Source organism: Sphaerothrix gracilis Ecp01 (assembly GCF_030405905.1).
GTDB lineage: Bacteria > Cyanobacteriota > Cyanobacteriia > Phormidesmidales > Phormidesmidaceae > Sphaerothrix > Sphaerothrix gracilis.
Genome location: NZ_JASATW010000020.1, coordinates 35721 through 93391, shown reverse-complemented (window position 1 = coordinate 93391; position 57671 = coordinate 35721). Strand labels below are relative to the sequence as shown.

At 53.1% G+C, this 57671-nt stretch carries 48 protein-coding genes and 2 pseudogenes; 30 read left to right on the top strand and 20 right to left on the bottom strand.

The window, feature by feature from the left end; translation table 11 throughout:
• Positions 1-20: 20 nt before the first annotated feature.
• A pseudogene (locus QJQ48_RS20210) lies at positions 21-497 on the top strand (cation:proton antiporter domain-containing protein); the annotation flags it as partial.
• A gap of 92 nt (positions 498-589) precedes the next feature.
• On the opposite strand, the gene QJQ48_RS20205 reads toward QJQ48_RS20210, so the two are convergent.
• The 8 genes from QJQ48_RS20205 to QJQ48_RS20165 form a co-directional block, all read right to left on the bottom strand.
• Positions 590-3757 carry a hybrid sensor histidine kinase/response regulator gene (locus tag QJQ48_RS20205; protein WP_346293053.1) on the bottom strand — a complete coding sequence of 1056 codons (3168 nt, stop codon included), beginning with the start codon at positions 3755-3757 and terminating at the stop codon, positions 590-592.
• 206 nt (positions 3758-3963) lie between these two features.
• Positions 3964-4326: a PAS domain-containing protein gene (locus tag QJQ48_RS20200; protein ID WP_346293052.1), complete on the bottom strand. Its 363-nt coding sequence runs from the start codon at positions 4324-4326 to the stop codon at positions 3964-3966.
• A gap of 874 nt (positions 4327-5200) precedes the next feature.
• On the bottom strand, positions 5201-6241 hold the full coding sequence (locus tag QJQ48_RS20190; protein ID WP_346293051.1) for a zinc-dependent alcohol dehydrogenase family protein: 1041 nt from the start codon (positions 6239-6241) through the stop codon (positions 5201-5203).
• Positions 6242-6324: 83 nt separating this feature from the next.
• On the bottom strand, positions 6325-7824 hold the full coding sequence (locus QJQ48_RS20185; protein WP_346293050.1) for a mannitol dehydrogenase family protein: 1500 nt from the start codon (positions 7822-7824) through the stop codon (positions 6325-6327).
• Positions 7778-8986, bottom strand: a complete 1209-nt coding sequence (locus tag QJQ48_RS20180) for an ABC transporter ATP-binding protein (RefSeq protein WP_346293049.1) — start codon at positions 8984-8986, stop codon at positions 7778-7780. Before QJQ48_RS20180 ends, QJQ48_RS20185 begins: the two co-directional genes overlap by 47 nt.
• A 53-nt stretch (positions 8987-9039) precedes the next feature.
• Entirely contained in the window at positions 9040-9861 is an 822-nt protein-coding gene (locus QJQ48_RS20175) for a carbohydrate ABC transporter permease (protein ID WP_346293048.1), read from the bottom strand.
• Between the two features lies 1 nt (position 9862).
• Positions 9863-10780 carry a carbohydrate ABC transporter permease gene (locus QJQ48_RS20170; protein WP_346293047.1) on the bottom strand — a complete coding sequence of 306 codons (918 nt, stop codon included), beginning with the start codon at positions 10778-10780 and terminating at the stop codon, positions 9863-9865.
• A gap of 107 nt (positions 10781-10887) precedes the next feature.
• Positions 10888-12237 carry an ABC transporter substrate-binding protein gene (locus tag QJQ48_RS20165; RefSeq protein ID WP_346293046.1) on the bottom strand — a complete coding sequence of 450 codons (1350 nt, stop codon included), beginning with the start codon at positions 12235-12237 and terminating at the stop codon, positions 10888-10890.
• A gap of 426 nt (positions 12238-12663) precedes the next feature.
• On the opposite strand from QJQ48_RS20165, the gene QJQ48_RS20160 reads away from it, so the two are divergent.
• Positions 12664-13626: a sugar-binding transcriptional regulator gene (locus QJQ48_RS20160; RefSeq protein WP_346293045.1), complete on the top strand. Its 963-nt coding sequence runs from the start codon at positions 12664-12666 to the stop codon at positions 13624-13626.
• 8 nt (positions 13627-13634) lie between these two features.
• On the opposite strand, the gene QJQ48_RS20155 is transcribed toward QJQ48_RS20160, so the two are convergent.
• Entirely contained in the window at positions 13635-14036 is a 402-nt protein-coding gene (locus QJQ48_RS20155; RefSeq protein ID WP_346293044.1) for a type II toxin-antitoxin system VapC family toxin, read from the bottom strand.
• Entirely contained in the window at positions 14027-14263 is a 237-nt protein-coding gene (locus QJQ48_RS20150) for a DUF2281 domain-containing protein (RefSeq protein ID WP_346293043.1), read from the bottom strand. The genes QJQ48_RS20155 and QJQ48_RS20150 overlap by 10 nt, the downstream gene beginning before the upstream one ends.
• Positions 14264-14492: 229 nt before the next feature.
• Between QJQ48_RS20150 and QJQ48_RS20145 the strand changes: the two genes are divergently transcribed.
• From QJQ48_RS20145 to QJQ48_RS20135, 3 genes are all read left to right on the top strand, one after another.
• Positions 14493-15503 carry a carbohydrate kinase family protein gene (locus tag QJQ48_RS20145; protein ID WP_346293042.1) on the top strand — a complete coding sequence of 337 codons (1011 nt, stop codon included), beginning with the start codon at positions 14493-14495 and terminating at the stop codon, positions 15501-15503.
• Positions 15478-18222 carry a cation-transporting P-type ATPase gene (locus QJQ48_RS20140; protein WP_346293041.1) on the top strand — a complete coding sequence of 915 codons (2745 nt, stop codon included), beginning with the start codon at positions 15478-15480 and terminating at the stop codon, positions 18220-18222. The genes QJQ48_RS20145 and QJQ48_RS20140 overlap by 26 nt, the downstream gene beginning before the upstream one ends.
• A 70-nt stretch (positions 18223-18292) precedes the next feature.
• The gene (locus QJQ48_RS20135) at positions 18293-18973 is read left to right on the top strand and encodes a potassium channel family protein (RefSeq protein WP_346293066.1); all 681 of its coding nucleotides are present in this window, start codon (positions 18293-18295) and stop codon (positions 18971-18973) included.
• On the opposite strand, the gene QJQ48_RS20130 is transcribed toward QJQ48_RS20135, so the two are convergent.
• From QJQ48_RS20130 to QJQ48_RS20115, 4 genes are all read right to left on the bottom strand, one after another.
• Entirely contained in the window at positions 18970-20556 is a 1587-nt protein-coding gene (locus QJQ48_RS20130; RefSeq protein WP_346293065.1) for a cation:proton antiporter, read from the bottom strand. The genes QJQ48_RS20135 and QJQ48_RS20130 overlap by 4 nt on opposite strands.
• A gap of 226 nt (positions 20557-20782) precedes the next feature.
• Complete coding sequence (locus QJQ48_RS20125) at positions 20783-21097, bottom strand: P-II family nitrogen regulator (RefSeq protein WP_346293040.1); 315 nt, start codon at positions 21095-21097, stop codon at positions 20783-20785.
• Between the two features lie 147 nt (positions 21098-21244).
• Positions 21245-22363, bottom strand: coding sequence for a sodium-dependent bicarbonate transport family permease (locus QJQ48_RS20120; RefSeq protein ID WP_346293039.1), 1119 nt, complete (start codon positions 22361-22363; stop codon positions 21245-21247).
• A 553-nt stretch (positions 22364-22916) separates the two neighbouring features.
• Positions 22917-23159: a hypothetical protein gene (locus QJQ48_RS20115; protein ID WP_346293038.1), complete on the bottom strand. Its 243-nt coding sequence runs from the start codon at positions 23157-23159 to the stop codon at positions 22917-22919.
• A 374-nt stretch (positions 23160-23533) separates the two neighbouring features.
• Between QJQ48_RS20115 and QJQ48_RS28465 the strand changes: the two are divergent.
• The 6 genes and pseudogenes from QJQ48_RS28465 to QJQ48_RS20090 all read left to right on the top strand — a co-directional run.
• Positions 23534-23881, top strand: a pseudogene (locus QJQ48_RS28465) (hybrid sensor histidine kinase/response regulator); the annotation flags it as partial.
• Entirely contained in the window at positions 23876-25087 is a 1212-nt protein-coding gene (locus tag QJQ48_RS20110) for a sensor histidine kinase (RefSeq protein WP_487247701.1), read from the top strand. The pseudogene QJQ48_RS28465 and the gene QJQ48_RS20110, both read left to right, overlap by 6 nt.
• Before the next feature lie 29 nt (positions 25088-25116).
• Positions 25117-25578, top strand: coding sequence for a response regulator (locus QJQ48_RS20105; RefSeq protein WP_346293036.1), 462 nt, complete (start codon positions 25117-25119; stop codon positions 25576-25578).
• A gap of 1 nt (position 25579) precedes the next feature.
• Complete coding sequence (locus tag QJQ48_RS20100; RefSeq protein WP_346293035.1) at positions 25580-26764, top strand: sensor histidine kinase; 1185 nt, start codon at positions 25580-25582, stop codon at positions 26762-26764.
• A gap of 5 nt (positions 26765-26769) precedes the next feature.
• Entirely contained in the window at positions 26770-27213 is a 444-nt protein-coding gene (locus tag QJQ48_RS20095; protein ID WP_346293034.1) for a response regulator, read from the top strand.
• Positions 27214-27220: 7 nt separating this feature from the next.
• Positions 27221-28348: an ATP-binding protein gene (locus QJQ48_RS20090; protein WP_346293033.1), complete on the top strand. Its 1128-nt coding sequence runs from the start codon at positions 27221-27223 to the stop codon at positions 28346-28348.
• A gap of 62 nt (positions 28349-28410) precedes the next feature.
• Here the strand turns inward: QJQ48_RS20090 and QJQ48_RS20085 are convergent, their stop codons facing one another.
• Positions 28411-28548 carry a hypothetical protein gene (locus QJQ48_RS20085; RefSeq protein WP_346293032.1) on the bottom strand — a complete coding sequence of 46 codons (138 nt, stop codon included), beginning with the start codon at positions 28546-28548 and terminating at the stop codon, positions 28411-28413.
• Between the two features lie 64 nt (positions 28549-28612).
• Entirely contained in the window at positions 28613-29923 is a 1311-nt protein-coding gene (locus tag QJQ48_RS20080) for an eCIS core domain-containing protein (RefSeq protein ID WP_346293031.1), read from the bottom strand.
• Between the two features lie 158 nt (positions 29924-30081).
• Between QJQ48_RS20080 and QJQ48_RS20075 the strand changes: the two genes are divergently transcribed.
• The 17 genes from QJQ48_RS20075 (at position 30082) to QJQ48_RS19995 (ending at position 52629) form a co-directional block, all read left to right on the top strand.
• Positions 30082-32079, top strand: coding sequence for an ATP-binding protein (locus QJQ48_RS20075; RefSeq protein WP_346293030.1), 1998 nt, complete (start codon positions 30082-30084; stop codon positions 32077-32079).
• A gap of 364 nt (positions 32080-32443) precedes the next feature.
• Entirely contained in the window at positions 32444-33022 is a 579-nt protein-coding gene (locus tag QJQ48_RS20070; protein ID WP_346293029.1) for a Pvc16 family protein, read from the top strand.
• Between the two features lie 10 nt (positions 33023-33032).
• On the top strand, positions 33033-33893 hold the full coding sequence (locus QJQ48_RS20065) for a hypothetical protein (RefSeq protein WP_346293028.1): 861 nt from the start codon (positions 33033-33035) through the stop codon (positions 33891-33893).
• Positions 33894-33949: 56 nt separating this feature from the next.
• Complete coding sequence (locus tag QJQ48_RS20060) at positions 33950-35629, top strand: phage tail sheath C-terminal domain-containing protein (RefSeq protein WP_346293027.1); 1680 nt, start codon at positions 33950-33952, stop codon at positions 35627-35629.
• A gap of 45 nt (positions 35630-35674) precedes the next feature.
• Positions 35675-36139, top strand: coding sequence for a phage tail protein (locus QJQ48_RS20055; protein WP_346293026.1), 465 nt, complete (start codon positions 35675-35677; stop codon positions 36137-36139).
• 28 nt (positions 36140-36167) lie between these two features.
• A complete protein-coding gene (locus tag QJQ48_RS20050) occupies positions 36168-36650 on the top strand; it encodes a phage tail protein (RefSeq protein WP_346293025.1) in 483 nt (160 codons plus the stop codon).
• Between the two features lie 2 nt (positions 36651-36652).
• Positions 36653-36814, top strand: coding sequence for a DUF5908 family protein (locus tag QJQ48_RS20045; RefSeq protein WP_346293024.1), 162 nt, complete (start codon positions 36653-36655; stop codon positions 36812-36814).
• Positions 36811-37539, top strand: a complete 729-nt coding sequence (locus tag QJQ48_RS20040) for a CIS tube protein (RefSeq protein WP_346293023.1) — start codon at positions 36811-36813, stop codon at positions 37537-37539. The genes QJQ48_RS20045 and QJQ48_RS20040 overlap by 4 nt, the downstream gene beginning before the upstream one ends.
• A gap of 14 nt (positions 37540-37553) precedes the next feature.
• On the top strand, positions 37554-39263 hold the full coding sequence (vgrG, locus tag QJQ48_RS20035; protein WP_346293022.1) for a type VI secretion system tip protein VgrG: 1710 nt from the start codon (positions 37554-37556) through the stop codon (positions 39261-39263).
• Positions 39253-39678, top strand: coding sequence for a GPW/gp25 family protein (locus QJQ48_RS20030; protein WP_346293021.1), 426 nt, complete (start codon positions 39253-39255; stop codon positions 39676-39678). The genes vgrG and QJQ48_RS20030 overlap by 11 nt, the downstream gene beginning before the upstream one ends.
• A gap of 66 nt (positions 39679-39744) precedes the next feature.
• Entirely contained in the window at positions 39745-40179 is a 435-nt protein-coding gene (locus QJQ48_RS20025) for a hypothetical protein (RefSeq protein ID WP_346293020.1), read from the top strand.
• A 53-nt stretch (positions 40180-40232) separates the two neighbouring features.
• Positions 40233-44837, top strand: coding sequence for a baseplate J/gp47 family protein (locus QJQ48_RS20020; protein WP_346293019.1), 4605 nt, complete (start codon positions 40233-40235; stop codon positions 44835-44837).
• 72 nt (positions 44838-44909) lie between these two features.
• Complete coding sequence (locus tag QJQ48_RS20015; protein ID WP_346293018.1) at positions 44910-46739, top strand: hypothetical protein; 1830 nt, start codon at positions 44910-44912, stop codon at positions 46737-46739.
• A 64-nt stretch (positions 46740-46803) separates the two neighbouring features.
• Positions 46804-47061 (top strand): hypothetical protein, encoded by a 258-nt coding sequence (locus QJQ48_RS20010; RefSeq protein ID WP_346293017.1) that lies wholly within the window; start codon positions 46804-46806, stop codon positions 47059-47061.
• A gap of 106 nt (positions 47062-47167) precedes the next feature.
• Entirely contained in the window at positions 47168-49579 is a 2412-nt protein-coding gene (locus QJQ48_RS20005; protein ID WP_346293016.1) for a hypothetical protein, read from the top strand.
• Positions 49580-49586: 7 nt separating this feature from the next.
• A complete protein-coding gene (locus QJQ48_RS20000) occupies positions 49587-51506 on the top strand; it encodes a contractile injection system tape measure protein (RefSeq protein WP_346293015.1) in 1920 nt (639 codons plus the stop codon).
• Between the two features lie 169 nt (positions 51507-51675).
• Positions 51676-52629 (top strand): glycosyltransferase family 2 protein, encoded by a 954-nt coding sequence (locus QJQ48_RS19995; RefSeq protein WP_346293014.1) that lies wholly within the window; start codon positions 51676-51678, stop codon positions 52627-52629.
• 71 nt (positions 52630-52700) lie between these two features.
• Here the strand turns inward: QJQ48_RS19995 and QJQ48_RS19990 are convergent, their stop codons facing one another.
• The 4 genes from QJQ48_RS19990 to QJQ48_RS19975 all read right to left on the bottom strand — a co-directional run bounded on the left by QJQ48_RS19990 (position 52701) and on the right by QJQ48_RS19975 (position 55251).
• Complete coding sequence (locus QJQ48_RS19990; RefSeq protein ID WP_428843071.1) at positions 52701-52925, bottom strand: P-loop NTPase family protein; 225 nt, start codon at positions 52923-52925, stop codon at positions 52701-52703.
• A gap of 195 nt (positions 52926-53120) precedes the next feature.
• Positions 53121-53360: a cupin domain-containing protein gene (locus QJQ48_RS19985; protein ID WP_346293013.1), complete on the bottom strand. Its 240-nt coding sequence runs from the start codon at positions 53358-53360 to the stop codon at positions 53121-53123.
• A 275-nt stretch (positions 53361-53635) separates the two neighbouring features.
• Positions 53636-54613, bottom strand: coding sequence for a CE1 family esterase (locus tag QJQ48_RS19980; protein WP_346293012.1), 978 nt, complete (start codon positions 54611-54613; stop codon positions 53636-53638).
• A 395-nt stretch (positions 54614-55008) separates the two neighbouring features.
• On the bottom strand, positions 55009-55251 hold the full coding sequence (locus QJQ48_RS19975) for a hypothetical protein (RefSeq protein WP_346293011.1): 243 nt from the start codon (positions 55249-55251) through the stop codon (positions 55009-55011).
• Between the two features lie 241 nt (positions 55252-55492).
• Between QJQ48_RS19975 and QJQ48_RS19970 the strand changes: the two genes are divergently transcribed.
• Both QJQ48_RS19970 and QJQ48_RS19965 read left to right on the top strand, forming a co-directional pair.
• Positions 55493-56926 carry a cation:proton antiporter gene (locus tag QJQ48_RS19970; RefSeq protein WP_346293010.1) on the top strand — a complete coding sequence of 478 codons (1434 nt, stop codon included), beginning with the start codon at positions 55493-55495 and terminating at the stop codon, positions 56924-56926.
• 203 nt (positions 56927-57129) lie between these two features.
• Positions 57130-57612, top strand: a complete 483-nt coding sequence (locus tag QJQ48_RS19965; RefSeq protein WP_346293009.1) for an SDR family NAD(P)-dependent oxidoreductase — start codon at positions 57130-57132, stop codon at positions 57610-57612.
• Positions 57613-57671: the final 59 nt, after the last annotated feature.

Here is a 57671-nt window from a genome sequence, read left to right as displayed (position 1 = left end):
ATCTTGGGAACGGCAGGACCTCAGAATTGGGACAGCTTAAGTCAACAAAAGGCCAAATTACAGTCGGGGCAGCAGTAATCGACGACGTGCTCGGCATCACTGTGCTAGCTGTTGTCGCCAGTTTAGCCAAAACTGGTGAGGTAGATTTGCTAAATGTGGTCTATCCCCTCATCAGCGCTAGCGCCTTTTTGCTGGGAGCTATTTTGCTTGATAAGTTCTTTAATTAAAGCTTTGTATCGTCATAGGCTGGGCCGTGTCTGGTTAGCCCAACGTCAATCGTCTAGCTGTTGGTGTCGGTATGATTCCGCGCGGGGAAGTGGACTTAGTCTTTGCTGGAATTGGCTCTGCCGGTCGTCTTGGATCACCCTTTGGAAGCCGCTATCATCGTCATGGTGATTTTGACCCCCTTTCTGGCCTCCCCCTTTCTGCAGTTCTCTCTCAAAGACCAGTCGAAAGCAGTTCTTGCCGAAGAGGTTACGCTGTCTACCTCTAAATGATTCGTCAATGCCCTGCCTGTAGCTTCAGAGCTTGAGCAGTCAAGATTGTTTCTGATGTTGGAGCAAGGTCACTGTCAATCGAGCTAGCTTGATCAGTCAGCTAACGGATACAAGCTGACGGCTTGTTCTAACTCGATCTTGACCTGCTCATATGCGGTTTCTAACTCTAAAAGTGTGGTTGTCGCTTTCTGCATTTGCTCGGAGTTCTCTAATGCCTCCAAAGATTTGCAAAGATTGGCCAAATGCTGGGCGCCTAGACTAGCGCTGCTCGATTTGAGTGAGTGAGCCTGTAGATTAAGTTTACTGACGTTTCCGTGATCAATTGCTGTACGCATCTTTGCTAATATTTTGGGAGTTTCTTGACAGTAAATACTGACGAGCGATCGCAAAGACTGGGCTGCTTCATCGCCGAAGGGCAGCAGCATGTGCTGTAACTGTTGTAAATCGACCAAATTTCTGCATATGAATGGTTCTACCTGTGAATTGGCGTCCTCATCTGCAAAATTGAGCGTTCCAGCTTGCAACTTGTCAGAAGCCGGCTTTGTCACTAGCTGAGCATCTGTGGCGGTAAGCAATCTTAGCTCTGTCTGCCCCGACGTGTTGCACATAGGCAGATTTTCTGTCTTGCTAACAGGGCGTTTCGCTCTTTTAAGGGCACCCACCAATTCTTCAATCCGAATGGGCTTACTGATATAGTCGTTCATGCCAGCTTTGAGACAGGCCTCACGATCACCTGGCATCGCATTAGCTGTGACCGCAACGATCCATGGCCGTTCTGACGGCGACCACTTTTGACAGATCTGATGAGTAGCGGTGAAGCCGTCCATTTCTGGCATCTGCAAATCCATCAGCACAACGTCGTAAGTCTGACGTTGCAGTGCGGCGATGGCCTCTAATCCATTTCCCGCAACGTCAGCACGATAACCCATTCGCTTCAGTAATTGAATGGATAGCTGGAGGTTTACGCTATTGTCCTCGGCGACTAGGATGCGCAAAGGTAGCTTAGTGGCAAGCTCATGGTCCATTGCAGAACCTGTCTGCACAGAGGTAACTCGCGGCGATCGCCCCCTAAACAGATCAGAAATAATATCTAAAAGCTGTGATTGTTTGACAGGCTTGTTTAGAAAAGCGGCAAAATGCTGCTGCAGATCTGATTGGCTAATCTCATGCTTGCCAATTGAAGTCAGCATGATCAATGGCAGATTGCTATACTCCGGCAGATGATGAATAGCTTTAGCCAGCATCAAACCGTCCATTTCCGGCATCTGCATGTCTAGAATAGCAATATCGAAAGATTCCTTAAGCTGAAGCAGAGACAGCGCATCAGCACCTGACTGAGCTACTCGCGTTAACATTCCCCAGGCTCGCGCCTGTTTGTCTAAAATTTGGCGATTAGTCGCATTATCGTCAACGATTAGCAGCCGCTTACCGGCCATTTGAACAGGTTTGCTAGGAGAGCTTTGTCCACTATCTTTATGGGCGGCGTGTGCCTGAATTGTGAAGTAAAACGTTGTCCCCTGACCAGGCTGACTTTCGACCCAGATATCTCCGCCCATCATTTCAACTAGCTGCTTGCAAATAGCCAACCCTAGACCTGTTCCTCCATATCGGCGGGTAGTAGAGGAATCAACCTGGCTAAAAGGTTTGAATAGTCGATTCATCCGGTCTGTTGGAATGCCAATGCCCGTATCTCGTACGGCAAAACAAATCTCGTATTGAACCGAAAAATCGCTCAGTCGCACAGGGGAAGACTGCAAATTTGCGAGGATGACAACTTCGCCAGCTTGAGTAAACTTAACTGCATTACTTAATAGATTGACGAGTACCTGTCGAAGTCGGGTAACATCGCCGATCAAAATATTTGGCAAAACAGAATCAATTTGATAAGCCAGTTCTAGTTTTTTCTCAGCTGCTTTAGTGGCAATAATATCAAAAGATTCCTCAATACAGCAACGCAAATCAAGCGGATGCTCTTCAAGATCCAGCTGACCAGACTCAATTTTTGAAAAATCTAATATGTCATTAATTAGATTGAGAAGCGCATCTCCACCACTACGAATAGTATTAACAAAATTATATTGCTCTTCATTCAGAGAAGTATCTAATAATAGTCCCGTCATGCCAATAACTGCATTCATGGGAGTCCGAATTTCATGGCTCATTGTTGCCAGAAAGTCGCTTTTAGCCTGGGTTGCAGCTAAAGCCTCATCCCGGGCCTTGGCCAAGTCAATTGCCGTTTTTTGTCGCTCAATTTCATGACCAATCCACTGAGACATGAGCCTAATTAGCTCTTTCTCAACTGTAGAAAACGGCTCTTCCCTAATCGCTTGGCTGGCAAAGGCTAGGGTTCCATAGACTTTCCCATTGACGAAGACAGGCGCGCCTAAATAAGTCTCTAGCTTCAAAGTTTTGTAACATGGATGGCTAGCCCAAGTGGAATGGCTAGCGCCAAGAATGCATAGCGTTTTACCAGCTTCAATAACAGCTTGGCAATAAGTACTATCTAAAGATAGGCTAATATCCTGTAGTAGTGTTTTGTTAGGTAGGCGAGCAAGCTGAATAGTATACTGGTCAGACTCAATACAGGACAGCGCCCCTAGAGGCAAGTTGAATTGCTGGCAGCCGAAATTGAGCAGATCTTCAATTGATTGCTCAAAACTTAGTTTAGGAGAAGACGTTACCTCATAGAGAGAGCGAATAGAAGCTTCACTATAAATGAGCGCCTGTTCTACTCGTTGGCGCTCAACAATCTCCTGACAAAGCCACTCATTAGCAGCCTTTAATTCTGCAGTACGACTTTCAACAATTGATTCTAGCTGAACGCGATATTGTTCAAGCTCTATTTCGGCTTCCTTCTTCTCGGTAACATCGCGAATAGCTAAAACAGCGCTTAATTCAATCTTGTCTGTTCCAAACTGAACAGGTGCCCAAGAAATTTCCAGTATTCGCTTTGTCTCTTCTAACTGTAAGACATAGCATTGAGTTCCTTGAACTTGCTGAATTAAGGCCAAGCTACAGGGATGCTGCTCAGCGGCTAACAAGATTTCATCTTGATAGAGCGGCAGTTTCTTGTCTAAGTATTCGCCTAGAAGGAGCAGCTGCTTTTGTCCTATCATCTGCTCGAACGCAGCATTGCACCACTGAATCTTACCGCTTTCGTTGGTCCAAACAATTGCATCCGTAACAGCATCAAGCGCCACTTCCATCTTGCCTAAAGTGGTTCTTAGCTGCTCTAAAATTGTTGCAGAGGGATCAATCATGCGACTAAAGATTAGCGCGTTTGTACAAAAAACTGTCTGAGTAAGTATGCGCAGTTAAACATGCATAAATGTAGGTTGCGGTTGAGGAACGTTGACGTAGTCTTACTTGAGGCCATAAGTCAACACCTGCATGGATTAGGCTGTCGCTTTAGCGCAGCTATGCCTAGAGAGCTTTACCCGTCCTAAAAAGAATAGGGAAGCAGCCTTTATGTCAGCGGCTTAAGGATAGCACCAAAAGCCCAGCCATCTGCTGTTTTTTCAGCGATTATATAATGTTCAGTGATAATCTCCTGGCGATCTTTGGTAATTGTTTTGAGTTTGAGCGGATGATTCAAAACAGTGGCTTTCTCAGTGAATTGAAATCTGGAAAAAGCGAGATTGTGAGAATCGCGAAATTCCTCTGGTAATAAAGTGGTAATTAGCTTACCTAGTAAATCTTGCTGAGTCCAGCCCAGTACCTCTTGAAAACACGAATTGACATAGGTGATTAGCCCTTTGTTGTCTGCGATGACTACGGGGCTATCTGTAACCTGTTGCAGTTCTGTTAGCGTGGTGGGATTTATACGCATTGAGAAGACCTCGCAAAATTTTACTGTTGATGAAGACAAGCGGGTAAACTATACAAAAAATGGGCTAAGCATAGTCGTCATGCGCCATTTCCTAAAGCCTGAATGTGTTGGCGATAACATCATGCCTCTACAAACGATTGAGTCTTTCTGTCTATGAATCACATAGAGTTACTTTCTTCTCTAAGCTACCCGTCTTAATTGGGCCGCTAACAAACCGCAAGTGCTCAAGCCCGTAGCTAATCATTTTGATGTGAGGTAAGGGCCTGAGTGCCTGACCCATCTTGGGTCAGGCTCGGCAGTAGACGGTGCGGACTCGATAAAGTCCTTGGCGTTGCTGATTTCTAGCCGACATTCCGCAGGTTGACAGTATATTTCTGATGTGCATATCAGCCATCAACTCTTGAAAACCTTATTGAGCAAGCATTCTAGGTTCAGGTCATATTTTTTATTGAACCACGGCCTTAATATTTCGCAATTTAGACCAGCCTCGGATTTTGAAGCATGACCAACGGGATTTCAATGACTCCAGCGACCTTAAATCTAATGCACTCCTGAAAATAAAAAGCAACCTGCGGAACGTAGGTTCTAGGATGAATCAGATTATCAAAACACCATTGTCACTGAGTTCCATAAAATGTCATCTACGGATTTATCCATCGGACTCAAAAGAGTGGATTCCGCCATGAAGTAGTTTTAGAACTGGAGCAAATTGCTGTATAGAAAAACACTCAGTGTTGAAGTTGAAGCCACCATTACCAATCTTTATGCTGCTGACGAAGTGGTCATGATTCGGCGCAATATCGATACGTTGACGTAGCTGGTAACGACACTAAGCGGTTTAACGTGTAAGCCTGAGGAGCTTGCGGCTGTCGTGTTAGAACCGATCAATTACTGTGACGCCTGTACCCTTAAAGCTACTCATGCTTGGAAGCTCAACCAAAGAGTCTTCGAGACTAATAGTTCTGCCGATGAGCATCTCTGGCTTCAACTTACCGGCCCGAATCATTGCGAGAAGTTCGGAATACCTGTGTGCTTGTATCCCATGAGAACCAATAATTTCTAATTCATTCGCAATCACCAGATCCATTGGCAACATGGGGCGACTGTCATCACCCAGCATTAAGCCAACCTGAATATGCTTGCCACGTTTGCGCAAGCCGAAAATTGAGTTCAAACATGTCACAGTACTCCCGAGCGCATCAATCGATACGTGTGCTCCACCAGCCGTAATGCTTTGAATACTCTCAGCAACGGAATTGACCTCAGCTGCATTGAGTACCGCATCAGCGCCGATACGCTTAGCAAAGTTCAGTTTTTCGCTATCAATGTCAATTGCAACAACATGTGCGTTTAATGCGTTGGCGATCATGATGGCAGAAAGCCCAACCCCACCGCATCCGTGTACGGCGACCCATTGCCCAGGAGAAATTTGACCTTGATCAACTACTGCCCGAAAAGATGTCACGAATCGGCACCCAAGGCTTGCTGCTGTGACAAAGTCAAGCTCCTCCGGCAGGCGAACTAGATTGACATCCGCATAATCAATCGCCACGTATTTGGCGAACGAACCCCAGTGTGTAAAACCCGGTTGGAACTGATAGTCACAGACCTGATGATTTCCAGAGGTGCATTGGGGACATGCTCCACACCCACAAACAAAAGGCAGCGTGACCCGGTCTCCAGGTTTCCACTTGGTGACCTCTGAACCCACAGCTTCAACGACACCAGCAAGCTCATGCCCAGGAACATGGGGAAGGCGAATGCTTGAATCATGTCCCATCCAGCCGTGCCAATCGCTTCGGCATAGCCCTGTTGCTTTTACGTCGATCACCACGCCCCTAGTTGGAGGTGTCGGGTCTGGCACCCTCTCAATAGCAAGCGGTTCACCAAATTCTCGATAGATTACAGCCTTCAATTTCTATCTCCGAATGACAAGGGCACTGAGTACCCTATTTCTTTTAGCAATGCCCAGCTACGTATTATTCAGCAATAATTGTATTACTTTCCAAAAAGTCGGGATACTGTTTCCTGTGTTCCCAGTGCATAGAGCTGTTGCAGATGGTGGGTGACAGCCGTTATGAACTCTCTAGAATTAGACAAGTTGCCAAAGATTTGGCTGATGCTGAGTAGCGGTGTCGGATCATCTTTGCCCATGAGCGCTTTTTCGGTGAGCAGGGTTGCCATTGGGTCGTTAATAGGTAACGACTGACCCTGTTCATCTTTGCCGTTGAGGTAGCGGAACCAGAGCGCGATCGCAAAGCTCAAATAGGTAATTGCCCCATCCTGCGCCAGCTTATCCCTCAAGCTGCCAAGGATGAACTTGGGTATTTTGTCCGAGCCGTTTAGACACAGGCGAGAGAGCTGATCGCGCACTTTTGTATTAGCAAACCGCTCGATTAGCGTTTGTTTATAGCGGTCGAGCTGAATGCCGGGAAGCGGCGGCAGCGTTGACGAAACTTCATCCATCAGCCGTTCAACAACCTGACGAATCAACGGATCATCCATTGCCTCAGACGTGTAGCTGTATCCAAGCAGCGACCCCAGATAGCCTATCAGCGAGTGGCTGGCATTCAGCAGCCGCAGCTTCATCATTTCGTAGGGCCTGACATCGTCTGTCATCTGCACGCCCACAGACTCCCAATCGGGCCTGCCCGCGCAGAATTTATCTTCAATTACCCACTGACTGAACGGTTCGGCCACCACGGGCCAACTGTCATCGATGCCAAAGCGATCGCGCACCATCTGAATATCGGTTGGGGTGGTAGACGGGGTAATGCGATCGACCATGCTGTTTGGAAAGGCCACATTCTCTTCGATCCACCGGCCCAGGTCAGGATTTTGCCGTTTAGCGAAGGCCGTCAGCATGCTGCCGACCAGGTCACCGTTACCCTGGAGGTTGTCGCAGGAGAGGACGGTGAAGGGGGGAATACCCCGCTGTTGCCGCCGATTCAGCGCCGCTGCCAGGAAGCCGTAAATGCCGTGGGGTTCATCCGGGTTCTGCAAATCGTGCTGGATGGTGGGATGACCAACATCGAACTCACCCGTCCCTTCAACCACGTAGTAGCCGCCTTCGGTGATGGTCAGGGTGACGATGCGGCACTGGGGGGCTGCTAGGATTGCAATGACAGCCTCGTGATCGTCGGGGGCAAACAGGTACTGGCTGATGGAGCCGATGATGCGGGCATTGTCCCCAGCGGGCGATCGCTCCACCAGGGTATACAGACAGTTCTGAGAGTGCATGACATCCCGCATTTTGCGGTCGAACTCCAGCAGACCGACGCCGCAGATGCTCCAGTCGCTGTTAGGGTGCTGCTCCAGGTAATTGTCCAGGTACAGCGCCTGGTGCGCCCGGTGGAAGCCGCCGACCCCAAAATGGACGAGGCCGTGAGTCACTTGGCTGCGATCGTACTTCGGAATGCGTACCAGTTCGGGCAGATGTGAGAGGTTCCCCTCAGTCAGCTTGACGAGGGATTTGGTTGGGCTGGGGTTGCTGTTCATAGGTTTGCTTTTGGGAGGCTGCGGTTTGCGTTGGCGTGACTTCAGGATGCTGGGACTGAGCGGTGAGGTGATGGCGCTCGGCTTTGGGAATTGCCATTCCCTCGACGTTAAACAGATGGCACAAAGTCCCGTCGATGTGAATAGGCACGCGATCGCGCACCTTGGCCCGGTTGTCGCCATCGGTCTGGACAATGAAGGTATCGCCCCCAGCGATTTTGACGTAGAGGTAGGTTTCGCCCCCTAGTCGTTCAACTACTAGCACTTCGCCCATCAGCGTGGGGTTATGAGCGTCAATCCGTAGGTGTTCAGGGCGGATGCCAAGGGTAGCGCGATCGCCTGCCGAGAGCATCTTGGGCTGCACGGGCACGGTGACGCTGGCATCGCCGGGGAGCCGAACGACGGTACCTGAATCTTGCACGCCAACGGTCTGTACTGAGAGGAAGTTCATCTTGGGCGAGCCGATGAACCCCGCTACAAATAGGTTGCGGGGATGGTGATACAGCTCTAAAGGAGAACCCACCTGCTCGACGATGCCGCCCTGCAACACCACAATCTTGTCTGCCAGGGTCATGGCTTCCACCTGGTCGTGGGTGACATAAATCATGGTGGACTGCAGACTTTCGTGCAGGCCCGCCAGCTCAATCCGCATCTGCACCCGCAGGGCCGCATCCAGATTAGACAACGGTTCATCAAACAGGAATACGCGGGGATTGCGGACTAAGGCTCGACCAATGGCTACCCGCTGCCGCTGACCGCCGGAAAGGGCTTTGGGCTTGCGATCGAGCAATGGCTCTAGCTGCAGAACCCGGGCCACTTCACGGGCCCGCTCCATCCGCCGCTCTTTGGAAACCCCTGCCAGTCGCAGGCTGAAGGCCATGTTTTCGGCCACGGTCATGTGGGGATAGAGGGCATAGGTCTGAAACACCATTGCCAGACCTCGCTTGTCGGGCGGTACTTCGTTCATGCGATCGCCATCAATCAGCAAGTCACCGGAGGTAATATCTTCCAGCCCCGCGATCATCCGCAACAGAGTGGATTTACCACAGCCGGAAGGGCCAACGAAAACGACAAATTCCCTATCGTTGATATCTAAATCAACGCCTTTAATCACCTCATAATCGCTGTAGGCTTTATGGATGTCTCGCAATGTGACAGTAGACATGGGTCGCTCACCTTAGGTCGATAAATGTGCAAAACAAATGTGCAAAACGGTGTTTACTTAACGGCCCCAAAAGTGAGACCTCGGACCAGTTGTCGCTGGCTGATCCAGCCGAAGATCAAGATAGGGGCGATCGCCATCGTTGAAGCGGCAGACAGTTTGGCCCAGAACAACCCCTGGGGACTGGAAAATGACGCGATGAAGGCCGTCAGTGGAGCCGCATCAAAGGTGGTCAGATTCAGGCTCCAAAAGGCTTCATTCCAAGACAGAATGATGGACAGCAAGGCGGTGGAGGCAATGCCCGGTAGAGCTAGGGGCAGCAGCACGTGCACTACTTCCTGCCAGGTGGACGCCCCGTCCATGCGATCGGCTTCCAAAATTTCCTTCGGCACTTCCTTGAAGAAGCTGTAGATCATCCACACCACTATCGGCAGATTAATTAGCGTATAAATGATGATCAGGCCGATGCGGGTATCCAGCAGTCCCGTTTCCCGCCCCAGGATATAAATCGGCACTAACACACCAACCGCAGGCAGCATCTTAGTGGAGAGCATCCACAGCAAAGTGCCCTTGGTGCGCTTCGTGGGAAAAAACGACATGGCGTAGGCCGCCGGAATCGCCAGCAGCAGCGCCAGAATCGTGGCCCCAATCGAAATCACCACGCTATTCCAGGCGAAGTTGAAGTAGGAGGCGCGGGCCTGCACGGCGATGTAGTTCTCAAAGGTGGGTTGAAAGAAGAGTTGGGGCGGAGTCGCCACCGCCGCCACTTCTGTCTTGAAGCTGGTGATGAACATCCAGAAAATTGGGAAGAACAAGAGGCAGGCCACTAGCCAGCCCAACAGGGCAATCAGCCATTGACGAGAGGAATTACTTGCCATATCAGGTGTCCAAATTACGAGCAACACTGCGCATCAGAAAAATCGCCACGATGTTGGCCAGCACCACGGCAATCAAGCCGCCTGCCGATGCCCCGCCCACGTCGAATTCCAGCAGCGCCTTTAGGTAGATGTAGTAGGCCAGGTTGGTGGTAGCGAGTCCAGGGCCGCCTCCGGTGGTGACGAAGATTTCGGCAAAGATAGTGAGAAAGAAAATCGTTTCAATCATCGCCACGACGGAAATGGCCCGGCTCAGGTGGGGCAGCACCACAAACCGAAACAGTGCCATAGAGTTGGCCCCATCCATCCGTGCCGCCTCCATCTGGTCCGCATCCAGCGACTGAATCGCCGTCAGCAGAATCAAGAGGGCAAAGGGCAGCCACTCCCACGAGACGATGATGATGATGGCCACCAGCGGCAAATCGGCAAACCAGTCGATCGCCCCCAGGCCCAAGCCCCGCGTAATTTGGGCAAATAGCCCGTTTACTGGGTGCATCAGCATGTTTTTCCAGATCAGGGCACTCACCGTGGGCATGACGAAAAATGGCGAAATCGCCAGCACCCGCGCCACACCCCGCCCAGCAAAATCCTGGTTAAACAGCACTGCTAGCAGAGTACCGAGGCCAATCGTAATCACCAGCACCGACACCACCAGTACCAGCGTGATGCCGATAGAAACCCACAGAGCGGAGTCGGTCAGGATGTAGGTAAAGTTCTCTAAGCCAATAAACTCGCGATTCTCAGGCAATAGCAGGTTGTAGCGCTGGAAGGCAAACCAGATAGCCATCGCCAGCGGCACCACCATCCAGAGCACCAGCGCGATCACTGAGGGCGCCACCAGCAGCCGGGCCGGGATGCGTTGGTGCGATCGCGTCCGGGTCGGTGGCGGCGAATGGGAAGGGGTTGCGATAGAGGAAGTCATAGTTGAGAAAGGATAAAGGTGAACGAAGGAAAAGTGAGAAAGTTTTGAGCTTTGACCGTTGAACTTTCAATCTCAAGAACTCAGCTTAAAAACTCAAAACTTCCCAATCACTCGATATACCCGGTATGGCGCATGAACCGTTCGGCGACGTTCTGCGATCGCGCGATCGCCTGATCGACCGTCGATTTATTAGCGAGGGCTGCGGCCATGCGTTGTCCGACCTGGGTACCAATAGCCTGGAACTCAGGAATGTCCACGTATTGCACCCCCTTGTAGGGCGTTGGTTCGGGGGAAGGGTTGGTGATATCGGCAGACTGGATGGAGGTTAGTACGATGTCCGCGAAGGGGGCAGCTTCCCGATAGTTGGGATTCTCATAAGTCGATTGGCGGGTACCTGGAGGGGCGGCCACCCAGCCATACTCAGCCGCCACGAGCTGGATATACTCCTTAGAGGTGGCCCAGGTCACAAAACGCTCGGCCGCTGCCGGTGACTGTGAGGTGGCGGGAATAGCTAAAGACCAAGCCCAGAGCCAGTTGGAACCATTGGGGTAGGACGCTACCGGAGCGCGGGCAAAGCCCACGACATCAGCTACCTGCGATTCTGCCGGATTCGAGAGCAGGCCAGCCGCGACGGTGGCATCGATCCACATGCCACATTTACCCGTCGAGAACAGAGCCAGGTTTTCGTTGAAGCCGTTAGAGCTGGCCCCAGGGGGACCGTACTGGTTCAAGGTATCGACGTAGAAATTAACCGCCTCTTTCCACTCGGGGGTGTCAAGAGTAGGATTCCAGTCCATATCAAACCAGCGCCCGCCAAAGGTATTGACCATAGTGGTGAGGAAGGCTACATTCTCTCCCCAGCCTGGCTTGCCCCGCAGACAAATACCATAGACGTCATTGGCCGGATCGTTAATTTGCTTGGCCCATTCGCCCACCTGCTCGTAGGTGGGATTCTGCGGCACTGTGATCCCGGCTTGGTCAAACAGGTCAGTGCGGTAGTAGAGCATCGAGCTTTCGCCATAGAAGGGCACTGCATAGAGGCTGTCTTCATAGGAAAGTCCGGTGCGAATCGGGTCTATCAGGTCATCCACGTCATACTCAGCGGGTAGCCCGTCCAGGGAATGCAGCCAGCCCCGCCTAGCCCAAATGGGAACTTCGTAAGAACCAATAGTCAGAACATCGAACTGCCCCCCCTGACTGGCAACGTCGGTAGTGGTGCGCTGGCGCAGAATGTTTTCCTCCAGAACTACCCAGTTCAGCTCAATATCCGGGTTTTCAGCCTCAAAGCGACTCGACAGGTCTTGCATAATCACCATGTCGCCGTTGTTGACGGTGGCGATGGTTAATCGGGTTTTTCCCTCTGCCTGGGGACCTACCGAACAGGCGTTCACGAGCTGTACCAACAGGAGGCCAATGAGGAATGCCACCAGCACTTTGACACGGCGAAATAGGTGCATCGCACGGCTCCTCTCTATTTCAAAGGATTAACTCAAAAATAAACAAAGATTGATTTTATGCTCTTGTTTTGAGCAAAAGCTCAATAATGGAATCTTACTGGTGTCTCTCCCAGAAATGAGACGGGCAGAAAGATTCGCAACAATTCTTGATTTGGAGGCAGGTGATATGAGCGCCAATGCGACCTATAACTTTCAGGGCAAAACCTTCCTGATCACAGGTAAGGTGAAGGAAATTCGCCCACCGTTTTGCCAGAAAAGGGGCAGGCATTGTGTTACTGGATATTAATTAATTCAAGCTGGCGGAGGCTGCCAGGAGATTAGACCCCGACCGGGGCGATAAAATTTGAGCAGTTTTTCTTTCGTTGAGGATATACTCAACATAAAATTTTCTGAGAGGGCAATGATTGTTAAGCTTCGAGGTAAGAGATGGGAGAACCTAACGTAGAAAAGCGCGATCGCAAACTCGACCAGGCAGCCCATGCCGCTTGGCTCTACTACATTGCGGGGAATACCCAGGAAGAAATCGCCACGAAGCTCAATGTGTCGCGACAAGCCGCCCAACGCCTGGTGGCCCTGGCTGTCAGCGAAAAACTAATCAAGTTTCGGCTCGATCATCCCCTCAGCCAATGTATTGTCCTGGCCGAAGCGCTACGCGACAAGTTTGCCCTTTCTCTCTGTGAGGTTGTCCCCAGTTCAGCCAATGGTGCCCCCCCTTACAGCAGCTTGGGGGTCTGCGCAGCAACCTATTTAGAGAACTATCTCGTAGCAAAAACGCCCTCTATCCTAGCCTTTTCCTCAGGCCGCACCCTGCGGGCCGCTGTGGATCAAATCCCTTCTATGAATCAACCCCAGCATAAAGTTGTCTCAATTGTGGGCAACATGTCTCACTATGGTTTGGCGGGGCGCTACGAGGTGGTCATGCACCTGTCTGAGCAGATCGGCTCGCAGGCCTATCCACTGCCGGTCCCGGCAGTGGCCACCAGTGCTGAGGAACGCGACTTGTTGCAGACGCAGCAAGCGTTTATGGCGGTTAAATCGCTAGCCAAGCAGGCCAAAGTCACCTTTGTCGGCATTAGTCACATCGCTTGGAACTCGCCCCTCCATGAGGATGGCTTCATCAATGACGAAGAACTGACCGAACTGATTGATCTAGGGGCGATTGGCGAAATTGCTGGTTGGGCCTTCGATACCCAGGGAAATTTGCTGAAAAAAGGCAGCAATGCTCGGGTTGCCAGCTTGCCCTTAGAACAACCCGCTCAGAAATCCACCATTGGCGTCGCCGGAGGAATCGGTAAAGCCGAAGCCATTCGAGCCGCCCTGCGGGGCCAGTTAATTACAGGGCTGATTACTGATGAAGCCGCCGCTGAAGCTATGTTGGATCAAGCTTGACTTCTAGCTTAAGGATAAGCCAGAAGTTCTAGCTCTTGTATAAAGCGGAAGTCGCGCTGGTTTTTGCTGAGCAGTGCAATGTTGTTTGCGATCGCCGTTGCTGCAATCAAAGCATCGGCAATCAACAGCCCATGGCTAAGGCAATAATTTTTGAGCAGAGCGATCGCCTGCGTTGAGACTTTGCCATCAAGAGCAATCACTTGAAATTGAGCTAGAAAGTCCTCTAGCTGGTTTTGCTCTTGCTTATTGCGGCAACCCACAATTAACTCCATAACTGTGATTGAAGAGATTGCTAAAGGACCCTGTTGACTTTCTGCTTTAAGACGATTGATAGCTGTTTCATCTCGATTGGCAATATCGATCAAAATGTCGGTATCAACCAGAAGTCGTGTCACTTTGGCTAGCTCCAATGCTGCTGACGAATCTGTTTAACCCATTGAGTACTATCCTGCATTTCAGGGCGATCGCTCCACATGCCGACGAAGGGAGAGTTATCCAAATTTAAGGTGGAATGGTTCTCTTCTAGAGAAGTAGCTTGATAACGCTGCTTCAAAAAAGCAACAAAATCGGTTAGTAGTTGTTGGGCTTCGTCAGGGAGTGATTGAATATCTTGCCTCAGTCGTTCAAATTCCAGCATATTCACCTCTGGCTAGCCCCGTCCTCATAGTCAGTTTAGCGGTTTATTTTGTTTACAAACTGTTGGCGTAGGCTTAACATCCTCCGCCATAATCCTGGTCGTTACGGCAAACTGATGACAGAGTTTACTAGCAAGGAAGCGACCGCTACAACCTGACTAAATCGCAGAGAGAACCCATGGCAGTCTATTGCAGCAGCTTGGAAGATGAGAACCTAGATAGGAGTTAACAATGACAGAATCCGTGATTTGCCTGGGAGAATGCTTAATCGATCGCCTCTTTGAGGTTAGTAAAAATCCTCAAAAGGATGTAGAAAAGTGGACCGATTATCCTGGTGGAGCACCGGCTAACGTTGCTACTGCGATCGCCAAACTCGGCACCCCCACCCGCATGGTGAGCTGCTTGGGCAAAGACAACCTGGGTGACTGGCTGATTCAGGTTTTGCAAGATCAAGGCGTCGCGTGCCAGATCCAGCGATACGCGGATGCGCCGACTCGCATCGTGCTGGTGGAGCGAGATGAAACCGGCGATCGCACGTTTATTGGCTTCAGCAGCTCAGACCCCTCCGCCTTCGCCGATGCCCATCTCTCCCCAGAGTGGATTGACGCCATCGACTTCACCGGCGTGAGCTATTTGGTGATGGGCACGTTGGGACTGGCCTATCCGACCACCGCTCAAGCGATGGAGCGAGCCCGCGACAAGGCTCAGCAGACTGGTACGAAAATTGTGATTGATTTGAACTGGCGTTCAGTGTTCTGGCCTGACGCAGCGATCGCCCCTAAAACCATCCGAGCCTTTTTGCAAGCGGCTGATTTGCTCAAACTTTCTCTTGAAGAAGCCCAGTGGCTACTCAATACCGACTCTACTGGTGAAATATGCCAGCAGTTTCCTAACTTGCAGGCCGTGCTGCTGACCGATGGCGGCAATGGCAGCACCTGCACCACTCAGCACCACAGCATTTCCCTCCCGGCTTTTACTGTTGACAGCGTTGACACCACGGGGGCCGGAGATGCGTTTCTGGCAGGTTTTCTGCATCAGCTTGGCCAGCAGGGCTGGGACAGCCTGCAAGTTGCTGACAAGCTAGAGGAAATTTTGCGCTATGCCAGTGCAGTGGGGGCGCTGACGACGATGAAGCCGGGGGCGATCGCGGCCCAGCCTACGCCCCAGGATGTGGCTCAGTTCTTAGACTCTCACGTATTCCTCATGCCAAGAACTTATGCTGGAGGTTGTGATGCTGGCTGAAGCAAGTTCGCGGTCCTACCACCAGTACTCCATTGATCAGATTGCCGAACAACTCAAAACTGACCTGAACTCAGGGCTGACCGCCGAAGCAGTCGCCAACCGCTACGAAGTTTATGGCTGGAACGAGCTGCCCGTCAAACCGGGAAAACCCGCCTGGCTGAGGTTTTTGCTGCAGTTTCATCAGCCGCTGCTCTACATCCTGCTGCTGGCGGGAGCGGTGAAAGCATTTTTGGGCTCCTGGACCAATGCGGCAGTGATTTGGGGCGTGACGGTGATCAACGCCATCATCGGCTACGTGCAGGAAGCCAAGGCCGAAGGCGCGATCGCCTCTCTGGCTAAAGCCGTCACTACCGAAACTACCGTTTTCAGGGGCGGACAGATGCTGCGGGTGCAGTCCCAGGATTTGGTGCCTGGGGATATCGTACTGCTGTCGTCAGGCGACAAGGTGCCAGCCGACCTGCGGCTGCTGAAATCTCGCAATCTCCAGGTGGATGAGTCTGCCCTGACCGGAGAATCTGTGCCGGTGGAGAAATCCGTTCAGCCGCTGCCGCCAGAAACGCCCCTGGCCGAGCGGACTAACATGGCCTACGCCGGTAGCTTTACCACCTTTGGTCAGGGTACAGGACTGGTGGTGGCAACGGCAGGGGCCACTGAGGTCGGCCAGATTTCCCAGTCTATGGAGCAGCGAGTCAATCTGACAACTCCCCTGACCCGTAAGTTTGCAGCATTCAGCCGCACCCTGCTCTACTGCATCTTGACCCTGGCCACCCTCACCTTTGCCATTGGCCTGGGCCAGGGAGAATCCTGGGAGTACATGTTTGAAGCGGCGGTGGCTTTGGCGGTGAGTGCCATTCCTGAAGGGCTGCCCGCTGTGGTAACTATTACCCTAGCCATCGGCGTCAACCGTATGGCCCGTCGCCATGCCATCATCCGCAAGCTGCCCGCTGTGGAAGCCCTGGGCAGCGCTACGGTGATCTGTTCCGACAAAACCGGCACCCTGACTGAAAACCAGATGACCGTACAGGCCATTTACGCCGGGGAACAGACCTACCAGGTCAGCGGCAGCGGCTATAGTCCCAAGGGAGAGATCGGTCTGGGGTCCGGCGATGCCGCCGATAACTGTTTTTTGGCAGATCACTTACCGGATGCCTTGCGGGAATGTCTGGTGGCAGGTTTGCTGTGCAACGATAGCCAGCTCAAGCAAGAAGACTACTGGACGGTTGTGGGCGACCCGACGGAAGGGGCCTTGATTGCCGCAGCGGCCAAAGCAGACCTGAACCAGGCGAGAATGACGAGTTTAATGCCCCGGCTCGATTCCATTCCCTTTGAGTCTGAATATCAGTATATGGCGACTCTACACGATGCCCTCCCCCGGATCATTTACGTCAAGGGATCGGTGGAGGCCCTGCTGCGACGCTGCTCCCACCTCATGGCGGCATCGGGCCAGTCAATGCCCTTAGACCCGGTCGCTATTGAGCAGGCGGTTGCGGCCATGACCGCCAAAGGGCTGCGAGTGCTGGCCTTTGCCCGTAAGACGGTGGGCGATCGCCACCACGCCATCGACCACGAGGATATTCAGTCGGGCCTGGTGTTTCTGGGATTGCAGGGCATGATTGACCCGCCTCGCCCGGAGGCGATCGCCGCCGTTCATGCCTGCCAGTCTGCGGGCATCCAGGTGAAGATGATCACGGGCGACCACATTGCTACGGCCCAGGCGATCGCTCATCGCATGGGTATCCACCAGGCCGATCGGGTCTTTGCCTTTGAGGGTAAGCAGCTGGCGGCGATGGACGATTCCCAACTAGCCCAGGCCGTTATCGACGGGGATGTGTTTGCCAGGGTCGCCCCGGCCCAGAAGCTGCGGCTGGTGGAAACCCTGCAGCTCAAGGGCAACATCGTGGCGATGACCGGCGACGGGGTCAATGATGCCCCGGCCCTGAAGCAGGCCGACATCGGCATTGCCATGGGCAAAAACGGCACCGAAGTGGCGCGAGAAGCCGCTGACATGCTGCTGACTGACGATAACTTTGCTTCCATCGAAGCGGCGGTAGAAGAAGGGCGCACCGTCTACCAGAACCTGCGGAAAGCGATCGCCTTTCTCCTGCCCGTCAACGGGGGAGAATCCATGACCATTCTGATCAGCGCCCTGCTGGCTAGGGATTTACCCATTCTCTCCCTCCAGGTGCTCTGGTTGAACATGATCAACTCCCTCACCATGACGGTGCCCCTCGCCTTTGAACCCAAGTCCAACGGCCTGATGCAGCAACCGCCCCGCTATCCAGGAGAGTCGTTGCTGACCGGACGGCTCTTGCGCCGGATTCTGGCGGTTTCCTTCTTCAACTGGATTTTAATTTTTGGCATGTTTGAATGGGTCAAGGCGACCACGGGGGACGTGGCGATCGCTCGCACCATGTCCATTCAAGCTCTGGTCGCGGCCCGGATTATTTACTTACTGAGCATCAGCCAGTTAGGGACTAGCCTCCTGCATTTCCTCAGCCGTAAATCGGCATCCATTGCCAATGCCCCCATCTTGCTCAGCGGCATTTTGGCAGCTGTGGGACTGCAAGTGATATTTAGTCAGTGGGGCGTGATGAATACGCTCTTTGCAACAGCACCCCTAACTTGGAGGCAGGGGTTAATTTGCCTGCTGCCGATGGTGCCGATGGTGCCCTATGCAATTTTCGTCAATCAGATTGATGCACCCCGTCGTAATATGTGACTCGACTGCTATGGCTATCTAGGCCCTAGAGCCAAACTTGGAAAAAATTACATTTGAGCGGGAGGTGCCTTTGTACGTTCTGATTGGGGGCGCTGGCATGATGGGGTTGGAGTTAGCCAAGACGCTGCTGCACAGGGGGCACACTGTTGCCGTCATCGATACCGATGCTTCAGCCTGTCAGTATGCCCGCGAAAAAATTGGGGTCATGGCTTTTGAGGGCAGTGCCGTCAATACGACGACGCTCTTGGAGGCGGGTATTGGCAAAGCCAATATTGTCATCGCAGCCCTCCGAGAAGATGCCCTCAATCTGGCACTGGTGACACTTTCAAGGCACTACCAAGTTTCCCAAGTTGTTGTGCGAATGCGCGATCGCGATTTTGCTGAGCCTTATCAACTCGCCGGAGCGACCCACATCATCAGCACGACGGAACTGGCGATCAACCGAGTCGTCAATGCCATCGAGTATCCCCAAGTCGACGCCATGATGCATTTTGAGCAAGGGCAGATTGAGGTTCTCAAGCTGAGTATTCCCAAGGAATGCTACATCGTTGGGCGGAGCCTGGCTGAAATTGCCCAGGACCCTCGCTTTCCCAGTGGAACTCTAGTTATTGGCTATCAGGCCCATCTCCATGCAGATCTGGTGATTCCCAATGGCAGCACGGTTCTAGAAAGTGGTTCGACGATTTTAGCCGTCACAAAACCTGAACTCGTCCGACAAATAATCGACTTTATGGGGCTATGCTCCCCTTAATCATCTTTTAGAGACAGCAGCTTCTCATTTAGCGATTGCACGTATGCCTGAGTGGCTTCATCGGAGAGTAAGCCTTGACGCAAGGCATCGTTGATTGCACCTTTTTCAGCTAAGTAAAGACGCCGCAGGGTGCTGTCGAGGTAGTTTTGTTCTTCTAGGGTGTTAATGCCCTCTGCCAGGCGCTGGTTATAGAAGTCGCGTAGTTCTCGCTCGGAAGCCGCAACACGAGCTTGATAGGTTGCAAACAGCTCTTCATAGAGCGACTTGGGCAAGCTGCCAAACTGCAACAGATGCTGCAGTTCCTCTTGGGCCGCTTTTGCCGTGATCATATTGAGCTGCAGCGCTTCCAGGCGTTGGCGAATGACGGAGGGGGTCGATAAGCGCAGTCGTTTGACCAGCCACGGCAAGCTTACCCCTTGTCCCACCAGAGACACTAACACGGTGCTAAACACCAGGGTAATGACTTCAGGCCGATTCGGTAGCGTCAGCGGCAGGCTGATGGCTAGAGCCATCGAGAGGGAGCCTTTGACGTTCCCAGCGATTAGCACATGCTGCCAGCGTAGCGGCAAGGGGCGATCAAAAAATCGCAGCAAGAACAGTAGCGGATAAATTGTCAGGATCCGACCCATTTGGTACGCCCCCATTGCCAAGAGCGCGGCTGGGAGCGCCTGAACCAGAATTCGAGGATCGACCTCAATGCCGACCAGCAAAAAGATGAAGGTATTGACCCCAAACCCGGCATACTCCCAAAAGTTCAACAGGGTAACGCGGGTTGAGGCTGACGTGCGGCGAAAGCCCAAAGTACCGATCACCAATCCCGCAATCACGACCGCGATCGCGCTCGACACCCCCAACGCCTGCCCAATCTGAAAGGTGCCTAACGACACCGCCACCGTCAGCAGAATACTACTGAGGGCATCATCTAACTGGCGAAACAGACCGACGCAGAGATAGCCCAAGCCAACCCCCAGAATACCGCCGCCGATAAAGGCGATCGCCACCTGCTGGATACCGCCGCTCAGGCTGAAGGAGCCTTCCAAATGAATCGTTGTAATCAGACTCAGCAACACCAGCGCAATCCCGTCATTGAAGAGACTTTCCCCTTCCACAATGGTGGTGAGGCGGGCCGGCACAGGAATTCCTCGAAACGCCACAATCACCGAAACGGTATCCGTAATGGTCAAAATCACCCCTACCGCCGCCGCCGTAATCCAGGGCAGGTCTAACCAGGTTTGGAGCAAAGCTGAGGTAATCACCGCCGAGAGGATGACCCCCGGCCCGGCCAATAAGGCAATCGGTTTGAGGGTGCTCCGCAAACGGCTGATATCAGTATTGACGGCTGCCTCAAAAATCAAAATTGGCAGAAACAGATTCAGAATCACATCTGGATTGAGCCCAATTGCCTCAGGGAGAGCCTGCTTGGTAATCGCCAGTCCGGCCAACACCAGCCCCACAACATAGGGAATTCGCAGCCACCGAGTCACCAATGCAACGCCAGTGGCCACCAACAACAGCACAATTAGCGTATTCACCAGGCTGGTAATTTCCCCGATTGGCAGAGCCAGGGATTGCGCTTGGGCCAAGAGAGGTTGGGTATTTGCCAGCAGAAAATTTGACACAAAAGCTCCCTTTAAAGTGACAATTGCAGCGATGCTGCAAAAAGCTTACCGCTTCGTTTGTCACATAGCAGACCGAGCGGGCAGAGATATGGCTGAATGTCCCTATATGGGATTTTCCCAACTTTCGTGACCTGCGACAGCCGGGGTAAGGGCACCCGGCTTTTGGGGTTTGATTGACTGGGATTTTCAGTTAGAACATGTGCGCATGCAGCACTTCCACTCCACAGAGATAGGCGATGCCTGAATAGTCGTCGAAAAACTTAGCTGCGATCTCATCCGAAATCTTCACGGCCATATCCCGATTGGGAGTGAGCACCTCGAGCTTGATATTTGAGTAGGTGTCGCTGACGGTGGGTTGTCCTGACGAGCGCACATTGCGGCTGCCTTTGCCGCCAGCGTCTACCACCGTATAACCAGTGGCCCCGGCTGCATCAATGATTTTGGCAAGCTTCTTCAGCAGTACCCTTTCCGTAACGATGACGAGTTTGGTGGCTTGTTGGGTCATGTGTGTTACCTCTCGACGTGTGTATTAATTGATCTGTGCAAAAACTTAGGAACTTAGGAAAACGGCAGCACCGCGCACTATCGCGCTGATCTAGCCGCTGCGCTAGTCGCTGGGCCGGAGCACCAGCAGACCATACTCCCTCTAGGTTCAGCCGCCCAGCGCCTGGGCCAGCCCAATGAAGAGTGGTATTCCCAAGGCAAGCGCCACTGGCGTACCGACGGCTGTGGACGAGCCGATGTAGGCAGAGGGATTAGCCGACGGGATACCGGCTCGTAAAGTGGGTGGCCCTGAGATGTCTGAACTGGAGGCGGCAATGACGGCTAGGATGACGACGCCGCCAAGGCTGAATCCTGTAGTGACGTGGGCAATCATGCCGAAACCGAAGGCGATGATCCCATGCAGCAGCGGTGCTATTAAGGCATATAGAGCGTACCAATGGCCCACTTTGCGCAGCTCGCTGATCCTTGCAGCTGCCTCCATACCCATTACCAGCATTAGTATTGAAAGTAGGCCGCGGAAGAGAGGATTGAAGAAGCTCTCATAGACACTTTCTGGCCGGGTCAGTACACCTAGAGCGAGGCCGAGCAGCAGTGCCGATAGGGCAGATCCCTGGAGACTTTCCTTGACGATAGGCCATATCTCAACCTGTTTGTCTGCGGCGTCCTGCTCTTTGGGATATCCACCTGCGGTAATGCGCTGCTCTCTGGGATATCCACCTGCGGTAACGGGCTGCTTGCTGAGATACTCCTGTTTGCTGATAACCTCATCTGCCCTGCTACGCTGCTTGCTGAGATAAACGCTGGCCAAGACAATCGCCGTCACAAGCGCCGGGATGTCCATAAAGGGATAAAGTGCAGCGGCCCAGGCTTCGTATTCGATGCCTTCTGTTTCCAATAAGGTTAGGGCGGCGGCGAGGGTTGAGCCACTGACGGCACCGAACAAGCCTGCGGTGGCAATGGCATCCACGGTTTTGACTTTCGGCAGCCTGGCCAATGTGTGACGCCCGATGAACACGATTAGAATCCCCGTCACCACGGCAAATAGGGCAGGCAACAGCATCTCCGCCAGATTGGCATTGCGGATCGCAATGCCGCCGCTCAGGCCAACTTTTATGAGCAGCATGAAGACAATGAACTTATAGATCGCATCTGGAATTTGCAGTCGGCTATTGACGGCGGCAACGACCATACCACCAATTAGAAAGCCAAGTGTCGGGGACTGCAACTTCGCCAGGAAGAGCGTCAAGAAATCAGATAAGAAATCCACAAACAAATACCTCCTTCCGCCTCCTCTCACGAGGAGTGATTATTGTGACAAGTGAGCTTAAAAAGTTAAAGAAAGAAGGGTGAAGCGCTTCACCCCTACAACACAGGTGTTACGCAAGAACCTGTCAACAGGGTGTTCAGAGGTGGCTGTTCTCTGAACGGGGCAGGGAAACAAAGCTGTCCCGTACCTTTTTCAATAGACTTAAATCTATTGAAGATTAACTTTGCATATGTATAAGTCTATCTTAAAAATGCGTTTCAATTTGCGCCGCATAGCACGAATCAAAAACGAATGCTAAATGCAATTCATAAGTTTTTCTTTTATTCGGCAGCTTTTGGCCCATATCTGATTAATGTAAATAGCGATCGCAGATTTTTCTCTATCTCTTGCTGTTGGGCACCAAAGGCTCAGTCAACTCACACAGCGATCGCAGCCAAATCACACCCAAGATGTGACGCGACTGCGATCGCTGACCGATCACACACCTGTTTATCGGCAGCAGCAAAATTTTAGAACTACTTCAGAACTATTAACGACTCAACGACAGAATGCCCTAATCTACCTGCAGTGCCGGGGGTTTGGGTGGGTTGATGGGTTCAATCGGAGCGCTGCAGCGAGCAGCGTTGACCCAAAAGACTGATAGCAACAAGCTGACGCAGCAGCCAGTTAGAAAAATCCAGCCGTGAGAAGGTTCTAAGACACAGAGCAAACGGCGGTTACTGCCATATACCTGTACAACCCAGCCTTCGTTAATATCCAGTTCGGGTTGCGACTGTTTTGATTCAAACTTATCCATGATTTCCGCTTTATACCTATCGTGTGTATTGCCTACAGGACAAGGCCTGTATCGCACGGAACACCTGCTCAAAGTTCACCTGTGTGTTGGTAGCGTATTCAGAAACAAGATCACAGCTTTGAGTGAGCCAAATCTAGTTCATAGCCAAAAGTCTATGCTTTTGCTAAACACCATATTGTTTAGTTTATGCAATTGTTTTGCAGACGAGCGGTTTTTTATGAAAGATTGCCTCAAATTTGCAAACCCATTGTATAAGGCTGGCTTATGTACGACGTTTTCCTGAAATATTGCCTTTTCTTCTGTACATGCAGTCTTCCATTACTAAGATCAAGAGGCACTTTTCACTAATCGTCTGATCTCAGCAATCTTGGATTATGTTTAGTTCCTTCTCGCAGATATCAACAATGGCCCTTATTCCCCACGGTCACTGTTATCTGTGGCAAACTTCCCTGGTGAGCCTGCATGTGATTGCAGATGGACTCATTGCCCTAGCGTATTACTCAATTCCGCTGATTCTGGTCTACTTTGTGCGCCGCCGTCAGGATATTCCTTATCCAGAAGTTTTTTGGCTGTTCAGCGCCTTTATTGTTGCCTGTGGGACCACCCATCTGATGTCCGTATGGACTCTCTGGCATCCCGATTACTGGGTATCAGGGCTGATTAAGGGCATCACCGCAATTGTCTCCCTGGGAACAGCCGCCACTTTAATATCCATCGTGCCGCAAGCTCTAGCCCTTCGTAGTCCTGCTGCCCTTGAGGCAGCTAATCAGCGGTTAGCGCAAGAAGTGGCCGAACGCAAATCTTTGCAGCAGGAAGTTGAAGCCCGTGAAGCCCTTCTGACCGCCTTCTTCGAGGCCGCTTCGAGTGCAGATATTGGCCTTTGTATTATTGACGATCGCTGGCGCTACCGCCAAATCAATCAGGCCCTAGCGGATATAAATGGTGTTCTGGCAGAGCAGCATTTGGGCCAAACTATTGCTGAAGTGCTGCCTGACTTAGCTCCAGTGGTGACTGAGGTTTTAGAAGAGGTCAAACAAGTCGGTCAGGCCGTTAATCGGGAAGTGATCGGAGAAACGCCAAAACTGCCGGGAGTCAAGCGCTATTGGCTGGCTTCTTACTTTCCCATTTTAAATCCTGAGCAGATTGCTACCGCCTTTGGCATTGTGGTGGTCGAAGTTAGTAAGCTGAAGCGCATGGAGCAAACCTTACAAACCGTCAATCAGAACTTGGCTCGCTCTAACCAAGAACTGCAGGATTTTGCCTACGTCGCCTCTCACGATTTGCAAGAACCTCTGCGAAAAATTCAGGCATTTGGCGATCGCCTACAGACCAAATACAGTCAGGCACTGGGGGAAAAAGGGCAGGACTATCTGCGCCGCATGAATAATGCCTCCCAGCGGATGCAAACGCTGATTCAGGATTTGCTCATGTTCTCTCGGGTGACAACCAAAGCTCAGCCCTTCACCGCCGTTAATCTCAACACGGTGGTGCAAAATGTGTGCTCTGATTTAGAAATGCGAATTGAGCAAACTCAGGGTCAAATCGAAATTGATGAGTTAGGCACAATTGAGGCCGATCCCTTGCAAATGCGGCAAATGTTTCAAAATCTGATTGGCAATGCTCTTAAGTTTCATCGACCTGATGTACCGCCCAAGGTCAAAGTAGATCAGAGCGTTCAGGATCCCGCTAATCCCTTCATTCGGCTCCAAATTGCAGACAATGGTATCGGATTTGAGCCAAAGTATCTTGACCGCATTTTTATTCCGTTTCAGCGCCTACATGGCCGCTCAGAGTATGAGGGAACTGGTATCGGCCTGGCCATCTGCCGCAAAATTGTCGAACGTCATGGCGGTCAAATTACAGCCAACAGCAGGCCAGGTGAAGGAACTGTTTTTACTGTGACCTTACCCAAGCAGCAAACCCCGTAGAATACTTCTATCCCTTATTCTTCGTTTGCATGACCAATGTGCCTAGCGGCGATCCAGTCCCTATTTTGATGGCTGAAGATGATGAAGACGATCGCTTATTGACCCAAGAAGCCCTAGTGGAAAGTCGGCTGGCCAATCCACTCTATTTTGTCAATGACGGTGAAGAACTGCTGGATTATCTACATCATCGCGGGGCCTATCAAGATCCAGCTCTATCACCGCGTCCCGGTTTGATCTTGTTAGACTTGAACATGCCGAAGAAAGATGGGCGTGAGGCCTTACTGGAAATTAAGGCTGATTCGCATCTGCGACATATTCCTATCATTGTGATGACCACTTCTCAGCAGGAAGAAGATATTGTGCGCTCTTATTCACTAGGGGTGAACTCATTTATCGTCAAGCCTGTTACCTTTGAACAACTGGTTGAAGTAATCAAATGCATTGGCCGCTACTGGTTTGAGATTGTGGCCCTCCCCTCTAGAGAGATTTGAGATGATCGATAACGCTATTAGCGTCTTACTAGTCGAAGATGATGAGGATGACTTTTTTTTAATTCGAGATCTGCTAGATGAGGTACGAGAACAGCAGTTTCAGCTTGACTGGGTACCTACTTTTGAGCAAGCAGCCACCAGAATTGAGCAGCAGCGTCACGATGTTTATCTCGTAGACTATCGGCTGGGTCAGCATGATGGGCTAGAACTGCTACAGATGATCCAGCAGCGGCAATATCATGCTCCGGTGATTATCTTGAGCGGGCAAGGCGATCGCGAACTGGACATTGCCGCCTTGCGATCGGGGGCCGCTGACTATCTCGATAAAGCCTATCTTCAATCTTCTTTGCTAGAACACTATATTCGAGCATCGATTGAGCGCAATCGCGCCCTGAGAGCGCTGCGGGACAATGAACAAAAATATCGGCAGCTATTTGAGCAGGAGAACCGTCTGCGCGAGGAGCTGTCTCGCTCCAATGAGGCTTTAGAAGACTTTGCCTATATTGCGTCTCATGATTTGCAGGAGCCACTGCGAGCCATTGGCGGCTATACGCAGCTGCTCAACAACGAGTATGCCGATAGGCTTGACGCCACTGCCTCAGAATATATGGACTATATTCTCAACGGCACTCGGCGAATGCAGAGTTTGATTCAGGATCTGCTCACCTATTCGCGGGCCGGCAGCGACAGTCATCCCTTTAGCCTCTTTGCCTGCCGCCAGGCCGTTGAGGCCGCAATGAGTAACTTGCAGTCTGTCATTCAGGAAAACCAGGCCGCAATTGAAGTCGATTCCCTGCCTCATTTGCTTGCAGACTATTCTCAGATTGTGCAGCTCTTTCAAAATCTGCTGAGTAACGCCCTCAAATTTCGCCGCGACGTGCCGCTGCAGATCCAGATTAAAGCCCAACCTACTGAACACCAGCAGTGGCTGTTCAGCGTGGCAGATAACGGTATTGGCATCAAGCCTGAGTATTTCGATCGCATCTTCAAGATCTTTAAGCGCCTGCATACCCAACGAGAGTTTCCGGGCACCGGGGTTGGGCTTGCCCTTTGCAAAAGGATCGTAGAGCAACACAACGGTAAAATTTGGTTAGACTCTGAGCCTGGTGTGGGCACCACCTTTTATTTCACCCTAGCCCAGACTCCTTCTAAAACTGCTGCTGTAGCTGCTATCAATTCAGACTAAGAGACATGATAGGCGAAACCAACAAATACTTGAATATCCTGCTGGTTGAAGACTCTGCAAGTGATGCCGCCCTAATTCGCAGGGGGTTAAGTCAGAGTAAAATTAAGAACCAAACTCACTGGCTAGAAGATGGTGAGCGAGCGATCGCCTATTTGAGACAACAGGAGCCTTATACCAAAGCGCCTCGTCCAGACCTCGTTCTCCTAGATCTCAACTTACCCCGACTAGATGGGCGCGAGGTCTTGCATCAGATCAAATCTGATCCTGACCTAAAAGAGATTCCCGTCATTGTCATTACGACTTCAGCAGCCGAAAAAGATATTCAACAGTCCTATCTGCTCTACGCCAACTGCTACATCGTTAAGCCGTTTGACGTGCAGAGTTTCTTGCAGATGATACAGACAGTTGACAGCTTTTGGCTGAGGACTGCTGCTCTACCTTCCCAATAAGTCAACTATGACTCAGACTCCTTTTTCGATTTTAGTTGTTGAAGACAGCCCCAGCGACGCTAATTTACTGCATCAAATTTTCTCGCAGTCAGGCTCGGAGCAGTGGCGCTTAGTCTTTGTAGAACGCCTCAGCGAAGCAATTGATACCGTTCAGCAGCAGTCTTTTGATTTAGCGCTGTTAGATCTGTTTTTACCTGACTCTGATGGCCTCAATACCGTTATCCGGTTTCGCGAAGCCGTTTCTCACGTACCTGTCATCGTCCTCACGATTGCTAATGATGAAAAGCAAGCGCTACAGGCAATCAATCAGGGGGCACAGGATTTTTTAATTAAGGGCGAAATTACCCCTCAGTTACTGATGCGATCGATTCGCTATGGGATTGAGCGAGGACGCCTTACGCGGCAGCTACAAGTAGCCAATACGGAACTCGAAGCCTTTAGCTATTCTGTTGCGCACGATCTCCGAGCACCTCTGCGGGCCATTGAAGGGTTTAGCCAAGCATTACTTGAAGACTGTGGTTCTCAACTAAATCCTACGGGAATTGATTACGTAGATCGAATCCAAACCAGTGCTACTCGCTTAGGCAATTTAATTGAAGACTTACTCGCTTACAGTCGCCTTAGTCGAGCTGAAACGCCCGTAGAACCTGTTGATGTAGGCGTAGTGATATCAACGGCGCTTTCAACGTTGGAACATTCCGTGCAGCAGTCTCAAGCGCAAATTTTAGTTGAACAGCCCCTGCCAACTGTGATGGCTCATAAGCCAATTTTGCTCCAAGCGTTTCTGAATCTAATCTCCAACGCAATTAAATTTGTTCATCCCAAGGTTCAGCCTCAGATTCGGATCTGGGCAGAAGTTTTAGAGTCATGGCATAGCGAGTCCTTTCAGCCTGCTACTTCTCGTATGGCGCGGCTTTGGATTGAAGACAACGGCATTGGTATTCCTGAAGCGCAGCAGGAGCGAATTTTTGGCGTCTTTGAACGATTACACGGTTCTGAGTCTTATGCCGGCACTGGCATTGGCCTAGCGATCGCTCGCAAGGCGGTCGAAAAAGTAGGCGGTGAGGTTGGCGTTGAGTCGCAAGCGGGAAAGGGCAGCCGCTTTTGGATTGATTTACCGCAGGCCAGATCCTGAATACCCCAGTCTATCAATAGCGATCGCGCCGTACCGTTTTGACAACGCGATCGAACTGCCACTTACAGCATAGGTATAATCAGGCCGTGCCAGTGGGCTAGCAGCGCCATTTCTAGGCCGGGGGAGTCCGTAAACTGCTGCTGGTCGAGGCTGCGCAAAGCGTCTTGAGCTACCTGATCTGGACTGAGGCACTGGGCCATCGCCGTCACCTGCGCCTGCTCAGGCTAAGCGCGATCGGTCACATTTTGCTAGTCAAGGATCTTCTCATTTGCTCTTATATTTCAAGCTAACCTGATCTACCTTTGACTGCTTTTGATTAGTTGTAACATCTGTCGCCGTGAACAAGAACTCAGCATTGAGTTCTCCTTCCGTATAGTCCTTACCATAACCACTAGATTTAGTTAATCCGACATAATCATTAATAGTTATTGTTTTCTTGTCTGCTTCTCTTTTAACATTAAGCTCTTTGTTGTTAGCTTTTTCTGGTGGGCCATCGTCCTGTTGAACGCCGTAAGTATTAACAGCTTTGTTTAACTTTTCAAACAAACTACCGTTATTATCCTCTAGCTTGACCACATACCTTTCAGTTTGATCATAAATATTTTTGGTCTTTCCATGAGTTTGCGCCCAATCTGTATACCCTTTATCCGTTCCTCTGCCATACCAGGCTTTTACCTTTCTTTCCAACCTAATATTTTCAACATCCTCACTCTTGTCTACTTTGACAACATGCTGACTATTAACTGTTTTCTTCAGAAAATTATCTGACTTGTTAGTTACGCTATGACTTATATTTGTTATTTTTCGGCTCAACAGGGGAACCTCTGTTGAGCTGATTTTTGCTACAGGCTGCGTGCTTTTTGAAATTACTTCATTACCCTTTTGCTGCACAACGTGTGTCAGTTCATGAGCAATTAGCTCTCGACCACTACGACTACTGGTGTTATATTCGCCACGCTTGAAAAATACATGATCGCCGATAGTAAATGCCCGCGAGCTTAAAGAGCGATTTAGTTTATCTGACTGACTATCTGTATGAACTTTTACACGGCTAAAGTTGGCTCCTATGAGCCATCCCATCGATTGTTGTAAATTTTGATCTAAAGGTTTTCCTTGGCCTTTAGCGTGATTGATGGAAGTTTCTAATGCTGTAGACGCCTGACCACCGTCTACAGCTCGCTGCGCTTGGATGATTGGCTGACGCTGCAACTCTTCTCTACCAGCTAGACCAAGACGCTGGATAGTTTTACGGCCAATCGGTGGTTGGGTTACTGGTGCATTCATTTGACGCACGACTTGCTTAGCGACCCGATCGGCTTCTTGCTCATACTTATCGCCCGCTTGACCAATTGTTAGCTTGGGTTGCAGAATTATTCCCTGACTTGAACCAGATTCCTGAGCCGCCAGCGATCGCATCACATTGTCCGTCATTGTCCCCCAGCCACGCTCTGACGCTGCTTCTGGCTGAGTACCCGACTCCTGTTTTGCCTGAGCCAAAGGTTTTGATTTGTCAGCAGCAGATTTCGATCGCGCTAATGAAGATTTCCAGGAAGACTTAGGTGCGTAAGTTTTCATGGGAGACTCCTAATAAAGATAAGCTGCGGAAGCAATCAGGCCGAGAGCGGTACAATCTCTAGAGATCATTTTCTCTACATTTTGACCACAACTAAAAATAACCTAAAGGAATTGCCGTAAAAGTTTGCACAGCGCTAGCGTTAATCGGCCTCATTTTTATGAACCGAGATTCTGTGTTACCTCCCGATTCATCAAATCTAGCTACCTTATTTCAGAGCTTCGATCGCCTCAGAACTTATCTAGAAGCTTATATCCAAGGCAAAGCGGAGAATCTTTCTGCCGAGGGCTTACTTGTAGACTTAGCGCAGTTTGCCGCTTTAGGCCAGCAGTTTCATCTATCTGAGTTTGAGCAAACCATCTTATTGCTGACGGTAGCGCTGGAGCTAGAACCCAACTTTCAGGCCCTCTGCGCCCAAGTGCAGGGCGATGCTAGCAGACCCTATGCCACTCTGGGACTGGCTCTTTCAATATTTCCTAATGCCGACTGGTCGGTTCTGTCACCGCAAAATCCGCTGCACCACTGGCAGTTGATTCAGACTGAGCCAGGGCCGTTGCTGACCCAAAGCCAAATTAACATCGATCGCCGCATTCTTTGCTATCTGCTGGGCGAGCCTGCGATCGCCTCTGAGCTAGCCAATCTGGTGCTGCCCGCTGTAACCGATACCAATACGCTGCCGCCATCCTACCGGGCGATCGCTGCGCAGGTCGCCGACACCTGGTCTGCAGCCGTGGAGAGTCAGCCTTGGCCGCTAATTTTCCTGACAGGAATAGAGATGACGGTGAGCCACCATATTGCGCAAGCGGCCTGCGATCGCCTGGGTTTGCAGCTTTGGGTCTTACCTGCCGCCGTCTTACCCACCAGTTCCTCTGACTTGAGCCAGCTGCAGCGGCTGTGGCAGCGAGAAGCTATCTTGACCCACAGCGCCCTGCTGCTGGACTGCGAAACCGCTGCTTCGACTGAGCCGGGACAGGAAACCGCGATCGCCCTTTTCTTGGAAGCCCTCAGCACGCCGGTAATTATTAGCAGCCGCGATCGCCAGCCGCGCCTGCGCCGCCCGCTGCTTACTTTCACCGTCCCGCCCCTACCTCATACCGAACAGACGGCTCTTTGGCAGGCCCATCTGGGCGAGACTGCTGATCTCAATGGCACTGTAAACCTTCTAGCCAGTCAGTTTCAGCTCAGCCCTGTCGCCATTCAGAGCGTTTGTGAGCAATTCAAAATCCAAAATGCAAAATGCAAAACTGGCACAGAAGGGGCTTCCGGCCAAAGTTTAGAGCCGGGAATGCAAACTCACCTGTGGACGCTTTGCCGCCTGCAGGCTCGCCCCAGCCTGGAGGATTTAGCCCAGCGTATTGAGGCAGTGGCGACCTGGGAGGACTTGGTGCTGCCCGATCGCCAGCGGCAGCTACTTAGGGACATGGCCGCTCACCTGAACTATCGCGCTCAGGTGTATCAGAGCTGGGGCTTTGCGGCCAAGGGCGATCGCGGTCGGGGTATTAGCGCTCTGTTTTATGGAGACAGCGGCACCGGCAAGACGATGGCGGCGGAGGTGCTGGCCCGCGCCTGCTGCCTAGATCTCTATCGGATTGACTTGAGTATGGTGGTGAGTAAATACATCGGCGAAACGGAGAAGAATCTGCGGCGTATTTTTGATGCGGCGGAAACCGGCGGCGTCATTCTGCTGTTTGATGAGGCCGATGCCCTATTTGGCAAGCGATCGGAAGTGAAGGACAGCCACGATCGCCACGCCAACATTGAAGTCAGCTATCTGCTGCAGCGGATGGAGTCGTATCAGGGCCTCGCCATTCTCACCAGCAATCTCAAGGACAGCCTAGACAAAGCCTTTCTGCGGCGGCTGCGATTCATGGTGCCTTTTCCCTTTCCGGATGCGGCCGCCCGCAGTGAAATCTGGCGGCGCGTCTTCCCGGCCCAAACGCCAATTCAGGATCTAGATTATGACAAGCTGGGGCAGCTCAAAGTGGCGGGCGGCAATATCCGCAATGTGGCCCTCAATGCGGCCTTCTTAGCGGCTCAGTCTGAGCAGCCCGTGAGCATGAACCACATTCGACAGGCGGCTCAGCGAGAATATTTGAAGCTAGAACGGCTCTTGACCACTGAGGAAATTAGGGGCTGGGAAAGAGACAGTTTGCCCTGATTGTAAGATTCATGGTCACTTTGGCTATTACTGGCCGGGTAGTTTGGTTTCAGACTGCAGTGCGATCGCCCCTTTGCCCAAGTCATCACCATCCGTAGTGAGAGTTGACCCCGCTATGCGGCTTAACTCTGAGCCGACATTTTTTCAGTAAAAAAATTGCCTACCTTAAAAAGCGCAATTAGTCACTGAGCTACGTCACCAATTTTGTATAGTTATGCTTTCTAAAAGGCAGTTTTATCAAGAAGCGTAATATTCTTTCATTGACGTTGCCTTTGAGTATTAAGGATTGTCAAAAACCTGATGCGGGCGATCGCGTAATGACTTAGCTTTTGTACGGAAGCCCTTTTGTCTGCGAGGCATATCAATGCTGGATGCAGCCCTGCTTTTTTTCCAGGAAGCACTCAATAACTACATCAAAATTAGGACGGGCGGCCAAAAAGAGAACGCCGTGCAGTTCGCTGAAATTCAGCCTCCCAGAGATATCGTGATGCAAAATAATGCCGTTACGATGCTGCTGGTGAATCTAGAAGAGGAGCGAATTTTTCGCGCCGGTGCGGCTCAGGTCAATCGCTTAGGAAATAGGGCTGATCAAGCCGCAATTTCTAATCTCTGTCTCAACTTTCATTTGCTGTTTATTGCCAATTTCAAAGAGTATGTGGAAGGATTAAAAATCTTATCCTTAGTCTTAAAATTTTTTCGCAGCTATCGCCTGTTTGATCAGCATCGTTTTCCTGCCCTGGACACGGAAATTCAGCAGCTTTCAACTGAGCTGGTCAACCTATCTTTTATGGAACAGAGTGAGCTATGGCGGTCTTTAGAAATGCCCTGCAGTCCCTCAGCGCTCTACAAAGTGAGAATGCTGGTCTTCCAGGAGACTGAAGCTGATGAAGTGGAAATTGGAGCCGAGTTAGGACTCATTCAGACCGTGACCTCGCAAATCTAAGAACAGGGCCATGCACTACCAGCCTTACCTCAGCCTGAAGCTGCTCCATCGCTATTACCAAAAGCAAGCCTGCCCGGATTTTGTCATTGAGCCAACGGCGGTCTGTCAGCGTTGGCTGCGCGGTCACCGCTTCATTCTCAAGCCGCGAGAAAACGGCCTGCAGATGCTCGTACCGTTGGTGTCTGATCAGCCTATGATCCCCCTGGCCGAGCCTCTAAACTTGACTTTTCTGCTCAAGCTTAAAAATCCGGCCTTTGTCAGCTTTACTCAGCTCGATCCTCAGTATCGCACTGGCCGCAGCCTCTACGTTTTTAGTCATGGCGTAGGCAGCCCCGCCGATACTTTAGAGCTAACGGCGACGGTGCTGCAGCGAGAGGCCCTGAGTCGTCCCGTTGAGCAGCAAACTGCCTTAGAAAGGCGCTGTAGCGCGATCGCTGAGCTGCATGCCCTGCGCCGCAGCGCCGTCTTTGGCGTGGTTGAGATTCAGGCCGAGGCTTGGCCGTCAGATTTGAGCCAGCCCCGCGATTTTACCCTTACGTTTCAGGCCAAGCAGCAAACCTGGACCTACTACCTAATTGCCAGCCAGCGGTCAGCGGCTGAGGAGTTTTCAATTCAGGACAAGGCGACTGAAATCAGCTTTACCCCAGCAGCGATCGCGCCGAGGGATCGGGTCACGGCGGCAATTCAGCAGCGCTTTCCCCAAAGTCAGCCAATTTTGCTCAAGTCTGCGGCTCCGGTGGCCTGCCAAGAAGCGGGCCGACCCAATCTGCAGCTTTTTCGCCAGGGTCATACCCAGCCCTGGATTCCCCATTTGCCCAACCCACCCAATCAGCACGGTACCCAGGTGATTAACGTGCTGGAAGATGTCTAACTGCCTGCCTCGACTAACATTGCCCCCACTGCCAAAACTGCCTCAAGGAGCCTAGTATGTCTACCTACAAAACCCCTAATGTTTACGTTGAGGAGGTCGCCACTTTGCCGCCGTCGGTGGTGCCGGTGGCGACGGCGGTACCCGCCTTCATTGGCTGTACTGAGAAAGCGGGTGCCAACGGCGAATATCTGGGTCGGCCCGTCCGCATCAGCTCAATTCTCGACTACACCACCATCTTTGGCGGCGCTGAGGCCACCGACTTCACCGTCACCCTAGACGAGAACGAGCAGATTACTCAGATTACGGCAGGCGAGGGTAGCGCCGTCACGCCCGCCTATCTGCTGTACTACATGCTGCGCCTGTTTTTCGACAATGGCGGCGGGCCTTGCTACGTGGTATCAATTGGGGACTATAGCGAGCTGCCCAGCAAGGATAAGTTTGCTGAAGGGCTGGCCGCTGTGCGCAAAGAAGATGAGCCGACGCTGATTTTGCTAACAGATGCGGTGAATCTGCCTGACCCGGTGGACTACTACGACCTGTGCCAGAGCGTGCTGCGGCAGTGCAACAGCCTCAAGGATCGGTTCGGCATTTTTGATGTTCTGGCGAGCGATCGCGATACCAACAGCATCGGCGCGGGGTTTAGGCAGGGCATTGGCACCGAATATCTCAAGTATGGAGCGGCCTATTACCCCTACCTGCAGACCTCCCTCACCTACCACTACACCGACGACTCCGTCACCCTCAATCGCCCCGCAGACGCCACGACAACCGCTAGCGCCTCGGTCGGGCAGTATAGCACCGGCAATAACGGCCTGCGGATTACCTACAGCGGCCCCCAGTCAGACAATCCCCGACTCAGAATCACCGTCACCGATCGCCAAAGCATCGCCGTAGAAGCGGTTGAGGGCGTCCTAACTATTCGCTTGCCCAGCGCCGGAGCCACCGCCGCTGATGTCTTAGCGGCCTCCACCGGCGTCGGTAACTACAGCCTCGCAGTCAACGGCACGGGCACAGCGACCCTCAGCACCCCCCTAGACGAAACGCCCCTCACCTATACCGCCAGCAGCACCAGCATTACCCTTGCCAACCCCTCCATCCAAACCGAAAATACCCAGCTTTACAACACGCTCAAAACGGCCCTCAACAGCCTGCGCGTGGTCTTGCCGCCCAGCGCCGCCGTGGCCGGGGTTTACGCCAAGGTCGATCGGGAGCGGGGAGTCTGGAAGGCACCGGCTAATGTCAGCCTAGCCTCAGTTATTGGCCCCACTGAGAAGATCACCAATGAGGAACAGGAAAACCTCAACGTCGATCCGACAGCGGGCAAGTCGATCAACGCCATTCGCAGCTTTACCGGTAAAGGCACCCTGATTTGGGGTGCCAGAACCCTAGCGGGCAACGACAACGAGTGGCGCTATGTGCCGGTACGCCGCCTCTTCAACCTGATTGAAGAATCGACGCAAAAAGCCACCAATTTCGTGGTCTTTGAGTCCAACAGCGCCATCACCTGGCTCAAGGTTAAAACCATTATTGAAACCTACTTAGAGGGACTGTGGCGGCAGGGAGCCTTAGCCGGAGCGACCCAGGCAGAAGCCTACTTCGTCAGCGTAGGTCTAGGCCAAACCATGACCGAGCAGGACATTTTGGAAGGGCGCATGATCATCGAAATTGGCATTGCGGCGGTGCGCCCGGCGGAATTTATTATCCTGCGGTTTTCCCACAAGCTGCAGCAGGCTTAGAGATTTCCTAACCCGTTGATTTCTTGCTAAAAGGAGCTATTCAGTATGGCCACTTCTGTCGATGACATTCGCAATAAATACCCAATTCCGGTCTTTTACTACCGGGTCACTATTGGCGGCGAGGACTCGATCGCTTTTTCCGAAGTTTCCGGCCTCAGCCTTGAGTACGAAACCATTACCTATAAAGACGGCCTCAGCTACCGCGACGGCGCTAAGCACATGCCGGGTTTAGGTACGCCGGTGAACTTGACGCTACAGAAGGGCATCGTCAAGGCCGATAGCTATCTGTTTGACTGGATTAGCACCATCCAGCTCAACACCGTGGAAAAACGGGACGTGCGGATTGACCTGCTGAATGAAAACGGTGAGCCGACGGTTTCCTGGACGGCTCAGGATGCCTTTCCTAAAAAGCTGGATGCTCCTTCCTTCAATGCCTCTAGCAATGAGGTGGCGATCGAAAGTTTGGAGCTGATGGCAAGCAAGCTCACGGTCAGTAATCCATCTATCTAATCCGTCTATCTAAACCGAGTCCCCACCTATGGTGAACCCTTTTGCCACCCCTGAGCTGTCTCTGACCGAGGCCCCGCCCGTCGGCTTTTATTTCACGGTGGCCTTTCTGGTCGGCGGCTTTCTGCCCAACCTGCTGGATATTCGCTTTCAGCGAGTCTCCGGCATGACCTCAACCATTGAAGCGACGGAAGTCAGAGAAGGGGGTGAGAATCTGTTTAGCCATCGCCTGCCTACCCGCGTCACCTATGACAATCTGGTGCTGGAACGGGGCATGGTGATTGGCTCAGCTCTAAATGTGGAGTTCAACGTCGCCATGAGTACCTTGCGGTTTCAGCCCGGTAATGTGCTCGTGGCGCTGCTCAACGCCAAAGACATTCCCATTGCTGCCTGGCTGTTCCAAAAAACCTATCCGGTTAAGTGGTCTGTTTCAGACCTAGATGCCAACCAAAGCGCGGTGGTGATTGACACGATGGAGCTGGCCTACAGCCGTTTTCAAAGCCTGAGGATATAGTGATGCCGGTTGAAATTCGAGAGCTGATTATCCGCACCACCGTGGTCAACAACGGCGGCGAGCAGGGGGATGCTGGGACAGCCAGCAGCGGCGGCGATGAGGCGATTATTGCCGCCTGCGTGGAGCAGGTTTTACAAATTCTAGAGCGCCAGCGAGAGCGATGATTTGGGGAAAATTAGAAAAACTAAAAATTAAGTCGTATCTGGCGGATAAACGGCAGGAGGGCGGCATTTTCTACGCCTTGAATAAGACCTATGAGGTGATGTTCAACCCAGAGTCTTATTCTTTCCGCTACGAGAACGAATTTCAGAAGTATCAGGGCATCAATACGGCAGGCCGGACGGCCCGTTATTCTCTGTCGCGATCGCGCACCCTGTCTCTTAAGTTCATCATCGACGACTCTAGCGCCACCGCAGGGTTAGCCGCTGGCGGCCCCTCCATTTCACTGGGCAAGTTTTCTATTCGCAAAACTATCCATGACCGGGTCGAGGAATTTCTCGATATTGCCGCCCGCATGGATGGCGATATCCACGCGCCGCGCTACCTGAAGCTGGAGTGGGGCGATCTGATTTTTGACTGTCGGCTGCAGTCTGTCGATGTCAGCTACACCCTGTTTAATCGCAGCGGCACCGCGATTCGGGCCGAACTGGACGCTGTTTTTCTAGAAGACTTAAATCTGGAAAAGCTGGCCAAGCTGACGAACAAAAGCTCCCCTGACCTAACCCATACGCGCACCGTGACTGGCGGCGATACCCTGCCGATTATGGCCCATCGCATCTACCGCGATCCCACCTACTACATGCGCGTGGCCCAGGCCAACCGGCTCAACAACTTTAGAAACCTCCGGGCCGGGACGACGCTCAATTTTCCGCCGATTAAAAATACTTAGTTAGCAAGCTGCCCATGACCGGTGTTGTCACCGCCACCATTTGGAATGTGCAGGGTCTGCAGGAAACGCAGATGGACCCCCACTACAACCTCCTGGCCATTGACATTTTGCAGGAGGTCAATCGCATTCCCACAGCGCAGCTGGTGCTGCTGAGCGGCGGCGATCAGCAGCCCTTTGAAATTAGCGATACTGATTTTTTCAAGCCGGGTCAAAAGATTAGGATTCAGCTGCGCTACGAAGAAGAGGCCGACGAAACAGTTTTTAGCGGCCTGGTGGTCAAGCACGGCATTCAGATCAATCGCCAAAAAACCATCCTGACGCTCTATCTCAAGGACGCCGCCATCAAGCTCACCCGGCAGCGCCGCAGCGCTATTTTTCGGGAAAAAGACGACATCGCCATTATCAAAGATATTCTCAGCGCCGCCGTCAGTCAGGATCAGCAAAAAAATATTCAAGACCTGAGCCTGGGCACATTCACGCCGACCAAAACCGCGATCGCCCACGGGGAAATGGTGCAGTTTTACTGTACTGACTGGGACTTCATCCTGGCGCGAGCTGAGGCCAACGGTCTTTGGGTGCTGGTTAGCGAGGGCGAGATTAGCGTCCAGCAGCCTCAAAGCCTGGGCGGTCAGCCCGTCACCCTGGTTTACGATCCTGGCCTAATCTACGACCTGGAAATTGAGGCCGACATTCGCGATCAGTTTGAGGCGACAGAGGCGATCGCCTGGGCTAGTCCCAGCCAAGCCCTGACCGAGGCTCAGACGGCAGACGAGTACGCGCTGGAGCTGTCTAACCTCGATCCTGCCGCTCTTGGCCCGCTGGTGGGGGCCGGTCAGCGCCAGTTGGTCAGCGGGGCGGAACTCGTGCCAGCAGAGGCCAAAGCCTGGGCCAGCGCCCACGCCCTCAAGAGCCGCCTATCGATGCTCCGGGGCCGCATTCGCCTGGCCGGCCAGGCGGGGCTGCGCGTAGGCGACGCGCTGCAGCTGGAAAACTTTGGCGATCGCTTCAACGGCACTACGCTAATTACCGGCGTCCGCCACCGGGTAAATGAGGCAGGCTGGCAGACAGATATTCAGTTCGGCCTTTCAGCGGCTCCCTTGGCGACCCGTGACGACGTGATGGCGGCTCCGGCTAGCGGCCTGCTGCCAGCGGTGCAGGGTTTACAAATAGGCATTGTGCAGCAGGCCGATCTAAAAGACGAGCTGCGGGTGCAGGTGCAGATCCCGCGCCTCACCCCCACCCCCAACCTCCCGGCTGAGAAAAATGACGGTCTGCTCTGGGCGCGGCTGGCCACGCTGGAGGCGGGCCTAGCCGCGGACGGCAAGCCGGGACGGGGGACGATGTTTCGCCCGGAAAAGGGAGACGAGGTGATTTTGGGCTTTCTCAACGACGATCCGAGGCAGGCCGTCATCCTGGGAGCGCTCTACAGCGATAAAAATAAGCCGCCCGTGCCGGTGGCTGCCCAGAACAATCAGCGCGGCATCTTTACTAAAGAGAAACTGAAGCTGGCTTTCAGCGATCAAGATAAATCAATTCGTTTGGAAACGCCCAATACTAATCGCATCATCCTGATTGACGAAGACGGCGCGATTTATATCGTCGATGAAAACAATAACCAGCTAACAATGAACGCAGACGGAATTCAAATCAGTAGCGATCAGGATATTACGATTAGCGCCAAAGGCAATATGACGCTGCAGGGGAAACAGGTCGATGTCAACTGAGTTATCAAATCCCAAAAAGCCTTCATTTTTGGGCAGAGGCTGGGGCTTTCCGCCCGCTTTTAGCCGTCAGGCCGGAGCCAAAATGGTGGCGGCAGAAACGGATATTTTGCAGAGTTTAAAGATCATTCTCTCCACCCGACCGGGAGAGCGGCTGATGCAGCCAGACTTTGGCTGCGAGCTGAGTCAGTTTCTGTTTGAAGAAATGAGTCAGGCCGTGATTACCAGCATTCGCAGCGTGGTTGCCGATGCGCTGCTCTATCACGAACCGCGGATTAAAGTTGACCGAGTTGATGTGGATGCCAGTCAGGCTGAGGCCGGACTGTTGCTGATTCAAATTGACTACACGGTGCGGCAAACCAATACGCGATCGAACCTGGTTTATCCCTTTTATCTCAACGAGGCGACGGGATTTTAACAGCCTCAATTGACCTGAATAAAAACGCCAAAATCTGCTTTTAACCTGATTAAAATTCCGATAAAAATGTCTGACTATATTCTGATTGACGGCGACACGGTTAATTTTAATACCGCTTTTGGCCTAGCCACCGTAGTTGTGCAGCCAGGCACTCTCAGCGGCAGCGGCAAAAGCAGCCTTAACGGTAAGGCCATTTGTATTGAGGGGGACGAAGCCAACGTCTCAGTGGCGGGCTGCAGCTACGTCACCAGCACCCACTCAATTGCGGGCAGCGGCACCCTGAAAATCGACGCCCTCGGCAGCGATCAGGTGGCGACGAAGACCCAGAGCGCCGGACAGCCCGTCTTGCTCAAAGGCAGCCTGTTTACGGCCAAGTTTGAGGTTCAGACTCCGGCCCAGCAGCCCCCGCCTGGGGCTGGTTCGCCGACGCCGGATGCCAATCTGTCCTATCCGGGGAACGGCACGTTTACCACCACCAACACCCAATGGACGGGCACTTAGACCGTTATTGCTCACTTTTTTCCTAAAAGATTCAAGCCGCAAACTGCAAACCCATGGAAATCAAGGCTCAGGTTTTTCGAGATGGCACCAGTCAGCGCCGCCGATCGCTGCGATCGCTCGATCCTAGCTTTATTTCCGTAGAGGAAAGAACCCTGGCGGACTGGATTCGTCTCGTTCAAACCTACGCCCAAAGCCTGCGCTATTTCGACAGTCAAAACCAGGTGGCGGGAGACTGGGCCGACTTTTTTGCCGGGGACGCCGAGGCGATCGCGGCTGCGGTTGACGCCCTAGCAGCCGGTAGCGATTGGGAAGCTGAAGCGGCTAAAGCGGCCTTTCCGGCGGCAATGCTGAATCTGATTGCCCAGCCCCATCTGGCCCTATTTTTAACCTTCCTGAAGCTGCTGCAGTACCCCCAGCAGCAGTTTCAGGCTCTGACCCAGCGCCGCCTCGACTTCTACTATCGTCAGGTGCTGCGGCTGACTGCCAAGGCGGCGGTGCCCGACCAGGCCCACGTGGTTTTCAGCCTGTCACCGGGGGAAAGCGAATATTGGCTGCCCCAGGGGACGCGGCTGAGTGCGGGGACCGACTCTGAGGGCAATGACCTGCACTATGCCACCGACGCCGATCTCTATCTCACCCCGGCTCAGGTTGCCAGCGTCAAAACCCTCTCGGTGGAAAAGGTTTCCATTGACCTAGAAGCAATTCACCAAGCGGGCGATCGCAGTCACGCCGCCTTTGCCAACATGCTGGGCTGGGCCATCGGCTCGCCCAATCAGGGAGATCCGCTGCCGCCGCTGCCGCCCAGCGATCCCCTCGCCCCGGACGATGACACCTTTACCGCTATTTTGGCCCTGTTTGCCGAAATCCAGGACTACACCCTGGAGCAGGTCAGCGCCGCTCGCCAGCAGTACATTCTGCATCAGCTCTGCTTTGCCAGCCTAGACGACTTTCAGTTTTGCCTGGGGGTGCACAGCCGCGAAATTGGCAAGCAGCGGGGCGAGGCTGACGTAGTGCCCCCCAGCGACCTGGAGTGGCAGCAGGTCTATCGCCTGGTGGAAAAAGCCTACCGCAAAAAAATTAACCGCGATCGCCGCCTGCAGCTCAAACAGACCCATCAGAGTCAGTCGGACCCAGAGGTAGCTTTTCTGGAACTGTGGCGACAGGCACTGGGGGATCCTGTCGCCGCAGATCCGCTGCCGCCTTTTCCGGCTCAGCAGGAGGCCGATTTATCAGCGCTGCAGGCCGATACCAGTGATGCTGCCGCCCGCTATATCCAAGACCAGCTTTTTCTCAGCGTGGCGGACTTTCAAAAAATTATGGACATCCACCGCCGCCTAGGCGCTGATTGGGAGAACCCGGAATGGGAAGAAGTCTACCGCCTGCTAGAGCGGGCCCAAACCCGCAAGCGCGGCTTTACCTATCCCCCCATTGGTCGCACTGAAGTCCGCTCCATCTGTGCCTCGGCGGTGGCGACTGCTGCACCAGAACAGCCCTTGACCCTGCCCCGCTTTCAGCCCTTCATAGCTGCGCCTCTCTGCGCCTGTGAGTCAGTGCAGGCCCTGGGCGTAGCGATCGCCTCGCCGGTGCTGCAGCTCCAGGCAGGCCATCGCCAGATTACCCTGACCCTAGCCTGTGAAGCTCAAACCTTTAACCGCGATCGGCTCACCGAGCTGCTGGCCCAAGGCGATCGCCCTTTCAGCGTCGCCATCAGCAGCGCGGCGGGCTGGCTGCCAGTGGAGCCGGTCCAGTTCGCCGTGGGCGATTTTTTCCTAGAGACGCCCCTGAGTACTTATCCGCAGGCAGCCTGGGCCGTGATCTATCAGAGCGCCGAGGCCGATTTTGCCCAGGGGCGAGACGGCGGCCAGTATCTGCGCTTTGCCGATGGCAGCCTCTACCAGATTGAGGCAGTTGCCAGTCCTAACCGCGTCCAGTTGCGGCTAGTGGGGGTCGTGGGTGCCGGCGAGACCGTTGACCAGTACCCCAGCCTGGATCTGGGCGGAGACAGTACGGTGCTGAGTCACCTACAGCTCAGCGAGGACCGGCGAGAGCTGCTAGATAGCCGCAACCGCTTCAGCCCTGAGGACGTGGGCAGCTTCGTCATTTGGTCGGATGGGGTCATTTTTCAGATCGCCGAGTTTGCCAATGCCGGGCGAGTGGGCATCCACCAGTGGGGCTATCTGCCTGGCACCGGCGAGATTCGCAAGACGGCCCAGATTGCCTTTGCGGCGGCGCCCATTGCCCGGTTTACCGACATGACGCCGGTGGGCATCGCCCTGACGGCTGCCGCCGATGAAGCGGCCCGGCTGCTGCCGCGAGATATCGGCACGCTGGTGGCCTGGGCCAGCGGTGAGATTTACAAGCTGGTGGGCCTGGTCAGCGATCGCGAAGCCACGGTTATCCCCATAGGCCGAATTGGGCGATCGCCTACCCCGGATACCCCCATCGAGCAGTATTCGGCGGCGGGTATCTATCTCAGCAGCCTCCAGTTCAGCTTTACCCTGGAAGCCACTCAACCCGCCATCACGGTGCCGCCCGCCGCTGAGGCGCTGTCAGCTTTTCAGACCCCCTATCCGGTGGTGAAGCTGCTGCTGCAGGCGGATACGGCAGAGACGGCCTACTATCCTATTTTCAAAGATCTGCGCCTGGAGAAGGCCAGCGTCCAGGTCGCGGTGCAGGGGGTGCAAGATTTGCAAATTCGCAGCGATCGCGCTGTCCTCAGCCCTAAGAGTCCCTTTGAGCCTTTTGGCTCCCAGCCGGTGGCCGGTGCCAGCTTCTACTTCACCCATCCGGAAATCATCGCCAAAAAGCTGGATAGCCTGTCGCTAAAGCTGGAATGGCTGGGCCTGCCCGACAGCTTTGCCACCCACTATCACGCCTACGCTAACACGGGTCTAACGCCCCAGCCGCCGGTCATCGACAATCACAGTTTTCAAGCCCGCCTCGAACTGCTGCTCAACCGCACCTGGCAGCCCCTCGGTACGCGATCGCTGTTTGAGAGCCTGCCTGCCGGAGCAGCTGCGGACTTATCCTCCACGGCGACTTTGCACTATGACCCAGCCAGCTTTGCCGCCATCCCGACGGCGGGACTGTGGCAGGTGATCAAAGAGCCAGCTAGCAATGATCTGCTGGATCACGATCGCTATTTTCGTCTAGAGCTGACCCGCCCGGACTTCCAGCACGCTCTCTATCCGCTGGTGCTGAATAAGGTGGCCCTAGCCACAGATTCAGCGACTAAAGCCCTGACGGTCTACGCCCCCTACACCCCCAAGGTCAAAGCCATCAGCCTGGACTACCGCGCTTCTGCCGAAATTGATCTCTCAGCAGCCAGCGAGACGGCCAGCGGCCAGCTTTTTCAGCTCCATCCTTTTGGCTATCTGGATTTGCAGCAGGCTGAGGATAAGACCTGCTTGCCCCAGTACGAGGGCGAGGGCAGCTTACTAATCGGGCTGCGTGACGCCCAGCCGTCCCAGCAGTTAACCCTGTTTTTTCAGCTTGTGTCCGGCAGCGGCAATGCCGATCTGGCCCAGCCAGAGATTCAGTGGAGCTATCTGACGGGCGATCGCTGGCAGCCTCTGCAGCAGGCCGATATCCTCTCAGACAGCACCCACGGTTTAGTCGATTCTGGCATTCTGCATCTGGCCCTGCCGGAGGCGATGATAGCACAAAACCAGCGGCTGCCGTCCGGTCTCTACTGGCTGCGGGCGGCGGTGAGTCATAATGCCCTCGCCATTCCCGACATCCTGGATATTCGCACTCAGGCAGTGACGGCCACCTTTGTCGATCAGGACAACGACCCGGCTCATCTGAGTCAGCCCCTCGCGGCTGACGCTGTCGAGGCTTTGGTGGAACGCGTTCCAGCGATCGCCCGCGTCAGCCAGCCCTACAGCTCCTTTGGCGGCAGGCGACAGGAAACCCCTGGCGCTTTCTACACCCGCGCCAGCGAGCGGCTGCGTCACAAACAGCGCGCCCTCACCACCTGGGACTACGAGCGACTGGTGCTAGAGCAGTTCCCCCAGATTTACAAAGTCAAGTGCCTCAGCCAGGCCGAACAGTCCCATGTCCCCAGCGCGGCGCGGGTCACGGTCGTCGTCATTCCCAACATTGCCAACACTGCCCCCTTCCTGCCCCTAGAACCCAAAGCTCCCCAATACCTGCTGCAGGCGATCGCTGCCTACTTGCAGGCCCATACCTCCCCCTTCGTCCAGGTAGCGGTGAAAAATCCTCGCTATGAGCAGATTAAATACCGGGTGGCGGTGCGGTTTCGAGCCGCCTACGAGCAGGGCTACTACCTGAAGCAGCTCAACCAGGAGTTGGTGCGCTTTCTCTCGCCCTGGGCCTATGAGGAGCAGAGCGATATTTCCTTTGGCAGCTCTATCCACAGCTCGGCGGTGATTCACTTCATCGAGTCGCGCCCCTATGTGGATTACGTCGCCAATCTGAAGCTGATTGAGCAGGTAGAGCTGGCCCGCGATCGCTCGGCTGCCCGCCCCACCTATCAGGTGAATCCGTCTAATCTGGCTCAGGTGAAGCAGGTGGATTCCATTCTGGTATCAGCGCCAGAGCACATTATTGATTTGATTACCACCGCTGACTATGCCGCCGAAGAATTTGAGGGCATCGACTACATGATTGTGGGGCTGGACTTTATGGTGACGTGATTTTAGCGGTGACGTGATTTTAGCCAGGTTCTCTTGCCGCAGTTACTTAAACTCGTATTAGGAAGCATCTCTATGGCCGGTCAAAAAAACAGAACCCAACTGCAAGCCCTGTTCAAGACGGGTGCTAAACCCTCTGAGGACGATTTTCGAGACCTGATTGATTCAGTCTTGAATATCCATGATGACGGCATTGAAAAGCCGCCGGGGGTGGATACGCCGCTGAAGATTTTGGCCCGGGGCGAGACGGAAAACCTGCTGGATTTTTATGCAGACGACATCCAGACCTGGCGCTTGAATCAACAGCCTGCTGGGGCCAATCCGGGACTCAACTTTGAAACCGGCGGCATCAGCAAACTGTTTGTGGAGAGCAGCAGCGGCAATCTGGGCCTCAGTATCACCCAGCCTACGGCCAAGCTGCACATTCAGCAGTCGGGCAGCCAGGATGCCCTGCGCATCGACGATGAGGCTAACGACACGACGCCGCTGCTGATTGACGCCGCTGGCAACGTAGGTATCGGCAAAGCCCAGCCTGATAAAACCTTAGACGTGAACGGCGACGCCGCGATCGCGGGTACCCTCTCCGTCACTCAGACCAGCACCCTGACGGGCAATGTCGGCATCGGGACGGCTGCCGACGATGAACTTAAGCTGAATGTGGCAGGCAACAGCGCGATCGCGGGCACCCTCTCCGTCACTCAGACCAGCACCCTCTCCGGCAATGTCGGCATTGGCACCACGCCGGGCACGGAAAGATTGAAGGTGAGCGGCGATCTTGCTGTGAGCCAAGCCAGCACTTTGGCAGGCAATGTGGGTATTGGGATTGCCGCTAACACGGACCACAAGCTAACCATCTATGGAGGAGAACTGGCGCTTAAAACAAATGACAATGAAAGCGCCCAAAGTATCCTGTTTCAAAACAGCGGCGGAGCCTATACCTGGCGAATTTACCGCGAGAATATTGGCAACAACAAAGCCGATTTGAAAATTGCTGGTGGAACTAACGGTGACTTTGCCGCTCTTACCGACTATGTGCGTATTCAAGAGAGCGGCCACGCTACGTTTTCTAAAAATCTAACCGTCTCTGGCACAGCCTCTTTCACAGGTAATGTTGATCTGAGCAGCAAGCTGACTATCCCCGGTGGGCAACAGCTTATCTTTGCTAATGGTGATACTAGCAACAACCTAAAACTACGGCTTTGGGATGGCTATGGACTAGGGATCAATAGCAGCACGCTGTTCTATGCCGCCAACGGCAAGCATTCCTGGCGAGATGCCAATGGCGCTAATGAGAGAATGTTACTGACAACAGCAGCCAGTGGCGGGTTGACAGTAAAAGGCACAGGAGACTCCTCCTTTGCAGGGAAGCTAGGGATTGGAACTGATGATCCCAGTGAAAAACTAACTGTCAAAGATGGCGATATCAAGATTGAAGGCGGACGCTATCGCCGCTTAAAGATAGTCTCTGATAAATATTGGGCGGGGATAGAGCTTGTAGCCAGAGAACAGGGCGAAGCCGGAAATCCTCACATTGACTTTACCCACGGCGATCTCGATTCTCCTAACTATGGAATACGACTTTATGCACCGGATAACAATTCGTTGCTAATCGATGGCGGCACCTTGGGCTTTGTCAGTAATGGCCATAAACCGCTTCAGCTCAAAAAATTTACAGGCAATGATAATCCTCGGATTAATACAGGCTATTCCACTGCTGACTGGGTTGTGATTATTGCTGGCTTTAGCGTTTCTTCAGATGACAAGGCGAAAGGACAATATGTTTATACCTATGTGAATAGCGGTAAATGGTGGATTGCCGCAGACATTTTAGGGCCGCAGGATAAATGGCAAATTAATGTTTTAGCAATTCGCACCAGTTGGGTGCATTTAGTTAGCAAAATTTAGGTAAGGTGGGCATTGCCCACCCTACGACAGCTTTTTGATTGTTTAGCTATCAGGAAATATGCAGATGAAACAGCAGCTTCAGCAGCGCTTACAAGCCCTTAAAACTGAGTTTGAATCGGGCCAGAAGGTATTGGCAGAATTAGAGGCCAAGCAGGCGAATGTTCAAAACACCCTGCTGCGGATTCAGGGGGCAATTCAGGTTTTAGAAGAAGAATTAGCCAAAGCGGACGAAAATAATCAGGCAGCGTTGCTGGACAACGTTGCTACCGAAGCTGAAGAAATGCTGGGTGAACCCATATCAGCTAATTCAGCAAAACCCTAAATCCGCTTCAACGGACACTGGCAGTAAGCCTAGAACTTGAATTCCAGACCGGACTGCCCCAAGCGACACGACTATTGGCAACAACCGACCCAGCAATTGCTCTCTCATGGCCGACTCTCTGACAATTACTAACGCCCCCCTCGCCCATGCCGGTATGGACTACGCCCGGCTGCGGCGAGAAGGGATCAAAATCATTGAGCAGCTAGCCGGTAGCCAGTGGACAGACTACAACGCCCACGACCCCGGTATCACCATCCTAGAAGCCCTCTGCTATGCCATCACCGATCTGAGCTATCGCCTCTCTTTCGACATGGCAGACCTGCTGGCGTATCCAGCCGAGGCCCCCGGTAGCCCCCTGTTTCTCACCGCCAGAGATAGCCTCACCGTCAATCCCCTCACCATTGCCGACTATCGCAAGCTGCTAATTGACATCGACGGCATCAAAAACGCTTGGCTAGAACCGATCGAAACGCCCCAGCCAGAACTTTACTACGACGCCAACAACGCCAAACTTACCTTCAGCAGCCTAGATCTAGCTGAACCTGTTCACCTACGAGGGCTTTACCACGTCCTGCTAGAGCAAGAACCCGGCTATCAGGCAGCGGATTTGGTGAGTGCGGCTAAAGCACGGCTGCACCAGCACCGCAACCTCTGCGAAGATTTTGCTGAAATTCGGGTTTTGCCGATTGAAGAAATTACGGTTCGAGCTGAGATTGAAATTGCCGACGCGGCCGATCCCCATCAGCTCATGGCCCAGCTGCATAGGGCGTTAGATAAGTTGATTTCGCCTGTTCTTCCCTTTGTCAGCCTGCCAGAGCTGCTAGAGCGGGGCGTTCCAGTTGAAGAGATTTTTGCGGGTCCCCGGCTGCAACATGGATTTATTGATGACGACCAGCTAGAGGAGTTCCAGCGTCAGAGCGAGCTGCATACCTCAGATTTGATTCACGTCATTTTGAATCTGCCGGGGATTGAGACCGTACGGCAGATTACGATCGCCAGCGATCGCTCCCCCACTCCCCAAGCCTGGGCGCTGGATTTAGACCAGCAGCTCACTCCTCGGCTCAAGCCGGTCAGAGCCGCGATCGCCGCCGGAGATATCCGCTTTTACAAAGGGCAGATTCCCTGCTCGCCGACCGTCGAGCGGGTCGAGGCCAAAGCTGCCGTCTTAGAAAACACGACCGTTCCCCACTCGCCCCAGCTCGACCTGCCTGTCCCCGCCGGAGACTACCGCCAACTGGCCGAGTACGAGTCTATCCAAACCGAGTTTCCCCTAGCCTACGGCATTGGCGAACTGGGGCTGCCCGCTTCTGCTAGCGATCAGCGTCAGGCTGAGGCCAAGCAGCTTCAAGCCTACCTGATGGTTTTTGATCAGCTTTTAGCCAACTGTTTGACCCAGCTCGATCAGGTCAAAGCGCTGTTTTCCCCTGAAAACCGAGACGTAAAGACCTACTTTGCTCAGAGTCTCGCCCACTTTCCCGGCGGCGCGGCGATTCTGGCTGAAGGCTATAGCGATCGCCTAGAGAGGCTACCGGAAAGCGAGGCGATCGCCTGCGATCGCAAAAACCGCCTGCTGGATCACCTCATGGCCCAGTATGGTGAAACGTTTACCGAGGCTTCCCTGCTCTACCCCGACGCCGATGTCTCAGACCTCAGCCGCCAGCACAGCGTCATCCAGCCTAAAGTTGATTTTGTCAGCCAGTATCGAGCGGTCAGTGCCGATCGCAATCGCGCTTTTAACTATACGCTCAATCCCAACCAGCTAGAAAACTTTCAAAACGTCTCAGGACTGAAGCGGCGACTGGCTCGCCTGTTAGGCATTGAACCGAGCAGGCGTTTTCTGGCCTCTTCTAATAGCGAAGGATTTTATCTGATCGAGCATATTCTGCTGCGACCGCGAGCGGCAGGCGCTACGGGTGCTGCCTCCGGGGAGGCAGCCAGTCCAGATTTTCTCAGCTTTGCCCATGCCATCAGCGGCTTCAGTCCGTCTGAGCGGCCAGATCAGGTGACCTGCACCTCGCCCCAGCACGGACTGCAGGCAGGCGAGCAAATCACCATCTTTTACTCCAGCTACTACAGCGGTACCTATGAGGTGATCAACCCCCAGGCAGATACGTTTGATATCCTGCACGAGTTCGTGGCTGCAGACACGGGAGAGTGGGTCAGCAGCCAGCAGTTTCCCGATCCCTTTTCTTTCCAGGTCAGCGTCATTTTGCCCGACTGGCCCCAGCGGTTCCGCTCTGCGAACGTGAAACAGCTTATTCGCAATACGCTAATTGCCGAAACCCCGGCCCATATCCATCTGCGCCTTCACTGGCTGACGTCAACCAAGATGCGCGAGTTTGAAACCCTCTACGCCCTCTGGCTGCAAGACCTCTCCGGCAACGTCACCGACAGCACCGAAGCGGCCACCGCAGCCACCCGCCTGATCAATTTTCTAGAGCTGGGATCGAGCGAAATTCCTGACTTTCCGGCCCTGGTAGGCTACATGACGATTGGCGAAACCTTCGTAGTGGCCTGAGACTGTCATGCCCCAACAGCGCCACGTGATTAAACAGCAGATTTTAGAGCTACAGATTGACTCTGAAGTAAAAGCCTTTGAACTGCAAAACCGCATCAGCGCCCTCTACCGCAGTCAGGTGGTGCCGCTGATTGAAGCCTACTGCGATCGGCTCAGCGATGCAGACAGTATTTATCGCATCGATCGCCTGGAAATTGACCTGGGTGAAATCGAGCTGGCCGCTTTAGAAACCGACTTTGTCCAGAAAATCGCTGCTAGTTTAGCGCAGCAGCTCTCCCAACAGCGATTATCGTCCCCAGCCCGTCCTGCAGATTCGGCCACGGCTCTCTCTGACTCAGCTGCTGCAGCCCTCACCCCCTCAGCCGCGCCGCTCAAAAATCCCACTGTCCGGCAGACTGCGCCGCCTATCAGTCCTAAAGAAGCCGATTTTGAACTTTTGCAAGACTTTATCCACACGGGGCGCTTTCCCTGGTGGTGCCAGGTGCAAACTCAGTCAGCCCTGCAGGAAGGCTTTACTCGCGTATTGGCTGATTTGCCGACCAGGCTCAAAGCTTTACTCAAACAGGCGCTGGTACAGGAGAGGCCCAGACAGCGAATACTCTACCAGTTCTCTGAGCAAATGCTGGCAGAGATGCTGAAGCTGCTGCTGCCGGGGAGCGATCGCGCGGTGCAAGCCTATTTCAGCGATATGCAGCGGCTGCGGCCCCACATCGCCTGCTGGCAAGGCGTCAGTCCGGCGCGGCTCAGACAAATGCTCTGGCAGGGGCTTGGCTCACAGCTTGCCCTCAGCTCAGCCGCGCCGCCCAGGCTAGAGACGCTGTTGCAGAGCAATCTTTGGCAGATTGCGGCTCAATTGCAGCTAGAAAAGCGATCGCTGGTGCAGCAGCTACTAGAGGCTATTGAGTCTCGCCAGCAGGCAGGAGAGCGTTTTGCCAGTGAGCTGCCGCTCCTCCTAAGGGCGATCGCCCAGCCCCAGAGCGCTCAAGTCGCTACGGCTTCTACCCGCCCAAACCCGGCAGAAAATCTATTGCAGACCCCAGCGGCGACTGCGCCAGCGCTAAAAAATCTAGAGCGATTACTCAGTCTGCTGACTCAGCTTCGAGCAGTTGCCGCCGCCGCGATCGCGCCTCTCGGCTCCCGCCTCGACTCGCTTGTACGGCAGACCGAGGCGCTACGACAGAGGCTGAGCGATCGCCCGCTGTCCGTTCTCTCTCACAGCGCGATCGCTTCGCTACGGCAGCTTGTATCCCAGCTTGACCAGCTTGTGACTCAGCTTGAGGAATCCGCAATTGCCGCTACTTTGCCGCCAGTGGTGCTTCAGGTTGAGCAGGTGATGGCGGCGATCGCGTCTACTATTACCACTGCTCACCCCCCAAGCTTTTCTGCTCAGGACTCAGATAGCTTCCCACCAGACGAGTCCATCTACATCAACAATTCCGGCTTAGTCCTGCTCTGGCCCCTTCTCAGCCGCTTTTTAGCAACTCTGGGCTTAGTGGAATCGGGCCAGTTCATCACGCCTGAGGCGGCCCCCCGCGCCGCCCTGCTGCTGCAACACCTCGTAGACGGTTCAACTGAGTCCCTAGAAGCCAGTCTGCCTTTGAACAAGCTGCTGTGCGGCCTCAGCCTAGGCGATCCCATTCCCTACCGCTTAGACCTAACAGAGACTGAACGTGATGAGAGTGAGCAACTCCTTTTAGCCGTGATTCAAAACTGGTCAGCCTTGAAAAATATCTCTACGGACGGTCTCAGACGCGCCTTTTTGCAAAGACCCGGCCTGCTGCGTCGTCGTCAGGACGGCTGGCTGCTGCAGGTAGAACACCAGACCCATGACATCCTCCTCGATCGCTTACCCTGGAGCATTCGCATCGTCAAGCTTCCCTGGATGTTGACGATGCTGCAGGTGGAGTGGTTTGCTGAGGAAGTTTAGTCAAACGAACGGCTCAGGATGCTTCCTGGGGGTTATCGTTAATCGTGAGATTCCCCGGCTATTGCCGCTTCCTTGACAAGAGAGGCAGGCAGGAGCTTGTCTCTACTGCTAGTGTCCCGAATTTTGAACTGCTAACTTTTAACTATTTAATTAATCCGGAAATTGCAGCTTGATTGAACTCTCTTTGGTCATTCCCATCTATAACGAATACGAGAGTATCCCTAGGCTTCTAGACAAAGTTCTACGGGCCGCTGACGCTTTGGCCAGTGCCTATGAGGTGATCTGTGTTGACGATGGCTCAACAGATGGTTCAGCGAAGTTGCTGAAGGAACTGGCCGCTCAGCACAGCCAGCTAACGGTGCTGCTGCTGCGCCGCAACTATGGCCAAACCGCTGCTATGGCGGCTGGTTTTGACTATGCCAGGGGGCAAGTCATTATCACTTTGGACGGAGACTTACAAAACGATCCAGCCGATATTAGCAAGCTGCTCCACAAGCTAAATGAAGGCTATGACCTGGTAAGCGGATGGCGGATTAATCGCCAGGACAATCAGGTCACGCGCTTATTGCCTTCTAAGATAGCTAACTGGCTAATTGGCCGGGTCACCGGAGTCAATCTGCACGATTATGGCTGTTCCCTAAAAGCTTATCGAACTGAAGTAGTAAGAGACATGAATCTCTATGGTGAGCTGCACCGTTTCTTACCGGCGCTGGCCTCCATAGAAGGCGCTCGCATTGCTGAGATTCCCGTCAATCACTATGCTCGTCAGTTTGGTCAAAGTAAATATGGTTTGGGCCGCACATTCAGAGTAATCATGGACTTAGTAACGGTCTATTTCATGAAGCGGTTTTTGACTAAGCCCATGTATGTATTCGGCCTGCTAGGCATCTTTTCGATGATGATTGGCTTTTGCCTCGGTCTGTATTTGACATTCCTGAAGCTGGGCTTAGGGCAATCTATTGGCGATCGCCCATTGCTGATACTGGCTGTCGTGCTTTTGCTGGCCGGAATTCAGCTTTTTTGCTTTGGCTTGCTAGCAGAGCTAGTGATGAGAACCTATCACGAGTCCCAGAAACGTCCTATTTACCGCGTCAGAGAAGTGTTGAGAAAACCTATCTCATAAGCGATTAGGCTTAGAGACATCGACACTCTGCTATGGCCGAATTAGCCTTGCTGAGGGTTCGCTAGCTGAGTTCAGCCAAGGGAATGCCGCAACAATACAGGCATGTTGAGATACACCAGCGTATTAGCCACCTCCAGTCGTTTCCAGACGGTATCCAGGGAGCCGAAGCTATCCACGACCCACTGGTCTTGCTCCAGCAGCGCATCGTGGGCCGCTTTAAATTCGGCACGGGGGATTTCGCTGCCACCGGGCCGATACTGCATAGAGTCAGGCGGCACCCAGGGGAGTCCCGTCATTTCTGCCAGTCGCTGACTGAGGGTAGACTTTCCTTCGCCCGCATTACTAAATACGGCAACTTTTTTATGGTTTTCTTCTCTTTGACAAGCTGCCTAACGGCTCAAATCGGCAGTAGACAGCAGCGAAATCAGCATCTGTAGCCTGCGATCGCCCGTTGTACTTGGATGGTTATGCAGCGATCGCGCTGGCAGACATCAATCCTCAGCAGATTGCTCACTGCTCCAAAAAAGCTGAAGCGCTGACTCATCAAATATGAAAGATTCTTTACCCGGAGGGACGCGAGCGATCGTCACACCAATGCGTTTGAGACCAACGGCACGCCCAAGAAACCGTAAATAAATTTCCGAATTGGGATTGAGCGGATGATGAAACTCGAACGCATCCATTGAATTGATGTCTGATGCTTTTAGCAGAGAAGGTTGTTCGTCAGTCATGTTGGTGTTTTCCTATCAAGTTGGTAAATGTCTGAACGACGGATTTTATGAGGACACCTCCTGACCAATTGTATGCTGCTTGAAATAGGGGTTCCGCCACCGCCATACCAACCAAATGACGAGTGACAGCGCGGCGATCTCAACGATAGGGTGGATAGTCTGGCTTTCGTCTCCATTATCCGCATCTGCTGCTGCAAATTCATAATCAGTCTCCTGCTTGGATGTCCGGTCAAAGTTACAAACGGATGAGGAGGATGTGCCCACAAAGCAGCACGTCATAAGGAGCGCTCCGTGAAGAACTTCCAAATTTCATCGGGGGCATTGAGGGTCGTGGGGGTAGTACCTAGCAGGCGAGGGAAACGGAAGTACGGCTGCGCGATAGTGTGCCCCCCACCATGCACCGCATATAGACTCACAGTTGGACCATTCGGCGAAGTCCACGTCGTTTGGTCCATGACCTCATCGGCATCGTCCCCGCGAATCTGGGTGCGGGTGGACGATGCCAAATCGGTACCGGCAAGCTGGACAAAATACTCCGCTGACGACTGTGCCGAGCGGACGGTCCCGCGCTTGAGAAATCCGTAGAGGTTCACCTCACCACCTGTGAACGGGTTGAGGGGGTCGTTGGTGCCGTTCATGATTAGGACGGAGACCGGCTCTCCTGATGGGGTGCAGTCCAAGTTGTCGAGCGTCGGTAGGTTCGCGCCGATCGCGGCCACGGCGTGTACTGAGCGCGGCATCTCCAAGGCAAGGCGGTACGCCATGTGTCCCCCATTGGAGAAGCCGACAGCGAAGACGCTCGAGGTGTCGGCCCCGTACTCAGTGGCAAATCGACGGATCAGGGCGCGGACGAAGCCAAGATCGTCCACGTTGAGCGTGTTGGCTGCATAGGGACCGCTCTTACGGCAGTCGTTCCAGTGCTGCTCATAGCCGTCGGGGTACACCACGATGAAGCCGTGCTGGTCGGCGAGGCGCTCGAACTCATAGCCCGTGTACACGCGCATCGTATCACTATCGGCCCTCGAGCCGTGAAAGGCGAGTAGGAGCGCCGGTTGTTCTGGCAAATCGGCTGGCACATAGGCCTGGTAGGTGCGCTCCAAGCCACCGACTTGGACGCTGCCTTGCTGGATGGGCGCGCTAAGGCGGGGTGCTTCAGGGGTGCTAGTGTGGATCAGGTACAGGTACGCCGCCGAGAGCACAGCGGCTCCTCCAACCATCACACCGGCACCTACACAAAGGATCTTTTTGAGCATGGGTCGTCGCATGACTGAAGGTCACGAGGGTGTGCAGGTTGAAAGAACGTCTAGGAAGTCTATGACTGGTAGCACAGTACCATCACACACTCCTAAAGTTGCCCTGTTAGATGGGCCATGTTGGAGTAACCCAACTGGTGAAGGATCCAGCTCTTGGGGGGAATTGCAGGATATTAAGGTAGCCACCTAACTCGCAATTAGAGGGAAAGTTTCCACCTAAGATCCTCATACGGGTAAATAGGCGGAAATATTTCCGCCTAAGATCCTGTTTTGGGTATATAGGTGGAATCACATCAGCCTAATGCCCCGACATGGCTAAGTAGGTAGAAGTATTCAGTATAACCACCCTCCTAAATGCTGAGAATTATCGAGGTGCGTTTGGGCGATCGCGTTCATCAATGTTGAGCCTGTTTGCGATCGCTGCCAATCAGCAAATAGCGGGTTTGCTTTTGGTTGCGTTCCCAGGTCAGCGCCCGATCCAGCAGCACCGTATGCTGATGAACATAGGCTTTGTGCCGTTCCAGCAGTTCCAGCAGGCCCGCAAAGCTGGTCTCAAAGTCGTCTAGCCCTTCCCAAAAATAGACCCAGTTGATCTCGCCAATTTCGGGGTGCATGTTGGGAAAGCTGGAGTGCTTCATTCAGTAATTAGGCTTAACCTCAACAATCATCGATACTCAACGGATCCGCTTGGCTAGTCCCCCCCTCAGACTTGATGCTCAAGCAAAGCAAAATCATTAAGAGTTAGACAACAATGATGTTTCTAAAGTAGACTGCAATAAAATATAGATATAAAACTATGGTTTCTCCGTTGAGTATTTACTGAAGTCTATCTTCGTAAACGCACAGAGTTCTGCCATCTTTAACAATACCTGTCCTGCGATGTTGACATTAACTATTGTCTGGCTGGTCCTGCCGCTATTTCTAGGGCTAATTAGTTATTTGTTGCCGAGGGTAGCCCAAGTTATGGGCATAGGCGTTGCGATCGCTTCCTGCGCCTACGGTCTCAGGCTGATTCTTGACCCGAATCCTCTCACCCTGAATCTGCTGGATAGCTTCGGGGTTACCCTGCTGCTAGATCCCCTAAGCGGTTTTTTTATCCTTACTAACGGGTTAGTGACGACGGCAGTACTGCTCTATGTCTGGCAAAGTGGCCGGTCCGCATTCTTCTACACACAGCTGAGTATTCTTCACGGCTGCGTCAACGCCGTTTTTGCCTGTGCCGACTTCATGAGTCTATATGTGGCTCTAGAAGTTATCAGCATTGCCGTTTTTCTACTCATTGCTTACCCTCGCACGGATCGAACCATCTGGGTGGCGCTGCGTTACCTGTTTATCAGCAATACGGCCATGCTGTTCTATCTGATAGGGACAGTACTGGTGTACCAAGCTAACAACTCCTTCGCCTTTAGCGGTCTAAGCCAAGCCCCGGTTGATGCCATAGTGCTGATTTTGGTGGGATTATTCACGAAAGGAGGCATTTTTGTCTCGGGCCTCTGGCTGCCCATGACTCACTCAGAAGCGGCAGTGCCAGTATCGGCCATGTTGTCCGGCGTAGCTATCAAGACTGGCGTGTTTCCCCTTCTACGCCTGGCCCAACTGATGGACAGTATGGATACGACCATTCGTCTCCTCGGCCTCGGCACTGCTGTTTTGGGTGTAACCTTTGCTATGTTCGAGACTGATATCAAGCGGATCTTTGCCCTCAGTACCATTTCCCAGATGGGGTTTGTGCTAGCGGCTCCTCAGGTGGGGGGCTTCTACGCCCTGAGTCACGGGTTGGCTAAGGCGACCCTGTTTTTGACTACCGGCAGTTTACCCAACCGCAATCTCAATCAACTGCGCCAGACTCCCATGAGCCGAGCGGTCTGGCTGCCTCTCACGCTGGCGGGACTTTCAATTGCAGGCATACCGCTGCTAGTCGGGTTTGGGGCCAAAACTCTGACCTTGAAAAGCCTGCTTCCCTGGCAGCAGATCGCCATGAATGTTGCGTCTGTTGGGACGGTAATCGTCTTTGCCCGGCTGATCTCCTTGCCCCATCAGCAAAAGACGGAAAAATCTACAGCTCCTGGCTTCTGGCCCGCCATACTGTTGCTGCTTGGCGGACTAGTGGTCGCTAGCGGATTCTACCTAAACGCTTACACTCCCGCCAACTTAGTTAAGACTCCGGCTATCCTCGGACTGGGGTGGTTGGTCTATGTCCTGCTGGTGCAAAAGGTTTCTATCACTCTGCCCCGCGCTATGGAACAGATGGAACAACTTGTGGGGACGATGAGCCTGGTGTTAGTTGGCCTATTCTGGTTGGTTCTAGCATGACCCGGTATGGGAGGAATTCATCGTAACCGAGCAGGAAATGCGGAGCCTCGTTGAGCGTTACCTCAGTGCCTATAACGCTTTGGAAGTTGAGGGCATGATGGCGACTCGGTGAGTAGCCCCCTTCTAGGGTCTATAGCTTGCTGTAAGGCTTGATAAGTGAAGCCATATAATTTCTTGTGCGTCTTCTCTCGAGGTTTCTATCTATGAATAAGGTGCTGCTAGTGACAGGCGGGAGTCGTGGTATTGGCGCTGCCACCGCTTGTTTAGCTGCCGCTGAAGGCTACGACATCTGCCTCAGCTATCTCCAGAACCAAGCCGCCGCTAACAACATTGTCCGTTTGGTCAAGCAGCAAGGCCGCAATGCCATTGCGATCGCTGCTGATGTTGCTTCAGAACCTGATATCCTCCGTCTCTTTGCTGAAGTAGACGAGCAGCTAGGCCCGCTCACGGCTTTGGTCAACAATGCAGGTATTCTAGAACCGCAAAAAAGGGTCGATAGCATGGAGGTAGCGCGGCTGAACCGCGTCTTCTCAACCAACGTCATTGGCAGCTTTCTATGTGCTAGAGAGGCCATAAAGCGGATGTCTACTCGTATCAGTTGTATGAGTAACCCTCTCGGCTTGGCTCGTCGCGGCCTACTCTGCAACTGCTATCGCGGCGGCAATGGCGGAACGTCTCATCTGTAGGCGAAATACCGGAGAGATCGTGTATCTTTCGACGGTTACTGCAACCAACTCTTCTGCGC

Coding starts and splice junctions, on each gene's coding strand:
- QJQ48_RS20045 (WP_346293024.1), top strand. CDS start 36,653: ATGCCGGTTGAAATTCGAGAGCTGATTATCCGCACCACCGTGGTCAAC.
- QJQ48_RS20030 (WP_346293021.1), top strand. CDS start 39,253: ATGTCAACTGAGTTATCAAATCCCAAAAAGCCTTCATTTTTGGGCAGA.
- QJQ48_RS20100 (WP_346293035.1), top strand. CDS start 25,580: ATGATCGATAACGCTATTAGCGTCTTACTAGTCGAAGATGATGAGGAT.
- QJQ48_RS20005 (WP_346293016.1), top strand. CDS start 47,168: ATGGCCGACTCTCTGACAATTACTAACGCCCCCCTCGCCCATGCCGGT.
- QJQ48_RS20070 (WP_346293029.1), top strand. CDS start 32,444: ATGCTGGATGCAGCCCTGCTTTTTTTCCAGGAAGCACTCAATAACTAC.
- QJQ48_RS20185 (WP_346293050.1), bottom strand. CDS start 7,824: ATGAACAGCAACCCCAGCCCAACCAAATCCCTCGTCAAGCTGACTGAG.
- QJQ48_RS20015 (WP_346293018.1), top strand. CDS start 44,910: ATGGCCGGTCAAAAAAACAGAACCCAACTGCAAGCCCTGTTCAAGACG.
- QJQ48_RS20090 (WP_346293033.1), top strand. CDS start 27,221: ATGACTCAGACTCCTTTTTCGATTTTAGTTGTTGAAGACAGCCCCAGC.
- QJQ48_RS20145 (WP_346293042.1), top strand. CDS start 14,493: ATGACAGAATCCGTGATTTGCCTGGGAGAATGCTTAATCGATCGCCTC.
- QJQ48_RS20060 (WP_346293027.1), top strand. CDS start 33,950: ATGTCTACCTACAAAACCCCTAATGTTTACGTTGAGGAGGTCGCCACT.
- QJQ48_RS20165 (WP_346293046.1), bottom strand. CDS start 12,237: ATGCACCTATTTCGCCGTGTCAAAGTGCTGGTGGCATTCCTCATTGGC.
- QJQ48_RS19975 (WP_346293011.1), bottom strand. CDS start 55,251: ATGAAGCACTCCAGCTTTCCCAACATGCACCCCGAAATTGGCGAGATC.
- QJQ48_RS20105 (WP_346293036.1), top strand. CDS start 25,117: ATGACCAATGTGCCTAGCGGCGATCCAGTCCCTATTTTGATGGCTGAA.
- QJQ48_RS20075 (WP_346293030.1), top strand. CDS start 30,082: ATGAACCGAGATTCTGTGTTACCTCCCGATTCATCAAATCTAGCTACC.
- vgrG (WP_346293022.1), top strand. CDS start 37,554: ATGACCGGTGTTGTCACCGCCACCATTTGGAATGTGCAGGGTCTGCAG.
- QJQ48_RS19970 (WP_346293010.1), top strand. CDS start 55,493: ATGTTGACATTAACTATTGTCTGGCTGGTCCTGCCGCTATTTCTAGGG.
- QJQ48_RS20140 (WP_346293041.1), top strand. CDS start 15,478: ATGCTGGAGGTTGTGATGCTGGCTGAAGCAAGTTCGCGGTCCTACCAC.
- QJQ48_RS20150 (WP_346293043.1), bottom strand. CDS start 14,263: ATGCTGGAATTTGAACGACTGAGGCAAGATATTCAATCACTCCCTGAC.
- QJQ48_RS20175 (WP_346293048.1), bottom strand. CDS start 9,861: ATGGCAAGTAATTCCTCTCGTCAATGGCTGATTGCCCTGTTGGGCTGG.
- QJQ48_RS20115 (WP_346293038.1), bottom strand. CDS start 23,159: ATGGATAAGTTTGAATCAAAACAGTCGCAACCCGAACTGGATATTAAC.
- QJQ48_RS20205 (WP_346293053.1), bottom strand. CDS start 3,757: ATGATTGATCCCTCTGCAACAATTTTAGAGCAGCTAAGAACCACTTTA.
- QJQ48_RS20025 (WP_346293020.1), top strand. CDS start 39,745: ATGTCTGACTATATTCTGATTGACGGCGACACGGTTAATTTTAATACC.
- QJQ48_RS20180 (WP_346293049.1), bottom strand. CDS start 8,986: ATGTCTACTGTCACATTGCGAGACATCCATAAAGCCTACAGCGATTAT.
- QJQ48_RS20160 (WP_346293045.1), top strand. CDS start 12,664: ATGGGAGAACCTAACGTAGAAAAGCGCGATCGCAAACTCGACCAGGCA.
- QJQ48_RS20200 (WP_346293052.1), bottom strand. CDS start 4,326: ATGCGTATAAATCCCACCACGCTAACAGAACTGCAACAGGTTACAGAT.
- QJQ48_RS20095 (WP_346293034.1), top strand. CDS start 26,770: ATGATAGGCGAAACCAACAAATACTTGAATATCCTGCTGGTTGAAGAC.
- QJQ48_RS20065 (WP_346293028.1), top strand. CDS start 33,033: ATGCACTACCAGCCTTACCTCAGCCTGAAGCTGCTCCATCGCTATTAC.
- QJQ48_RS20125 (WP_346293040.1), bottom strand. CDS start 21,097: ATGACCCAACAAGCCACCAAACTCGTCATCGTTACGGAAAGGGTACTG.
- QJQ48_RS20000 (WP_346293015.1), top strand. CDS start 49,587: ATGCCCCAACAGCGCCACGTGATTAAACAGCAGATTTTAGAGCTACAG.
- QJQ48_RS19965 (WP_346293009.1), top strand. CDS start 57,130: ATGAATAAGGTGCTGCTAGTGACAGGCGGGAGTCGTGGTATTGGCGCT.
- QJQ48_RS20020 (WP_346293019.1), top strand. CDS start 40,233: ATGGAAATCAAGGCTCAGGTTTTTCGAGATGGCACCAGTCAGCGCCGC.
- QJQ48_RS20085 (WP_346293032.1), bottom strand. CDS start 28,548: ATGGCCCAGTGCCTCAGTCCAGATCAGGTAGCTCAAGACGCTTTGCGC.
- QJQ48_RS19985 (WP_346293013.1), bottom strand. CDS start 53,360: ATGACTGACGAACAACCTTCTCTGCTAAAAGCATCAGACATCAATTCA.
- QJQ48_RS20040 (WP_346293023.1), top strand. CDS start 36,811: ATGATTTGGGGAAAATTAGAAAAACTAAAAATTAAGTCGTATCTGGCG.
- QJQ48_RS20010 (WP_346293017.1), top strand. CDS start 46,804: ATGAAACAGCAGCTTCAGCAGCGCTTACAAGCCCTTAAAACTGAGTTT.
- QJQ48_RS19990 (WP_428843071.1), bottom strand. CDS start 52,925: ATGACGGGACTCCCCTGGGTGCCGCCTGACTCTATGCAGTATCGGCCC.
- QJQ48_RS20050 (WP_346293025.1), top strand. CDS start 36,168: ATGGTGAACCCTTTTGCCACCCCTGAGCTGTCTCTGACCGAGGCCCCG.
- QJQ48_RS19980 (WP_346293012.1), bottom strand. CDS start 54,613: ATGCTCAAAAAGATCCTTTGTGTAGGTGCCGGTGTGATGGTTGGAGGA.
- QJQ48_RS20170 (WP_346293047.1), bottom strand. CDS start 10,780: ATGACTTCCTCTATCGCAACCCCTTCCCATTCGCCGCCACCGACCCGG.
- QJQ48_RS20055 (WP_346293026.1), top strand. CDS start 35,675: ATGGCCACTTCTGTCGATGACATTCGCAATAAATACCCAATTCCGGTC.
- QJQ48_RS20080 (WP_346293031.1), bottom strand. CDS start 29,923: ATGAAAACTTACGCACCTAAGTCTTCCTGGAAATCTTCATTAGCGCGA.